The sequence below is a fragment of the Acinetobacter sp. YH12086 genome, assembly GCF_013419345.1.
Taxonomy (GTDB): Bacteria; Pseudomonadota; Gammaproteobacteria; order Pseudomonadales; family Moraxellaceae; genus Acinetobacter; species Acinetobacter amyesii.
In genome coordinates, this window is sequence record NZ_VPAF01000008.1 from 115,343 (window position 1) to 171,440 (window position 56,098).

Annotated in this window: 48 protein-coding genes and 6 tRNA genes (1 of these 54 only partly in view); 32 read left to right on the forward strand and 22 right to left on the reverse strand. The window is 40.3% G+C overall.

The genetic code is table 11. The features are described from left to right. The 3 genes from FTU29_RS10670 to FTU29_RS10680 all read left to right on the forward strand — a co-directional run. Positions 1-334, forward strand: partial view of an ABC transporter ATP-binding protein gene (locus FTU29_RS10670; RefSeq protein ID WP_180121829.1) — the 3' portion only. 1,268 nt of this gene lie to the left of the window's left edge; 334 of the gene's 1,602 nt are visible here — the last part of the coding sequence; its start codon lies off the left edge, out of view; the stop codon is at positions 332-334. 112 nt (positions 335-446) lie between these two features. Continuing rightward, positions 447-1,691 (forward strand): NADH:flavin oxidoreductase/NADH oxidase family protein, encoded by a 1,245-nt coding sequence (locus tag FTU29_RS10675; protein WP_180121776.1) that lies wholly within the window; start codon positions 447-449, stop codon positions 1,689-1,691. A gap of 88 nt (positions 1,692-1,779) precedes the next feature. Continuing rightward, positions 1,780-2,379: a YiiX family permuted papain-like enzyme gene (locus tag FTU29_RS10680; RefSeq protein ID WP_180121778.1), complete on the forward strand. Its 600-nt coding sequence runs from the start codon at positions 1,780-1,782 to the stop codon at positions 2,377-2,379. 66 nt (positions 2,380-2,445) lie between these two features. Here the strand turns inward: FTU29_RS10680 and FTU29_RS10685 are convergent. From FTU29_RS10685 to FTU29_RS10710, 6 genes are all read right to left on the reverse strand, one after another. Beyond that, a tRNA-Glu gene (locus FTU29_RS10685) sits at positions 2,446-2,521 on the reverse strand. A gap of 58 nt (positions 2,522-2,579) precedes the next feature. After that, positions 2,580-2,655 (reverse strand) — tRNA-Glu (locus tag FTU29_RS10690). A gap of 24 nt (positions 2,656-2,679) precedes the next feature. Beyond that, positions 2,680-2,755 (reverse strand) — tRNA-Glu (locus tag FTU29_RS10695). A 132-nt stretch (positions 2,756-2,887) separates the two neighbouring features. After that, entirely contained in the window at positions 2,888-3,793 is a 906-nt protein-coding gene (locus FTU29_RS10700; protein ID WP_111885776.1) for an alpha/beta fold hydrolase, read from the reverse strand. A gap of 109 nt (positions 3,794-3,902) precedes the next feature. Next, the gene (locus FTU29_RS10705) at positions 3,903-5,321 is read right to left on the reverse strand and encodes an amino acid permease (protein ID WP_180024170.1); all 1,419 of its coding nucleotides are present in this window, start codon (positions 5,319-5,321) and stop codon (positions 3,903-3,905) included. A gap of 123 nt (positions 5,322-5,444) precedes the next feature. Then, positions 5,445-5,520: transfer RNA gene (locus tag FTU29_RS10710), tRNA-Glu, on the reverse strand. A 106-nt stretch (positions 5,521-5,626) separates the two neighbouring features. On the opposite strand from FTU29_RS10710, the gene FTU29_RS10715 reads away from it, so the two are divergent. Beyond that, entirely contained in the window at positions 5,627-6,319 is a 693-nt protein-coding gene (locus FTU29_RS10715) for a hypothetical protein (protein WP_180121779.1), read from the forward strand. Between the two features lie 156 nt (positions 6,320-6,475). Here the strand turns inward: FTU29_RS10715 and FTU29_RS10720 are convergent, their stop codons facing one another. The 6 genes from FTU29_RS10720 to pyrC form a co-directional block, all read right to left on the reverse strand. Then, positions 6,476-7,903, reverse strand: a complete 1,428-nt coding sequence (locus tag FTU29_RS10720) for an amino acid permease (RefSeq protein ID WP_078192919.1) — start codon at positions 7,901-7,903, stop codon at positions 6,476-6,478. Positions 7,904-8,031: 128 nt separating this feature from the next. Continuing rightward, positions 8,032-8,184, reverse strand: coding sequence for a hypothetical protein (locus FTU29_RS10725; RefSeq protein ID WP_180085821.1), 153 nt, complete (start codon positions 8,182-8,184; stop codon positions 8,032-8,034). Positions 8,185-8,596: 412 nt separating this feature from the next. Further along, positions 8,597-11,134, reverse strand: coding sequence for a TonB-dependent receptor plug domain-containing protein (locus tag FTU29_RS10730; protein WP_180121780.1), 2,538 nt, complete (start codon positions 11,132-11,134; stop codon positions 8,597-8,599). Positions 11,135-11,335: 201 nt separating this feature from the next. Next, positions 11,336-11,411: transfer RNA gene (locus FTU29_RS10735), tRNA-Glu, on the reverse strand. Positions 11,412-11,431: 20 nt separating this feature from the next. Beyond that, positions 11,432-12,091 carry a ribonuclease T gene (rnt, locus tag FTU29_RS10740; RefSeq protein WP_078192915.1) on the reverse strand — a complete coding sequence of 220 codons (660 nt, stop codon included), beginning with the start codon at positions 12,089-12,091 and terminating at the stop codon, positions 11,432-11,434. Then, positions 12,076-13,110, reverse strand: coding sequence for a dihydroorotase (gene pyrC, locus FTU29_RS10745; RefSeq protein WP_180026810.1), 1,035 nt, complete (start codon positions 13,108-13,110; stop codon positions 12,076-12,078). The genes rnt and pyrC overlap by 16 nt, the downstream gene beginning before the upstream one ends. A 151-nt stretch (positions 13,111-13,261) precedes the next feature. On the opposite strand from pyrC, the gene FTU29_RS10750 reads away from it, so the two are divergent. Beyond that, positions 13,262-14,518 carry a diguanylate cyclase gene (locus FTU29_RS10750; RefSeq protein ID WP_180121781.1) on the forward strand — a complete coding sequence of 419 codons (1,257 nt, stop codon included), beginning with the start codon at positions 13,262-13,264 and terminating at the stop codon, positions 14,516-14,518. Positions 14,519-14,601: 83 nt separating this feature from the next. Here the strand turns inward: FTU29_RS10750 and argG are convergent, their stop codons facing one another. Beyond that, positions 14,602-15,945 (reverse strand): argininosuccinate synthase, encoded by a 1,344-nt coding sequence (gene argG, locus FTU29_RS10755; RefSeq protein ID WP_078192912.1) that lies wholly within the window; start codon positions 15,943-15,945, stop codon positions 14,602-14,604. 618 nt (positions 15,946-16,563) lie between these two features. Here argG and lldP point away from each other — a divergent pair. From lldP to FTU29_RS10830, 15 genes are all read left to right on the forward strand, one after another. Next, a complete protein-coding gene (lldP, locus tag FTU29_RS10760; RefSeq protein ID WP_180085832.1) occupies positions 16,564-18,231 on the forward strand; it encodes an L-lactate permease in 1,668 nt (555 codons plus the stop codon). A 32-nt stretch (positions 18,232-18,263) separates the two neighbouring features. Then, positions 18,264-19,007, forward strand: a complete 744-nt coding sequence (gene lldR, locus FTU29_RS10765; RefSeq protein ID WP_078189144.1) for a transcriptional regulator LldR — start codon at positions 18,264-18,266, stop codon at positions 19,005-19,007. Between the two features lie 2 nt (positions 19,008-19,009). Beyond that, the gene (lldD, locus tag FTU29_RS10770; RefSeq protein ID WP_078192909.1) at positions 19,010-20,164 is read left to right on the forward strand and encodes an FMN-dependent L-lactate dehydrogenase LldD; all 1,155 of its coding nucleotides are present in this window, start codon (positions 19,010-19,012) and stop codon (positions 20,162-20,164) included. Between the two features lie 321 nt (positions 20,165-20,485). Beyond that, positions 20,486-22,177, forward strand: a complete 1,692-nt coding sequence (dld, locus tag FTU29_RS10775; protein WP_180121831.1) for a D-lactate dehydrogenase — start codon at positions 20,486-20,488, stop codon at positions 22,175-22,177. Positions 22,178-22,359: 182 nt separating this feature from the next. After that, a complete protein-coding gene (locus tag FTU29_RS10780) occupies positions 22,360-24,396 on the forward strand; it encodes an NADPH-dependent 2,4-dienoyl-CoA reductase (protein WP_180121782.1) in 2,037 nt (678 codons plus the stop codon). An 87-nt stretch (positions 24,397-24,483) separates the two neighbouring features. Next, positions 24,484-24,573 (forward strand) — tRNA-Ser (locus FTU29_RS10785). A gap of 386 nt (positions 24,574-24,959) precedes the next feature. Continuing rightward, on the forward strand, positions 24,960-25,703 hold the full coding sequence (hutC, locus tag FTU29_RS10790) for a histidine utilization repressor (RefSeq protein ID WP_180121783.1): 744 nt from the start codon (positions 24,960-24,962) through the stop codon (positions 25,701-25,703). Beyond that, complete coding sequence (locus FTU29_RS10795) at positions 25,700-26,314, forward strand: HutD family protein (protein ID WP_180121784.1); 615 nt, start codon at positions 25,700-25,702, stop codon at positions 26,312-26,314. Before hutC ends, FTU29_RS10795 begins: the two co-directional genes overlap by 4 nt. A gap of 212 nt (positions 26,315-26,526) precedes the next feature. Continuing rightward, complete coding sequence (hutU, locus tag FTU29_RS10800; RefSeq protein WP_180024180.1) at positions 26,527-28,200, forward strand: urocanate hydratase; 1,674 nt, start codon at positions 26,527-26,529, stop codon at positions 28,198-28,200. An 86-nt stretch (positions 28,201-28,286) separates the two neighbouring features. Next, positions 28,287-29,819, forward strand: a complete 1,533-nt coding sequence (gene hutH / locus FTU29_RS10805; protein WP_180094791.1) for a histidine ammonia-lyase — start codon at positions 28,287-28,289, stop codon at positions 29,817-29,819. Between the two features lie 74 nt (positions 29,820-29,893). Continuing rightward, the gene (locus tag FTU29_RS10810) at positions 29,894-31,315 is read left to right on the forward strand and encodes an amino acid permease (RefSeq protein WP_180121785.1); all 1,422 of its coding nucleotides are present in this window, start codon (positions 29,894-29,896) and stop codon (positions 31,313-31,315) included. Positions 31,316-31,383: 68 nt separating this feature from the next. Beyond that, a complete protein-coding gene (gene hutI / locus FTU29_RS10815; protein WP_180121786.1) occupies positions 31,384-32,586 on the forward strand; it encodes an imidazolonepropionase in 1,203 nt (400 codons plus the stop codon). 313 nt (positions 32,587-32,899) lie between these two features. Beyond that, a complete protein-coding gene (gene hutG, locus FTU29_RS10820; protein ID WP_180121788.1) occupies positions 32,900-33,826 on the forward strand; it encodes a formimidoylglutamase in 927 nt (308 codons plus the stop codon). A gap of 21 nt (positions 33,827-33,847) precedes the next feature. Beyond that, the gene (locus FTU29_RS10825) at positions 33,848-35,122 is read left to right on the forward strand and encodes a Glu/Leu/Phe/Val dehydrogenase (protein ID WP_180121790.1); all 1,275 of its coding nucleotides are present in this window, start codon (positions 33,848-33,850) and stop codon (positions 35,120-35,122) included. A 540-nt stretch (positions 35,123-35,662) separates the two neighbouring features. Continuing rightward, complete coding sequence (locus tag FTU29_RS10830) at positions 35,663-35,875, forward strand: hypothetical protein (protein WP_111885766.1); 213 nt, start codon at positions 35,663-35,665, stop codon at positions 35,873-35,875. Positions 35,876-35,933: 58 nt separating this feature from the next. Here the strand turns inward: FTU29_RS10830 and FTU29_RS10835 are convergent, their stop codons facing one another. The 4 genes from FTU29_RS10835 to FTU29_RS10850 form a co-directional block, all read right to left on the reverse strand. Then, positions 35,934-36,227 (reverse strand): hypothetical protein, encoded by a 294-nt coding sequence (locus FTU29_RS10835; protein WP_180109804.1) that lies wholly within the window; start codon positions 36,225-36,227, stop codon positions 35,934-35,936. A 166-nt stretch (positions 36,228-36,393) separates the two neighbouring features. Next, positions 36,394-36,750 carry a hypothetical protein gene (locus FTU29_RS10840; RefSeq protein ID WP_180008268.1) on the reverse strand — a complete coding sequence of 119 codons (357 nt, stop codon included), beginning with the start codon at positions 36,748-36,750 and terminating at the stop codon, positions 36,394-36,396. A 217-nt stretch (positions 36,751-36,967) separates the two neighbouring features. Then, positions 36,968-37,687, reverse strand: coding sequence for a hypothetical protein (locus tag FTU29_RS10845; RefSeq protein WP_180121792.1), 720 nt, complete (start codon positions 37,685-37,687; stop codon positions 36,968-36,970). A gap of 88 nt (positions 37,688-37,775) precedes the next feature. Continuing rightward, entirely contained in the window at positions 37,776-38,474 is a 699-nt protein-coding gene (locus FTU29_RS10850) for a 3'-5' exonuclease (protein WP_180004204.1), read from the reverse strand. A gap of 625 nt (positions 38,475-39,099) precedes the next feature. Between FTU29_RS10850 and FTU29_RS10855 the strand changes: the two genes are divergently transcribed. From FTU29_RS10855 to FTU29_RS10875, 5 genes are all read left to right on the forward strand, one after another. After that, positions 39,100-40,323: an alpha/beta fold hydrolase gene (locus FTU29_RS10855; protein WP_180121794.1), complete on the forward strand. Its 1,224-nt coding sequence runs from the start codon at positions 39,100-39,102 to the stop codon at positions 40,321-40,323. A 156-nt stretch (positions 40,324-40,479) separates the two neighbouring features. After that, complete coding sequence (glyA, locus tag FTU29_RS10860) at positions 40,480-41,733, forward strand: serine hydroxymethyltransferase (protein WP_111885761.1); 1,254 nt, start codon at positions 40,480-40,482, stop codon at positions 41,731-41,733. 160 nt (positions 41,734-41,893) lie between these two features. Further along, positions 41,894-42,298, forward strand: coding sequence for a nucleoside diphosphate kinase regulator (rnk, locus tag FTU29_RS10865; RefSeq protein ID WP_078192900.1), 405 nt, complete (start codon positions 41,894-41,896; stop codon positions 42,296-42,298). A 247-nt stretch (positions 42,299-42,545) separates the two neighbouring features. Further along, the gene (locus FTU29_RS10870; protein WP_180121796.1) at positions 42,546-43,508 is read left to right on the forward strand and encodes a TauD/TfdA family dioxygenase; all 963 of its coding nucleotides are present in this window, start codon (positions 42,546-42,548) and stop codon (positions 43,506-43,508) included. Between the two features lie 117 nt (positions 43,509-43,625). Next, a complete protein-coding gene (locus FTU29_RS10875; RefSeq protein ID WP_180121798.1) occupies positions 43,626-44,330 on the forward strand; it encodes a Crp/Fnr family transcriptional regulator in 705 nt (234 codons plus the stop codon). Between the two features lie 60 nt (positions 44,331-44,390). Here the strand turns inward: FTU29_RS10875 and FTU29_RS10880 are convergent, their stop codons facing one another. Then, the gene (locus FTU29_RS10880; RefSeq protein ID WP_078189122.1) at positions 44,391-44,879 is read right to left on the reverse strand and encodes a TIGR00645 family protein; all 489 of its coding nucleotides are present in this window, start codon (positions 44,877-44,879) and stop codon (positions 44,391-44,393) included. Positions 44,880-45,206: 327 nt separating this feature from the next. Here FTU29_RS10880 and FTU29_RS10885 point away from each other — a divergent pair, with 327 nt between their 5' ends. The 3 genes from FTU29_RS10885 to FTU29_RS10895 are packed head-to-tail and all read left to right on the forward strand — an operon-like array spanning position 45,207 to position 48,107. Continuing rightward, positions 45,207-45,998 (forward strand): tellurium resistance protein, encoded by a 792-nt coding sequence (locus tag FTU29_RS10885; protein ID WP_078192897.1) that lies wholly within the window; start codon positions 45,207-45,209, stop codon positions 45,996-45,998. Between the two features lie 16 nt (positions 45,999-46,014). Continuing rightward, the gene (locus tag FTU29_RS10890) at positions 46,015-47,145 is read left to right on the forward strand and encodes a toxic anion resistance protein (RefSeq protein ID WP_180121800.1); all 1,131 of its coding nucleotides are present in this window, start codon (positions 46,015-46,017) and stop codon (positions 47,143-47,145) included. 41 nt (positions 47,146-47,186) lie between these two features. Further along, positions 47,187-48,107 (forward strand): hypothetical protein, encoded by a 921-nt coding sequence (locus FTU29_RS10895; protein ID WP_180121832.1) that lies wholly within the window; start codon positions 47,187-47,189, stop codon positions 48,105-48,107. Positions 48,108-48,192: 85 nt separating this feature from the next. Here the strand turns inward: FTU29_RS10895 and FTU29_RS10900 are convergent, their stop codons facing one another. After that, positions 48,193-48,801 carry a DsbA family protein gene (locus tag FTU29_RS10900; RefSeq protein WP_078192895.1) on the reverse strand — a complete coding sequence of 203 codons (609 nt, stop codon included), beginning with the start codon at positions 48,799-48,801 and terminating at the stop codon, positions 48,193-48,195. 435 nt (positions 48,802-49,236) lie between these two features. Here FTU29_RS10900 and ahpF point away from each other — a divergent pair, with 435 nt between their 5' ends. Continuing rightward, entirely contained in the window at positions 49,237-50,802 is a 1,566-nt protein-coding gene (ahpF, locus tag FTU29_RS10905; protein WP_180121802.1) for an alkyl hydroperoxide reductase subunit F, read from the forward strand. A gap of 284 nt (positions 50,803-51,086) precedes the next feature. Here ahpF and FTU29_RS10910 read toward each other — a convergent pair whose 3' ends face one another. From FTU29_RS10910 to FTU29_RS10920, 3 genes are all read right to left on the reverse strand, one after another. Continuing rightward, a complete protein-coding gene (locus FTU29_RS10910) occupies positions 51,087-51,341 on the reverse strand; it encodes a YfhL family 4Fe-4S dicluster ferredoxin (protein WP_078194533.1) in 255 nt (84 codons plus the stop codon). A 9-nt stretch (positions 51,342-51,350) separates the two neighbouring features. Next, a complete protein-coding gene (gene yegQ / locus FTU29_RS10915) occupies positions 51,351-52,745 on the reverse strand; it encodes a tRNA 5-hydroxyuridine modification protein YegQ (protein WP_180121804.1) in 1,395 nt (464 codons plus the stop codon). Positions 52,746-52,825: 80 nt separating this feature from the next. Further along, entirely contained in the window at positions 52,826-53,242 is a 417-nt protein-coding gene (locus FTU29_RS10920; protein ID WP_180089094.1) for a Cd(II)/Pb(II)-responsive transcriptional regulator, read from the reverse strand. Positions 53,243-53,318: 76 nt separating this feature from the next. Between FTU29_RS10920 and FTU29_RS10925 the strand changes: the two genes are divergently transcribed. From FTU29_RS10925 to FTU29_RS10935, 3 genes are all read left to right on the forward strand, one after another. Further along, the gene (locus tag FTU29_RS10925; protein ID WP_180121805.1) at positions 53,319-53,954 is read left to right on the forward strand and encodes a cation transporter; all 636 of its coding nucleotides are present in this window, start codon (positions 53,319-53,321) and stop codon (positions 53,952-53,954) included. A gap of 301 nt (positions 53,955-54,255) precedes the next feature. Beyond that, positions 54,256-54,819 (forward strand): TetR/AcrR family transcriptional regulator, encoded by a 564-nt coding sequence (locus FTU29_RS10930; RefSeq protein ID WP_180042285.1) that lies wholly within the window; start codon positions 54,256-54,258, stop codon positions 54,817-54,819. Positions 54,820-55,505: 686 nt separating this feature from the next. Beyond that, a partial coding sequence (locus FTU29_RS10935) for a phage late control D family protein (protein ID WP_180121833.1) occupies positions 55,506-56,098 on the forward strand: 593 nt, incomplete at its 3' end.

Below are 56,098 nucleotides of genomic sequence, written 5' to 3' on the forward strand. Positions count from 1 at the left end.
TTATCCACATGAGTTATCCGGTGGGCAACGGCAGAGAGTCGCCTTAGCACGTGCGTTGGTATTACGTCCTAAACTGCTGATTCTCGATGAACCCACATCGGCACTAGATCGGACGACACAAAAAGCCATCGTGAAGCTGCTACGGCGTTTGCAGCAAGAATTTAATATGAGTTATTTATTTATCAGTCATGATTTACACGTGGTCAAAGCCTTGTGCCAAAAAGTGTTGGTACTGCGACATGCCAAAGTCATGGAGTTTCAAGACACCGCAGATCTATTTGCGCGACCACAAACGGACTATACCCGTAAATTAATTGAAGCCAGCCAATACTAAAATCAAACTTATGGATATTTTGACAAGTGTCATTGTCAAAATATCCTTGACCTTTAGAAAATAATAATTAGAGTAAATACTCAGGACTTATTATTTCATTTTGGACATTGCCATGAGCCATTTAGCTGAAAGCTTTAAAATTCGTAATACCACATTTAAAAATCGCATCATTAAAGGTGCAATGAGTGAAGCATTGGCCAATACTGCAGGCCAACCCAATCACTTACATTTTGGATTATATGAAGCTTGGGCGAAGGGTGGTTTAGGCTGTGCCATAACCGGTAATGTCATGGTGGATTTTCGTGCTAAAAATGAGCCAGGGGTTGTTGTCGCTGAAACAGAGCGAGATTTGGCGCAGTTAACACAGTGGGCTGAGTTAGGTAAGAAGCACGGCATGGTGCAATTGGTTCAACTTTCACATCCGGGTCGTCAATGTCCTAAAGGTTTAAATAAGGAAACGGTTGCGCCGTCCGCTGTACCATTTAGTCCGATGTTAGCTACAACTTTTGGAACACCGCGCGAACTTCGTGAAGATGAAATTTTAGATATCATTCAGCGTTTTGCACGTGCTGCACACATTTGTGAAAAGGCAGGCTTCGAAGGCGTGCAATTGCATGGTGCGCATGGTTATTTAATTAGTCAGTTTTTGTCGCCATTGACCAATAAACGTCAAGATCAGTGGGGCGGCTCAAATGAAAACCGCATGCGTTTTTTGCTTGAAATCTATAAGGCAGTTCGTGCAGCGACGACAGATAATTTTATTATTTCGGTTAAACTGAATTCTGCTGATTTCCAACGCGGCGGAATTAGCGAAGCAGATGTGATTGAGGTCTTTAAGGCAATCGATGCCGCAGGGATTGATATGATTGAAATCTCGGGCGGTTCCTATGAAGCGCCAGCGATGGCGGGTGTTAAAGAAGAAAAACGTAAAGCCAGTACCATTGCTCGTGAAGCTTATTTCCTCGATTTTGCGGACAATATCCGTAAAGAAGTGAAATGCGCATTAATGGTTACCGGCGGGTTTAGAACCGTGCAAGGCATGAATGCTGCACTAGACAGTGGAGCTTGTGATTTTATTGGTATTGCACGTCCTTTCGCTGTAGAAGTCGATTTGGCTGATCGTTTATTGGCGGGGCAGGATGTTCGTTACGGTGTGGACAAAATTAAAACTGGCATACCGATGATTGATAAAATGGCGATTATGGAAATTATTTGGTATGCCGCTCAGTTTAAATCGATTGGTGAAGGCAAACAGCCAAATCCTAAACTTTCACCCTTAAAAGTGTTTTTTAAATATCTTAAAGGAAATTTAACAGCGGTCATTAAAGGGCAAGTCAATTCACGTAAGTCGGCTTAATTAATCATTGAATTATTAGAATCAGGGCAATCGGCATACATCCATGTTATGGTTGCCTTCATTCATATCAATATTGCTTACAATAAAAATGTCTAAAATTTTAATATTAATAGTCATTCTTTCGGGGCTCAGTTCTGCCCTCTATGCCCAGTCCGTATTTCAGACGGGAGATATTATTTTTCATATCTCAAAGTCACAACAAAGTTTAAGCATTCAAAAGGCCACACATTCGCCCTATAGTCACATGGGCATGATCGTAAATAAAAATAACCAAACCTGGGTGCTTGAAGCTATTCAACCTGTGCAATATACCGCTTTAAATCAATGGATCGCACGTGGGGAGAATGCTCACTATGTGGTGAAAAGGCTCAAACAACCCTTAAATGTGCAGCAGAAAACGAAGCTGGTGCAACATGCGGAAAAGTACTTGGGCAAACCCTATGATATTTATTTTGAATGGGATGATCGTGCAATTTACTGTTCTGAAATTGTTTGGAAAGCTTATCAGCATGCTTTAGGAATCGAACTTTCTCCATTACAACAACTGAAACAATTTGATTTAAAACAATATGAAGTGCAGCGCCTAATGCGGCAGCGCTATGGTCAAAATATTCCGCTAAATGAGCAGGTGATTGCCCCTAAGGCCATTTATGATTCAAAACTTTTAAAAGAAATATTTAGAAATTAAGGCAATAAAAAAGCCCAAGTCGCAATGCTTGAGCTTTTTAATGAGTGGTTAAAACCAACTCGAATATGGCGTCCCTACGGGGATTCGAACCCCGGTTACCGCCGTGAAAGGGCGATGTCCTAGGCCTCTAGACGATAGGGACAGTACAGAAAGCAAATTTTAAAACTGTTTATTTCAGTCTAAGTTTTTAGACTAAATAATGGCGTCCCTACGGGGATTCGAACCCCGGTTACCGCCGTGAAAGGGCGATGTCCTAGGCCTCTAGACGATAGGGACTTAATAAAATGTACTTCTGAAAATTGGCGTCCCTACGGGGATTCGAACCCCGGTTACCGCCGTGAAAGGGCGATGTCCTAGGCCTCTAGACGATAGGGACGTTTCAGAGGTGGGCGTATATTAGGGTGAAAATCGGGGGGTGTCAAACGCTTTTCTATAAATAAATTCAGTTTTTGTTGTTGAGTGCATAAAATTAAAACAATTTGCTAAAAATGTTTGAAAAATACATTATTTATGTCGGTTTTTTCAACACTTGTAAGATTGTAGCAATAACTTCTGGATGCGTTAAATATCCAGCAATATCGTGTGGGTGTTCAATCGATGTCTGAATTTGCTGGTTGATAATGGCGGGTTGAAAATCAAATGGTGCCTGACTCAGTGGAAAAGCGCTGAGAAAATCATCATGTGAATAAAAGTTTAACCAATCGCCTGAAATTGCATCAGGCCGCTGTAAAGGCTGAGGTAAGTGGGCTTGGATGACACGAAAAGCCAAAGGTGAGCCCAAGGTGATAAAGCGCTGTATATTGAGTTCAGGATGTAACAGTAAAAAATGATACGCAATCACGCTACCTAATGAATGTGCAATCAAAAGGGTGGGTTTCGTTTGATGTAATTGCTCATGCAGACGAGTGTGAACTGCCTGAATAAAGTGTGGATTGGATAAATAGAGATAAGTTTCGACCAAAAATTTATGCAAAAGTGTGGCATGTAATTTTGGGAAATAATTCATTAAAACTGCAAAATCGCGTAGGGCAAGATCTTTGCCGAGTGCGGTGATCGATTTGAATGACTGGCTCAATCCAATAGCATCATTGAGGGTGATGTCAGGTAGATTATTTTGTACAGCATGATGCTCAAGTACTTTTGGTGATTTTTCTGGGAGTTCAGTGCGATGGATAAACGGAAAATGTGGCCACGTTTGAGGTGTCAAGGTGCTGGCTTGAAGCATATTCTGCAAATGATAACGCGTGAGTAAGTCTCCATAAAAAGGCATGCGCATATGGTGCTGTATATACGATAAAAAAGTCTCTTGATGGCTTTGCTTTAAGCCTTGAGACAACAGTGCAAGCCAATGCTGTTCAAGCGAACGTGCAGTTTGTTGCTGTTGATTCATGCCATGGATAAAGATGATCTGCATATTGCACATCATCGACGGACCAGTTTTTATTCTACTTTTATTAAAATATAGCCATAAAAAAAGAGCAACCGAAGTTACTCTTTTATCGTGTTTTGTATGACAACGCAGATCAATCTTTGTTGTGATACAAGGTGTAGTAGCTGATATAACACGCCACAATGAAGATCATACAGCAGATAAAGCCAGTCAACATTTCTGGGTCAAATACCATACTAATACAGGTAATCAGACAGAATACAAAACCGAGTATCGGCACGATTGGGAAGAGTGGTGCAGCAAAAGCTAAATCTTTTGCAGTTTTGCCTTCTTTATACCACTGACGACGGAAGTTAAATTGGCTTAAACAAATACTCATCCACACCACCACCATGGTAAATGCCGCAACACCTAACAAGTTTTTGAAGATGGTTTCTGGTGCAAATTGCTCAGAAAGTAAGCCCGGCATACCACCGATCATGGTCACAATTACTGCAACATAAGGAGTACCACGTGAGTTCACTTTAGAGAACACTGCAGGTAATTGCTTACTATAGGACAATGACCACATCATTCGAGATGCAGCAAATAAACCAGAGTTTGCAGCAGAAAGTAGCGCTGTGATAATCACAAAGCGGATGATGTCTTCTGCATAAGGAATACCAATGTGCTGGAATACCGTTACGAAAGGTGAACTACTTACACCTTCGGCAGATAAGCCGGCCTCTTGGTGTGGTAATAGTGCAGTAATAACAACAATGGTACCCACAAAGAAAATCAATAAGCGGAAAATCGCCGTGTTAATGGCTTTAGGCACATTTTTCGCTGGATCTTTGGTTTCACCCGCAGCAACACCAATCAGTTCAGTACCTGAGAATGCAAAGTTAACAATCAACATTGTAGCGAAGATTGGGAACAAACCTTCAGGGAACCAGCCTTGTGCAGTGAGGTTGCTAAACAGCGGTGCAGCTTCATAGCCTTGATAGCCTAAAACACCAAAAATGGCCAATAGACCTAAAATAATAAAGGCTACAACGGTAATCACTTTGACTAAGGCTAGCCAAAATTCAGATTCAGCAAACCATTTAGTTGAAATCATATTCAAGCAGAATACAAAAGCACCAAAGATTAAGGTCCACATCCACATAGAGCTGTCTGGGAACCATTCCTGCATTAAAAGTGCAGCAGCAGTAAATTCAGTTCCTAGCGTTACTGACCATGTCAGCCAATACAGCCAAGTGATGGTATAACCCGTACCCGGTCCGATATAGCGTTTAGCATAAGCGCCAAATGAACCAGATTCTGGCATATGTACCGCGAGCTCGCCTAAGCAAAGCATCACCATATAGGCGATAATACCGCCTAAAAAATACGAAATAATGGCACCTACAGGCCCCGTTTGTGCAATGACTTCACCCGAACCAAGAAATAAACCAGTACCGATTGCGCCGCCAAGCGAAATCATCACCAGATGTCGAGTACTCATAGCGCGTTTTAACGGCGCAGAATTGCCCTGATGCGAAGCATCATTCGGAGAATGTGATGACTGCATAGAGAAAAAGGAGAATCAAATAATGAAGCGAGTAATTGTAGAGAAGAATGCAATGATGATGCAATCAATTAATATAAATTATAGATAAATAAACTTTAAGTTTGTCAGAGCTGACAGAAGAATTGGCGTCCCTACGGGGATTCGAACCCCGGTTACCGCCGTGAAAGGGCGATGTCCTAGGCCTCTAGACGATAGGGACGTTTTGAGGTGGGTGTATAGTACATAGCCCATCTATATTTGTCAAAATAGAGTTTCATTGTTATATTCTAAATGTATATAAATGAAACAAAAACAGAATTTTTTTAATGAAAAATAATTTTAATGAGTTTATTTCTGGAATTTTATTTGAAATCAATCAATTTAATGTGGGCAAAGTCCATGAAAGATTCTATATAGTTTTATTGAATTATTTGCATTGGTTTGAAATTTATACAAATAATTTTTCTTCGTATATTAGTAAATCAGAGTTTGAAAGAATTATTGATGAACTTTTATTTAGGGATTTAGATGGGGAAAGTAGAATTACGTATAATCACCTTAAATCTTTAGATAATTCTCATTATTTTTTAGATATCCAGAGCTTTTTTAAATTATATTTAATCTTAAAGGTTCGAAGATATCAGTTGTCTAGTGATGATGTAGAACTTGAAAAATTAGAAAAAAAATTGGATGTATGTTTTGAGCCAATGTTGTGGAGTAAAGACAAACAAGATTTATTGGTTATTAATCGTGATTTTCCTGAATTTAAAAAACAGATGAATTCAAGTCGGGTGCTTTTGCCACTTTCATTAATAGTTTTTAACTTTACTTTTGTTGAATTAATATCTAATACAAGTTTGAGAGTATCTATCCAAATATTTCTAGCAATAGTAGCTGCGTGTCTTTTAGCTAATGTTTCTAAGGGGGCAAAATCCGAAAAGGACTCATTAGAGTTGAAAGTATGGGATTATATCTTGGTGTTGAGCGAGGATAAAAACTCATTGACGAAAAGCAGTTGAACTATTTCCTTAAATTATAATTTGTACAGTGGTTTTTGTGGATTAAACTGCTCCCACAAATCATTTTTGAATTTATATGGAAACCCTAATTTTTCTCTCATAGGGAAGAGAAATAGTTTTATAAAAAAAGGTGGCTAATGAGCCACCTTAACTATTTTATTTATCGTGATATAACCAATAATAACCTGCATAACATGCTGCCATAAAGATCAGACAGCCAATAAAGCCTGAAAGCATTTCAGGATCTGCAGCCATACTTAAGCCTGTTGCGGTACAGCAGACAAAGCCAAGAATTGGAACCAGCGGGAACCATGGTGTACGGAATTTAAGTTCTGACACGCTATGACCTTGTTTCAGCCATTGGCGACGGAAGTTAAATTGACTCCAACAAATACTCATCCAGACGATCACCATGGTGAAAGCGGCAACCCCCATCAAGTTCTTGAAAATGACATCTGCGCCAAATTGTTCTGACAATAGACCCGGTAAACCACCGATCATAGTGACCAATACAGCAATATAAGGCACACCTGTTTTGCTTAATTTGCCGAAAGCACGTGGTAATTGTTTTTGTGCGGACAGCGCCCACATCATACGTGATGCAGCATATAAACCAGAGTTAGCTGTAGACAGTAAAGCCGTAATAATGACGAAACGAATTAAGTCTTCTGCATAGGGAATGCCCATCAGGTTAAATACGGAAACGAATGGGCTACTACTTAAGCCGCCATGTCCGCCGACATTTAAACCTGCATCGGTATAGGTCAACAGTGAACTGATAACGATAATAGTGCCGACAAAGAAAATGATTAAGCGCCATACCGCAGCATGAATGGCTTTAGGCACATTCTTTTCAGGGTTTTCAGTTTCACCTGCAGCGATACCTATCATCTCCGTACCATTAAAGGCAAAGTTGACGATCAATAGCGTGGCAAACAGTGGGAACAAACCATTTGGCAGCCAACCATGTTCAGTCAGATTGTGGAACATTGGAGCTGATTCATAGCCTTGGAAAGGCACGAAACCAAAGATGCAGGCAAAACCAAGGATGATGAAAATCAACACTGTTGCAACTTTCACCATGGATAACCAAAATTCTGACTCTGCAAACGCACGTGTAGAACTTAAATTAGAGATCAGTACGCCAGCTGCAAAGATCAGTGTCCATAACCAAATAGAGGTTTGTGGAAACCATTCCTGCATCAAAATAGCCGCCGCAGTAAATTCTGTACCTAAGGTGGCAGACCAGCCCAACCAGTACATCCAAGACACCATATAGCCGGTACCCGGGCCAATATAATTTGTCGCAAAAGCACCAAAAGAGCCAGAAACAGGTAAATGTACGGCAAGTTCACCCAAACAGAGCATAACCATGTAGGCGATTAGACCGCCAATAATGTAGGCAAGTACAGCGCCCAAAGGCCCAGCTTGTGAAATAACTTCACCTGAACCCATAAACAAACCAGTACCAATTGCACCACCAAGTGAGAGCATCACAAGGTGTCGAGTCGTCATCGCACGTTTAAGCGATGGACTTTTACCTTCAGCAGACGAGTGTTGCGAAGGTTCAGAGGGAGATTGCATAGTGAAAAGAAAATTGAACGAAAGGTATATTTTATGATTGAATGCAGTGAAATGATTAATAAATCGAATTTTTCTTATAATGTAATAATACTGATCTAAAATTTAAATCTTTAGCACTGACCATTGGATTAATGGTCAGGAGTTTGATACTCAGCTTCAGAAGTTGCAGGTACTTGAATTTGTTCAGCTACAGGGGCTTTGTTGTCATCGCGGCTCACAATATACAGATAGAGTGCAGATGGAAATAAGATGGCTAAAACCAAGAGCAACTTTTTAAACATAGGGTATTCTTACATCAAAATAGATCAAGCTGAAGTATAAACAAAACCAGTCAGGCTGTAATTAATTAAAGTTTACGGTTTTTCTGTTCTAGATTGGACAGGATGACTTGGTAGATGTCAGGGTAGTGTTGTTTAAAGTTCCGTTGTTGCATGATCGTAATGGTTGAGGCATTTGGCTCGACACCCAGTTTTAAAATTTTTTGGGTTAAAGCGATGTTGTTTGATTTGTATGATTGATCCTACTCAACAGTATTTGAATGATTTATCGGTAGGCTGGCTTCGGGTCTAAAAATGTAGATGAAGATACCGAGACATACTATGCACAGGCCAAAGAGTAAGATTATTTTTTTCATGTTTTATTCTATTTGAAAATGAATCAAGAGCATTTTTAGGCGCTCTTGATAGGGGAAGTTTAAAATTTAAATGTGACATCAGCAATGAACTGTCGCCCAATTTCAGATCTAAGTCTGTTGGTCGACTCACTAATACCTGGGGTGGTATAGATATTATGTCGATTGGTAATATTGTTAATGGTTAAACCGAATATTGCTTTGTAATCTTTAGCGAAATTGAAATCATAAGTGGTACGCATATCCCAACTAAATCGAGGTCTAATCGTATCTGTAGCATAGGCTTCCAACAGGACACCATCATGTTCAACTTTGTTTTTTAGTTTATACGTATCTTTATATTCAGATTTGTAGCTTAAGAAGTTATTAATCTTTAATGGTAAATTTGAAAACTCAATGTCCCAACCAAAACGAGCAGTCCAAGGCTGATTGAAATTTTCAACAGGACGTTCATTAAATTGGATGAGGCTGCCGTTAAAAATAATATCGCGATCTTCAGCAGCCGTATTACTGTTAACGTTATATGACTCAGAATAGTCTAAATAATTTTTTTCTGATTCAGTGTAATCAAAGCCAAAGTTAAACCCGTGCAGAGAGTTTTTATATACGACTGGCAGCGTATTTCTGAGTGTGAGTGTGTAAATGTCAGCTTTTGCTTTACCACTATTACTATATTCAAAATGATCGATGGTATTGCTGGTTGTTGGATCAATAAAACGATTTTTTGTGATTTCATCTTTGCTATCGCGATTCACCCATTTCAGACCAAGGTTCCAGTTTTTAACTTGGCTATTAATGGCAAACACAATTTCGTCAGCATAAGGGGTCTTTAAATTGGCACGTTGAATATTGGAATTAGCTAATATTAAATCTGATAACCCAGTTTGAGTCCAATAGTCTTCAGTTTGATTTTTTGTGCGTTTTAAGTTGTATTCCAAAAATGCAAGTTGATCTTGCAGTTCAGTGGCTAAGGTATAGTTTGCATAATATCGATTCCATCCCGTAGTAAAGGACAAAAGATCATTTTTTAGCGGTTTATAGTTAAAGGCAGTACGAGGTGCAATATTTAAATTTTTCGACAAGCTATCATAATCTGCACGTAAACCTAAACGCGCTGAAAAATTATCCCAAGTCGATGTGTTTTCAATGAAGGTATGCACACGTTGTTGGTCAATATTAACTTTACCTTTTTGATAATGCTTGCCATTTGTTTGATATTGGCCTTGATAGTTATTTTCATCCGTTGCTTCATCACAAAGAATATCACCTGCCGTACAGCTAATGCCTGAACTAGATGTAAAAGTCTTAGGCTGATTATACATATAGGCATCGTTAGGTCGTTCCCATGCAACTTTAGAATAGTCATAGCCCATACCAAAGCTTAATTGTTGCATGCTGTTGCCAATCTGAACGGTATCAAACGCATTTTTTAGACTATACGAAAATGTATCTTGGTGTAATTCAATATCACTACTTGTGGCACCTTCACCAGGATTGGAACTCCAGTTTTTAGTTGGTGTTTGCTTCCAAAGAATGCCGGTAGTTGAATCATTTTCACGTGCTTGGCTTAGCGTTTGATAGCTAATATTTTGTTTTAATGTTGAATTATTGAGTTTACTTTCTAATTCACCAAAAAATGTCAGCGTTTCTGTACTGCTAATACTTTTTGAATTTATTCGCTTATCAACGAAATTTAGACTGTCCAAATCCCCTAAATCAAAGCCAAACTTCGCTTTGGTTGTATCCAAAGGTGTGTAAAAAAGGGTAGTCCCTAAGTTGATATTATTACGCTCGCTTTTGACTTTACTGCGATCTTCTAAACCACTCATTACTGGAACGATGGATTCACGTTTAGAGGCATAACTATTGATGCCCCATTGTTCAGAGAGTTTGCTGTATAGATTCAGGCTTAGGCCGTGTTTTTTATATTCTTTATTATTTGATGATGTTGGATCTTCAAACTCTGCAGCTTCTTCTTCATCGGTAAAATGATAACGTGACCAATCACTTTCCGTGTAGTCGTAAGTAACGGAGCCGTGGATTTTGCCAATTTCAGTATTTGGGGCACAAGTTTCAGCATTAACTACACCACCTGTAAATTCGCCGTATGCTGCAGAAACATTACTATCGATCAATTCTAATTTACAAATTAAATCGGTATTTAGGGCCATCCCTTGTGAGCCACCATCAAGCTTGCCTGAATAGGAGTTGCCGCTTGCCAGAGGGTCAAGGTTATTGGTGGTATTGACGCCGTTAATTACAAATTTATTTCGGTAAGTTTGCGCGCCATTAATAGATATCTCGGATGGTCGTAGCTCAGCCTGTGAATCTGCAGAACGTTGTTCACGGCTAAACTGCACATTTGGATTAACTTTTAAAAAGTCAGTGATGTTTTTAGAGCTATTCGGCGTTTTTTCTAAATCTTCTTTGGTGTAGATGGTTTTACCTACTTCTGGCTTGGCTTTGACTTCAACTTCAATAGGTGTCATCGACACCGTATTGGTTTTGATTTCTTCGGAGATCTGGCTTTCATTTGCATACGTTTGAGATGCTAAAGCAGTCAAAATTGCGATATTAAGGGGAGAATAGGCAAAGCGCATGGCTGTCAACAATTATGCAGATAAAAACGATAGCGATTATCATTAACTTTACAGGAATAATCAATAGAAATGAGAATTATTTGCAATAAGTGATTTTTTAATACACAGCGAATTCAATGAAAATTTTGAATAATCAGAAGAGATGGTGATGTGTATTCAATAGACTTGAATATTCAGCTTGGAGAAAGTCTGAATAAGAATTGGCGTCCCTACGGGGATTCGAACCCCGGTTACCGCCGTGAAAGGGCGATGTCCTAGGCCTCTAGACGATAGGGACGTTTAGAAGATGGCGGTATCTTATTGATCCGCCATCATAGTGTCAAGTAGGTGAGGGCCGAGTTTGTTCAAAATATAACAGAACAGTTCAGCGGTCTTCTGAGTATCGTAAAGTGCAGAGTGTGCTTCTTTACCATCAAACTCAATACCAGCTTGAATACATGATTTTGCCAGCACAGTTTGTCCAAACATTACAGCGCTCAATGTCACTGTATCGAATACGGAAAAACTATGGAAAGGATTTTGATTTTTTGTTCCTGTACGTGCAATAGCTGCCTGTACAAACCCTAAATCAAAATGTGCATTGTGACCAACTAAAACAGCATGAGTGCAGTTTTGTTGACGACGTACTTCATTCACTGACTTAAAAATACGTTTTAATGCTGATTTCTCATCTTCAGCCATGGCCATACGCATCGGATTAAATGGATCTACACCAATAAAATCCAGTGAGCGACGGTCAAGGTTGGCACCTTCAAACGGATTGATATGTGCATGGTGGGCTTCACCCGGTACAAAATTACCTTCTGCATCATACACAATAGGAATAGCTGCAATTTCCAGTAAGGCATCGGTCTGTGAATTAAAACCTGCTGTTTCGACATCGACAACAACAGGTAGGAATCCACGGAAACGTTGACCAATGACTGGTCGAGTTTCATCTGTCACACTTTTCTCCATTGGATGGTCTTACCCGCATACAACGGAATAATTTTTTCGCCATCCAAATAGTCTAAACTTTCAGGGATCATTTGATCTTCTTTTACCAAGGTAATGGTATTGGTATTTCGAGGGAGTCCGTAGAAGTCTGCACCAAAGTGGCTTGCAAAACCTTCTAAACGGTCGATTTTACCGACTTGATCAAATGCTTGAGCGTATAGCTCAATTGCTGTTGGTGCACTATAACATCCTGCACAGCCACATGCATTTTCTTTAGCATTTTTTGAGTGCGGCGCACTGTCTGTACCTAAGAAAAATTTAGGGTTCGCACTGGTCGCGACTTCGAGCAAAGTTTGCTGATGGGTTTGACGTTTTAAAATCGGTAAGCAATAGAAATGCGGTTTAATACCACCCACCAACATATCATTACGGTTAAACAATAAATGTTGCGGTGTGATTGTCGCAGCGACATTACGGTCTTGTTCTAATACAAAATGCGCAGCTTCACTTGTGGTGATGTGTTCTAGCACCAATTTTAATTTAGGGAACTGTTTTAACAGTGGAGATAGCACTTCATCTAGGAAACGTTTTTCACGGTCAAAAATATCGACATGGTTATGCGTCACTTCACCATGTAAGAGTAATGGCACTTGGTGCTCTTCGAGTTGCTCAATCACACCATAGACTTTACTAATGTCGCTGACACCACTGTCTGAGTTCGTGGTTGCACCTGCTGGATAGAGCTTAATGGCATTAACATGCTCAGATTCTTTAATTTTTTTAACTTCACTCGCTGGGGTGTTGTCTGTGAAATAGAGCACCATGCGCGGGTCAAAATGAACGCCTTCAGGAACATGTGCCATGATACGTTCACGGTATGCATTTGCTTCTTCAACGGTTTTTACCGGTGGTACGGTGTTTGGCATACAAATCGCGCGAGAGAATTGTTGTGCTAAATCAGGAACTGTACGCTTTAGGGCTAGACCGTCACGTAAATGTGCATGCCAATCATCTGGCTGAAGAAGAGTAATCGTATTCACAGCGATTCCAAGCTTGGAAATAAAACAAATGATAATGCAAATAATGTGAAAATGGTAACGAGATTTCTGTACAAATGACTGAACAGATATAAATAAAGAATAAAACTGTGGTATTTTTAAATGACTAAAAGAATTAGATAAATGCTTGGAAATGGAATACAAGTATAACCTTGCAAAGTTGCAATACGATAAAGAAAAAATAGAGGAACTGATTACACGGCAAACTCGTCGTGTAGGGGAAATGTTTCCTAAAAAACTGGAAACTCAATTTTGGACTTTAAGCCTCGATCGTGCGCAAACCAACATACGTCATTTTTTTTGGATGGGAGTGTTGATCTACTTTGTGCTCACGATGCTGATCATTCCCGGAGATTACTGGATTATTGATCAACAGCATTTTGTGCATGATTTTATTCGTTGTTTGGTCGGTCAGCTCAATGGTGCGCTGTGTCTTTTGGCTTTATATACCTTTGCCCGTTATGACCGTCTGAAGCCTTATTTTTCACATGCCAGTATGTTTGTAGTGTTTTGGGCTGTTATTTCAATGTCTTGGCTCACCATGACCGTGTATACCGAAGCACTTAAACATCAGGCCATGATGATCCTTTGTATGATTTACATCTTGAGCTATATTTTGACGGGGGTTAAACCAGTCCAAATGTTGATGTCTGGATTGTTGGCTGCTGTGGTCACCATGTTGATGCTTTTTTCATTAGAAGTGAAATTTGATGTGATGGTGTTGGGGCGTGTACTGATTGGAAGCTGTGTATTGGGTTTTGCAATCAGTAAGATGCTCTGTGCGCGTGAACGGATGATATTTTTGAATATGCTGCGCGCGGATATTAGTGAAAAAATCCATCGTATTCATACCACAGAGCTTTTACATTTAAGTCAGCATGATGAATTAACCAAGATTTCAAACCGACGTACTTTTGATGAAATGCTCGATACCTTTTATGAGCAATCTCGACGTAATAACACCTCGCTTGCTGTGCTGTTTATCGATGTTGATCATTTTAAAAACTATAACGATTTCTACGGTCATCAAAAAGGCGATGATGTAATTTCAACCATTGCCAAAACCATTAAAAATGCCATTCGACATATGGATTTTGTAGCGCGATATGGTGGTGAAGAATTTGTGGTTTTATTGCCTGAAACCGATGCGCATGGTGCTTATGCGGTAGCGTCAAATATTTATAAAGCAATCGATCGTTTAGAGATTCCACACGCAAAATCTTTGGTATCCAACCATGTCACCATCAGTTTGGGAATAACCGTATATCGTGCGGAGATGTTGACCAAGGAAGAGTTATTGACGATCGCTGATCAGGCTTTATATCGTGCAAAACAACTCGGACGGAATCAAATTTACTATCAATCGATTCGTTCAGCGCATGTGGCTTAATGTTTAATTTGTCAGTGTAATTTTCTGAAATCGGCAATAAAAAAACCGCGCAAGCTGCGCGGTTTTTTATGACTTAACAAATCTTATTTGTTTTTGTCTTTTAATTGAGGCACTGCAGAACCTGTACCTACTGCAAGTAAGCCAGAGTTTGTGTAGATACCTAATTTAGCGCGAGTATCTGTGATATCCAGGTTACGCATAGTCAATTGACCGATACGGTCAGCAGGACTAAACATAGAGTCACCTTTCTCCATAGTTAAACGCTCAGCTTCATAAGTGAGGTTAGGAGATTCAGTGTTTAGAATAGTGTAGTCATTACCACGACGAAGTTCTAAAGTCACAGTACCAGTGATTGCTTTAGCAACCCAACGCTGCGCAGTTTCACGAAGCATTAATGATTGAGAATCGAACCAACGACCTTGGTAAAGAAGACGACCTAAACGCAGACCGTTAATACGGTATTGTTCGATGGTGTCTTCGTTATGAATACCAGTCACTAAACGTTCATAAGCAATATGAAGAAGTGCCATACCCGGAGCTTCGTAGATACCACGAGATTTTGCTTCAATGATACGGTTTTCGATTTGGTCAGACATACCTAGACCATGACGACCACCGATACGGTTAGCTTCAAGAATGAACTCAACTGGGTTTTCGATGCGTTTGCCATTTAATGCAACAGGGAAGCCTTCTTCGAAAGTTACAGAAACTTCCTCAGCTTTTACTTCTACGTCATCTTTCCAGAACGCAACGCCCATGATTGGGTCTACGATTTTGATACCCGCATTAAGGTATTCAAGATCTTTTGCTTCGTGAGTCGCACCTAACATGTTTGAGTCAGTTGAGTACGCTTTCTCTTTTGACATTTTGTAGTCAAAACCATTGTCGATCAGGAACTGTGACATTTCTGCACGGCCACCTAATTCGTCAATAAAGGTTTGGTCTAACCACGGTTTGTAAATTTTAAGTGCTGGGTTAGTCAATAGACCATAACGGTAGAAACGTTCAATGTCGTTACCTTTATAAGTCGAACCGTCACCCCAGATGTTTACGTCATCTTCTTTCATTGCGGTTACAAGCATCGTACCTGTAACTGCACGACCAAGAGGAGTCGTGTTGAAATAAGGCATACCACCAGTTGAAATGTGGAAAGCGCCACATTGAATAGCCGCAATACCTTCTAAAGCAAGTTGTAAACGACAATCAACTAAGCGAGCTTTAACTGCGCCATACGCTTCCGCTTTTTTTGGAATCGCATCGTAGTCGTCTTCATCAGGTTGACCTAAGTTTGCTGTGTAAGCATAAGGTTCCGCACCTTTTTGTTTCATCCACAAAAGCGCAGCTGAAGTATCTAGACCACCAGAGAAGGCAATACCAACTTTTTTGCCAACTGGGACATTCTGCAAGATAGTTGCATTATCAGTCATTGTTAATCCTAACGATATAAATATAGGCACCGAGAATGGGTGGCCTGAAAGAATACATATATGTGCGCGATTGTAGCACTTTTCTGCACGGTTTTTCTAAAAAATCATGAGATACAAGCGATGAGGTAGAAAAAAATGATCGTTGAAATCTATTGATGAATACTTCATCCAGTTTTTGCGGGCGGAAAAGGCATTTTCTGAAAGAAATAGGTTGCAAATATAAAGAAATCTATTTGATTTTAATAAATGGTCATACCAATATGGTGTTGATTTGGTTTTTATACTTCCAATTGAAATGAGACTGAGGTCAAACAAAGCTTGGTTATTAGACTAAAGTATATTTTATAAAATCTATTCATAAATAATAACTACAAAACAATTATTTAAAAGTTGATATGGATGTTTTTAAACGGACAAATAATGTTTTTGTATTTTATATTGGTCATACCAAAAACAAGAAAAGCTTGAATAATTGAGTTGAAATAATTAAAAATTGCGGAGTATTTCAGCAATTGTATGAGTTTTTATGTCTTTGATTCTTGTGTTGGTCATACCAATGAGAAAAGACCACATGCTGATATTGCTCAATAATTAAATCTTAGTAAGCATTTCAAGGAGATGACAATGCTTCAATGGCAGCAAATATATGACCCAATGGGGAATATATGGATATCAAGTTTAATTGCGCTCATTCCGATTATCTTTTTTTTCTTGGCGCTTGCTGTATTTCGTTTAAAAGGCAGTGTGGCAGGTACGATCACCGTTGTACTGGCACTTTTGGTGTCTTTATTTGCCTATGACATGCCTGCGCTTATGGCATTGGCTTCGATGGTCTACGGTTTCTTCTATGGTTTATGGCCGATTGCATGGATCATTATTGGTGCAGTGTTCCTGTATAAAATTTCAGTCAAAACAGGGCAGTTTGACATCATCCGTTCTTCGATTCTTTCCATTACTGAAGATCAACGATTACAGATGCTGTTAGTTGGCTTTGCTTTCGGTACTTTCCTCGAAGGTGCGGCGGGCTTTGGTGCCCCTGTGGCGATTACTGCAGCACTATTGGTAGGTTTAGGCTTTAAGCCTTTATATGCGGCAGGTCTTTGTCTGATCGTCAATACTGCGCCAGTGGCTTTTGGTGCGATGGGTATTCCAATTATCGTTGCTGGGCAAGTGTCTGGTGTTGATACGATGGAAATCAGTCAGATGGTTGGTCGACAGCTGCCATTTATGGTACCGATTGTACTGTTTTGGATTATGGCGATTATGGATGGCTGGCGCGGTGTGAAGGAAACTTGGCCTGCAGTTGTGGTTGGCGCGAGTAGCTTTGCGATTGCACAGTACCTAACCTCGAACTTTGTCGGTCCTGAATTACCAGATATTACCGCGGCGATTGCCTCTTTAGTGTCATTAACGATTTTATTTAAATATTGGCAGCCTAAACATATTTTCCGCTTTGCAGATCAAGATGCGACGATGAGTGAAGATGTTGCTGCACAAAAACAGCAAAAATATAGCTTAGGTCAAATTGCAAAAGCGTGGTCGCCATTTGCGATCTTAACGGTGATGGTTACGATCTGGAGTATTAAACCGTTTAAGGATTTATTTACCAAAGATGGCGCGCTGCATGACATGGTTATTTCGATCAAAGTGCCATTTTTACATCAATTGGTTCAAAAGATGCCACCTGTCGTACCTGAAATGAAGGACTACGATGCCATCTATAAATTTGATTGGTTTTCGGCAACAGGTACGGCAATTGTCATTGCTGCGATCATTACCATTATTTTCTTAAAAATGAAGCCGAAAGACGCGATAGTGACCTTTGGTGAAACCATTAATGAATTAAAAATTCCAATTTATTCGATTGGGATGGTCTTGGCTTTTGCATTTATCGCCAACTATTCAGGGATGTCAGCAACATTGGCATTAGCACTTGCGCATACAGGTCAAGCCTTTACTTTTTTCTCGCCATTTTTAGGATGGCTTGGTGTATTTCTAACGGGTTCAGATACGTCAGCCAATGCACTATTTGCTGCATTACAGGCAACCACTGCACAGCAAATTGGTGTGCCAGAAGTATTACTCGTTGCTGCCAATACCAGTGGTGGTGTGACTGGAAAAATGATTTCTCCGCAGTCAATTGCAATTGCATGTGCGGCAGTTGGCTTGGTAGGTAAAGAGTCTGATTTATTCCGTTTTACCGTAAAACACAGTATAACGTTCACAATCATGATGGGGATTTTAATCACCCTACAAGCTTATGTGTTCCCTTGGATGATTCCATAACACGCATTGTGTAACAACGTTAAGGAAAGCAGATGAAAGTCTCTGATAAAACTGTTCAAAGTCTTCGTGTATTGATTGAAGAAAGCAATATGCAAGTTGGAGATCGTCTGCCTGCTGAACGGAAACTGTGTGAACAACTTGGCGTCTCACGCACCTCTTTACGCGAAGCGATTTCTCAATTGACCAGCATGGGCGTGTTGGTCAGTAAAGTCGGTGCGGGGACTTTTTTAAAGCAATTACCTGCGACTTGGTCGAGTTATCAAATTGTGCAGCCCATCAGCAGTTTGATTAGTGAAGACCCTGCCTACCGTTTTGATGTGCAAGAGGCGCGCATTATTTTAGAAGGTGGTACCGCATGGTATGCGGCACAACGTGCTACAGCAGAGGACTTGGCACATATCCGACATTATTATGATCAGATCAATCATTTTCAGGCTTTAGGCAATGACGATGAAGCAGCGCGTGCAGATGCCAAATTTCATTTAGCAATTGCTGAAGCATCACATAATTTAGTGTTGATTCAGATGATGCGTGGTCTATTTGATCTGTTGCAATTTAATGTCGTTTTAGGTCGTCGCAAAGTTTATAGCGAAGCACACCGATTTGATCAATTGCATGATCAGCACTTTCAAGTCATGAATGCAATTGAACGTCGTGATCCTGAAGCTGCACGTAAAGCAGTCTGTGGACACATTGAGTTTGTAGTACAACAGGTGCGTATGATTGATGAAGAAGAAGCTCGACGTCAGCGTGCCAGTCGATTAAACAGGATATAAGCATGATTATTTCTTCTGCCAATGACTACCGTGAAGCGGCACGTCGTCGTTTACCGCCATTTTTATTTCATTACATCGATGGCGGGGCGTATGCCGAATATACCTTAAAGCGTAATGTAGAAGATTTATCAAAAATAGCGTTGCGTCAACGTGTGCTGAATGACATGTCACAGCTGAGTCTAGAAACCCAACTGTTTAATGAAACCTTATCGATGCCTGTGGCTTTATCACCTGTGGGTTTAACAGGGATGTATGCACGCCGCGGCGAAGTTCAAGCAGCCGTTGCCGCAGATAAAAAGGGCATTCCATTTACGCTGTCTACCGTTTCAGTTTGTCCAATTGAAGAAGTGGCGCCAGCGATTCAGCGTCCCATGTGGTTTCAGTTGTATGTGCTACGTGACCGTGGCTTTATGAAAAATGCTTTAGAACGTGCCAAAGCAGCTGGCTGTTCAACTTTGGTGTTTACCGTGGATATGCCTGTTCCGGGCGCGCGTTACCGTGATGCGCACTCAGGGATGAGTGGCCCAAATGCAGCCATGCGTCGTTATATGCAGTCGTGTTTCCACCCACATTGGGCGTGGAATGTGGGTTTATTAGGTCGTCCGCATGACTTAGGGAATATTTCTAAATACTTGGGCAAACCAACAGGTCTAGAAGATTATATCGGCTGGTTGGGCAATAACTTTGACCCATCAATTTCATGGAAAGACCTTGAGTGGATTCGTGAATTTTGGGATGGCCCGATGGTCATTAAAGGCATACTTGACCCTGAAGATGCCAAAGATGCAGTGCGTTTTGGTGCAGATGGCATTGTGGTGTCAAACCATGGTGGCCGTCAGCTCGATGGGGTTTTATCATCAGCGCGTGCATTACCGCCAATTGCAGATGCAGTAAAAGGCGATATTAAAATTCTTGCTGACTCAGGTATTCGAAATGGTTTAGATGTGGTGCGTATGCTGGCTTTGGGTGCAGATACCTGTATGCTCGGTCGCGCATTTGTTTATGCACTCGGTGCAGCAGGTGGTGAGGGTGTTTCAAATCTTCTAGAACTGATTGATAAAGAAATGCGTGTTGCGATGACCTTAACAGGTGCAAAAACCATTGCGGATATTACATCTGATTGTTTGGTGAAGTTAGAGAAAGAGTTGGCTGGGTGATTTTTTGAATAGATCTCTTGGGAAAGTTATTCGTCATCAAAAAAAATTAAAAAATGAAAGTTCCCTCTCCTTGTAGGAGAGGGTTAGGGAGAGGTATTTATTGAATAATTCTTCTAACCCTCTTGCGTAGCATTGCTATTCATCCCTAAGGGAGAAGGGATATTCATTATAGATTTTAATAACAATGACTAAAAACTTTTGATATGTGCAAATAAACCTACGTTGTTTAAAATTATTTAAATCAATATTTTTTCATTGCACAACAATGCAATTCCTCTTTAGCGAGGAGAGAAAAAATTGAAAATGGAAAATTCTACGAGCATGCAAACTCAATCATCACAAACCATTCAAAACCTTATCAACATCGTCGGTAAGCAACATGTTCTAACTGAAGATAAAGACACACGTTTATACCGCCAAGGTCGCCGTTACGGTGCAGGAAAAGTATTGGCTGTGGTTACACCGGGCTCATTACTTGAGCAATGGCATGTGTTGCAAGCGGCTGTGGATGCAAATTGTATTGTGATTATGCAAGCCGCCAATACCGGTTTGACAGGTGGTTCAACGCCTTTTGGTGATGACTATGACCGTCCTGTGGTGCTGATAAGTACTCGTCGTTTGGTTGGCATCCAAGTGATTAATGAAGGCAAGCAAGTGATTTGTCTACCGGGTGCGACATTAGACAAACTTGAAAAAGATTTGCTGCCATATAATCGTGAACCTCATTCGGTGATTGGTTCTTCGTGTATTGGGGCATCGGTTTTGGGCGGCGTATGCAATAACTCAGGGGGTGCTTTGGTACGCCGCGGTCCTGCCTATACAGAGCTTGCACTGTATGCAAAAGTGAATGAGTCAGGTGAGTTAGAGTTGGTCAATCATCTAGGTGTCAATCTTGGCAATACGCCTGAAGAAATCCTCACAGCGCTGGAAAATAAAAATTATCAAATCAATGATATTGTGAATAATTCAAGTTGCTGTGCATCAGATAAACGCTACTCACATGATGTTAAACAAGTCGATGAAAATACACCTGCACGTTTTAATGCAGATCCGAGTCGACTATTTGAAGCATCAGGTTCAGCGGGTAAGGTCTGCGTCTTTGCAGTACGTTTAGATACCTTTGAAAAAATTCCTAGTCAGGTGTTTTATGTGGGAACCAATTCGCAAGATGATTTAACAGAAATTCGTCGTTTTCTATTAAAAGATCTTGCACGCCTCCCGATTGCGGGTGAGTACATTCATCGCAAGGCATACGATATTGGGGCTGAATATGGCAAAGATTCTTTTGTATTTATTGAAAAATTCGGCACCGCAAAAGTTCCTGCTGCTTTTGCCATGAAAGATAAAGTCGATGGCTATTTAGAAAAACTGGGCTTGCGAGGTTTGTCAGATAAAATTTTACAACTCGTTACTAAATTTATGCCGAATCATCTGCCAAAACGGATGAATGAATTCCGTGATTTATATGAACATCATTTGATGATTCGTATTGAAAATCAGGATGTTGATCAAGTTGATGCGTATTTGAAAACGTATTTTTTAGACAAAACCTCAGGCAATTATTTTAAATGTACGGATGAAGAAGGACGTAAGGCTTTTTTACATCGCTTTGCGGTGGCAGGTGCTGCCATTCGATATCGTGACACGCATCGTTCAGAAGTGGAAGACATTGTTGCACTGGATATTGCATTACGTCGCAATGATCGAGAATGGGTGGAAACTTTACCGAAAGCCATGGATGAGCAAATTATCCATAAACTCTATTATGGTCATTTCCTCTGCCATGTGTTTCATCAAGATTATATTGTGAAAAAAGGTGTAGATCCTTTGGCAATGGAACATGCAATGTGGCATTTACTCGATGATCGTGGCGCTGAATATCCTGCGGAACACAATGTTGGGCATTTGTATGTGGCGAAGCCTGCATTAAAAAATCATTATCAAAAACTGGATCCGACTAATAGTTTTAATGTCGGAATTGGACAAACCAGCAAGCTGAAACATTGGAAATAATGCTTTTAAAAACAACATGCCGTGATGTGAAAGTACACGGCTTTTTTTATGGTTAAAGGATTAATATATCCGGAGGTATTGACCATAAAGGCGAAGAATATTTTCTAAATTGTCATCCCAAAATATAAAAAAACCGCTAAAGTGTTATGCAACAAGTTGCAAAGCCAAAATAAGGATTCAGCATGACAACGACTAGCTATGCAAATATTTTAAAGCCTTTACATTTGGGTTTTACCACGATTAAAAACCGTGTCGTGATGGGGTCCATGCATAGTGGGCTGGAAGATCGTTTTTATAATTATCCTAAGCTTGCGGCTTATTTTGGTGAGCGTGCGAAAGGTGGTGTCGGCCTGATTATTACAGGCGGTATTTCGCCAAACCGTCAAGGTTGGCTGTTACCTGCTGGCGGTACCATGAATACTTTAGGTGATATTGCTCCACATCGCTTGGTGACCCATGCAGTACATAAACATGGTGCCAAAATTTTAATGCAAATCTTGCATGCTGGGCGTTATGGCTATCAGCCTTTTGCAGTGTCAGCAAGTCCGATTAAATCTCCGATTTCACCTTTTAAACCACGTCAATTAACGGACAAACAAATTCTTTCAACCATTGATGATTATGTCAAAACGGCAAGCCTTGCACATAAGGCTGGCTATGATGGTGTTGAAATCATGGGTTCAGAAGGCTACTTGCTGAATCAGTTTTTAAGCCGTCATGTCAACCAACGGACAGACCGTTGGGGCGGTGAAATTGAAAATCGTATGCGCCTTGCAGTTGATATTGTGAAATCGATACGTGCTGAAGTGGGTGAGAAATTTATTATCTGCTTCCGTTTGTCATTGCTCGATTTGGTTCATGATGGGAACACCATGGCAGAAGTCATTACTGTTGCTAAAGCATTGGAAGCTGCAGGTGTGACGTTATTGAACACGGGGATTGGTTGGCATGAAGCACGTATTCCGACAATTGTAACCTCAGTGCCTCGCGCAGCGTTTGTGGACTATACCGCTGAAGTCAAAAAACATGTTGCGATCCCTGTTATTGCGTCCAACCGTATCAATATGCCAGATACAGCTGAAGAAATTTTAGCTTCAGGCAAGGCAGATATGGTGCAAATGGCACGTCCATTCTTGGCAGATCCGTTTTGGGTAAATAAAACGGCGACCAACCGTGTCGATGAAATTAATACCTGTATTGCCTGTAACCAAGCCTGTTTAGATCATACTTTTAAAAATCAGCGTGCGACGTGTTTGGTCAACCCACGAGCGGCATATGAAACTGAATTGGTTTATTTAAAGACCAAAAAACCGAAGCGCATTGCAGTCGTCGGTGGTGGTGTGGCAGGCATGTCTGCTGCAACGGTTGCAGCAAGCCGAGGCCATGCGGTGACATTATTTGAAGCTGGTGCAGAGGTGGGTGGTCAATTTAATTTGGCAAAAGTCATTCCCGGCAAAGAAGAATTTCATGAAACGATTCGCTACTTTAAAGTTCAAATCGAAAAAACGGGTGTGGATTTGCGTTTAAATACGCGTGTAAACCGTGAACAGCTTGAACGTGAAGGGTTTGAGGAAGTTGTTATTGCAACAGGTGTGGTTCCTCGCAGCTTAAAAATTGAAGGTAGTGATGCACCGAATGTCTTGTCTTATGCAGAAGTGCTGAAAGGCGCAGCTGTGGGCAATAAAGTTGCTGTGATTGGTGCAGGCGGCATTGGCTTTGATGTATCTGAATTTTTACTCAAACCACCACATCAGCCACAACCAATGCCTTTAGCGGATTGGCAGCGGGAGTGGGGTGTTGATCCAAATCCAAACTACATAACAGAAGGTGGTATGCAGGCTGCTGAGCTCGAACCTCCTGTTCGTGAAATCTACTTATTACAACGTAAAACAACTGCAATTGGTGCTGGGTTAGGTAAAACATCAGGCTGGGTACATCGTGCACAATTAAAGAAAAATGCGGTTCGTATGCTGCGTGGTGTTCAATACAAAGCCATTACTGATGAAGGTCTTTGGGTTGAATATGAAGGGCATGATCAATTATTACGTGTAGATACGATTGTCGTTTGTGCAGGTCAGGAATCGGTAAAGCATTTGATGCCAGAACAGGGTGAGAAAACCCTTGCCAATTACCATATTATTGGTGGTGCAAAACTAGCAGCAGAGTTAGATGCGAAACGCGCAATACGTGAAGGTGCGGAGCTTGCGGCTAAACTTTAAGGATTTGGCGAAACAATATTCATTTGAATGGTTTAGTTGTAATTTTTACTTGTCAGATGAATAAAACCTCCGTATTATGGCGCACATGGAAGCGTGGCAGAGCGGTTTAATGCACCGGTCTTGAAAACCGACGAGGGCGCGAGTCCTCCGTGAGTTCGAATCTCACCGCTTCCGCCAAATTCAAAAAAGCCCCTGTAGTGATACAGGGGCTTTTTTTTGTGAAAATTTTTTGAATAAAAGCAATTTATATACAAAAGTTGTCAAAGAATATAAAGGGAGCTGTAAAAACTCGATATTGGAATATTTGGGGTAAAACTGGGCAGGCGATAAGAAATAATTAAGATGAAATGACTTTAGTTAAGTTTATAAAAGATGAGTTAGATTCAAGGTCAATTTCTTTATTTTAAAGATGAATTAAAATACTTGTATATACAAGTTGATTTTGGCTTATACTGCTCTTTATTCTAATGTTTTAATGTAGTTATCTTAGAAATCATATTAGATCTACTTTTGCAAGATTGTTGATCTAAAGATAAATAAAGATTGTGATTGAAGAGAAGCAGATGTTATCAAATTCAGTTTTAGAAGCAACAAAAGGGATAGAAGCGCCATCACCGCTTTATGCTCAGGTGAAGCAGTACATTCAAAGCAAAATTTATAGCGGTGAATGGAAAGTAAATGACAAAATTCCCTCTGAAAGCGAATTGGTCAAATTACTCAATTGTAGCCGTATGACGGTCAATCGTGCCTTACGTGAGTTGACTACTGATAAAGTTTTGGTACGCGTACAAGGTGTGGGTTCATTTGTCGCAGAAGGCCAAGGTCATTCGGCCTTATTTCAAATTCATAATATTGCAGATGAAATTGTGGCACGGAACCATATTCATCGTGCTGAAGTTCTAAAACTAGAAAAAGTACAGGCGGATGTGCAGCAAGCCTTGTTTATGCAAACCAAAGAAGGCGAGACACTTTTTCATTCCATCATTATTCATTATGAAAATGAAGTACCTGTACAAATTGAAGACCGTTTGGTGAATGCAGCATTAATCCCTGACTATTTACAGCAGGACTTTAGCAAGCTTACCCCCAATGCCTATTTAATGGCGCAGGCACCGGTCAATGAAGGTGAACACATAGTAGAAGCCGTTTTAGCCAATGCGCAGGAATGCAAATGGCTGAAAATTACCAAACAAGAGCCGTGTCTGCTTATACGTCGCCGTACGTGGTCAAATAAACAATTAATTTCTAGTGCGCGCTTAACGTATCCGGGCAGCCGTTATTATTTGGAAGGAAAATTCGTGCAATGATTCAAGTATTGAAGCTGCATGATTATCAAAAAATGCCATGGAAGAATGGCTTAGGTTTTACCTTTGAAATTGCACGTCAATCTAGCTTAGCTAAAGATGATTTTGATTGGCGTGTGTCTATGGCGGATGTGGAAAATGATGGTGATTTTTCTTATTTTGAAGGGAAAAAGCGCATTATTTCTACGCTATCTGGTGCTGGAATGCGGCTGCAAATTGCCAAGCAATCACATGTCGAAGTTTGCACACGTGACTTATTTGCCTTTGATGGCGAGTTAGCAGTATTTTGCCAATTAATCGATGGGCCCATTCGTGACTTGAACCTGATTTACAATGCACAAAAAGTAAGGCCACGTATGCAGAGGATGGCAGGGTGTGAAAAACAGACGGTTTTATCTGCAGCACAAGACATCCTGATCTTTAATATGGCAGATCAGTTACAGATTTCCATTCATGAAAAAATGTATCATTTGGCAGCATTTGAATGTCTAAAAATTGCCAATCAAGATGAAACATTAAAGATCGAATTACCACAAGATACAGCGAAGGATTGCTGTTTCATTGAGCTATTTTATTCAGTTGACGTCTTTAAAAATGCCAAATATATCGCATAAATTTTCATACTACAACTAAAGTCATCAAACTTTAAAATCAATTAAAACATTCGTTTATATATTAATTTCACTTTTTTCAATAGTGAGGTCTTTTCAAAGATCGGTAGACATGCATATTATATGTACATGTATATACAAGTAAGCACATGTTTGTATTAGTGCTGAAGGAATGTCATTAGAAAAACAGATTGTTGAATGGAAGGAGTCCAACGGTGACAACAACTACAAAATTTCGTGATGTAGAAATTCGCGCCCCTCGCGGTACAACGTTAAATGCAAAAAGCTGGTTAACAGAAGCGCCGCTACGCATGTTGATGAATAATTTGGATCCAGATGTCGCAGAGAACCCAAAAGAATTGGTGGTGTATGGCGGGATTGGTCGTGCAGCGCGTAACTGGGAATGCTATGACAAAATTGTTGAAACTTTAAAAGATTTAGAAGACCACGAAACTTTGCTAGTTCAGTCTGGCAAGCCAGTAGGGGTGTTCAAAACCCATAAAAATGCACCGCGTGTATTAATTGCAAACTCAAACCTAGTACCACATTGGGCAAACTGGAAGCATTTTAATGAAATGGATGCCAAAGGTTTGGCGATGTACGGTCAAATGACAGCAGGCTCATGGATTTATATTGGCAGCCAAGGCATTGTGCAAGGTACTTATGAAACTTTTGTAGAAGCAGGCCGTCAGCATTACAACGGTGACTTAACAGGACGTTGGGTATTAACAGCAGGTTTAGGCGGTATGGGCGGTGCACAGCCATTGGCTGCAACTTTGGCAGGCGCGTGTTCTTTGAACATTGAATGCCAGCAAGCCAGCATCGATTTCCGTTTACGTACCCGTTATGTAGATGAGCAAGCAACCGATTTAGACGACGCTTTAGCACGTATTGAGCGCTATACCAAAGAAGGGAAAGCCATTTCAATTGCGTTGCATGGCAATGCTGCAGAAATTTTACCTGAGCTGGTACGCCGCGGTGTACATCCAGACATGGTGACGGATCAAACCAGTGCGCATGACCCATTAAATGGTTACCTGCCAATTGGCTGGACATGGGAAGAATACCGTGAACGCGCGCAAACTGAACCAGATGCAGTGGTAAAAGCCGCGAAGCAATCTATGGCTGTTCATGTTCAAGCGATGCTGGACTTCCAAAAAATGGGCGTTCCAACCTTTGACTATGGCAACAATATCCGTCAAATGGCGCAAGAAGAAGGCGTAGAAAACGCATTCGATTTCCCTGGTTTTGTACCTGCTTATATTCGTCCATTATTCTGCCGCGGTATTGGTCCTTTCCGTTGGGCTGCGCTTTCTGGTGACCCAGAAGACATCTACAAAACTGATGCAAAAGTGAAAGAGCTGATTCCAGATGATGAGCATTTGCATCATTGGTTAGATATGGCGCGTGAACGAATCGCATTCCAAGGTTTGCCAGCGCGTATTTGCTGGGTAGGTCTAGGCCTGCGTGCAAAACTTGGCTTGGCATTTAATGAAATGGTACGTACAGGCGAACTATCTGCACCCGTGGTGATTGGCCGTGACCACTTAGACTCGGGGTCTGTGTCTAGTCCAAACCGTGAAACTGAATCGATGCAAGATGGATCAGATGCAGTATCAGATTGGCCATTACTGAATGCTTTGCTCAATACAGCCGGCGGTGCAACTTGGGTATCATTGCATCATGGCGGTGGTGTAGGGATGGGCTTCTCACAGCATTCAGGTGTGGTGATTGTCTGTGACGGTACCGATGAAGCAGCTGAACGTATTGCACGTGTATTAACCAATGACCCTGCGACAGGTGTAATGCGCCATGCAGATGCTGGATATGATATAGCAATTGACTGTGCAAAAGAACAGGGCTTAAATCTGCCGATGATTACTGGCTAAGCCGTAAAAAGGACAACTGCTGATTCATCTCAACTCTCTCCTGATGAGTCAGCAGCGCATAAAAAATAGGAAACAGGGCTGTAAACATGGAACTTTTAATTCAACCAGGCAAACTTAATTTAGCAGAATTACGTGAAGCATTTTTAAAGCCGATCAAAGTTAAGCTAGATCAGCAGGCCATTCCAGCCATTCAAGCCAGTGTCGATTGTGTTGAGCAAATTATTCGTGAAGGCCGCACGGCTTACGGCATTAATACAGGTTTTGGTTTATTGGCCTCAACTAAAATTGCGCAAGAAGATTTAGAGCAATTACAGCGTTCATTGGTTTTATCGCATGCCGCAGGTGTAGGCGAAGCGCTCGATGATTCAATGGTGCGTTTGATTATGCTGCTCAAAGCCAACAGTTTGGCGCGCGGTTTTTCAGGTATTCGTTTAAAAGTCATTGAAGCGCTTTTGGCACTTATTAATGCTGAAGTTTATCCGCATATTCCTTTAAAAGGTTCTGTAGGAGCTTCAGGTGATTTAGCACCGCTTGCACATATGTCATTGGTTTTACTAGGTGAAAGCAAAGCGCGTTATAAAGGCGAGTGGATTTCAGCTGTTGAAGCTTTGAAAATCGCAGGTCTAGAGCCGATTGCATTGGCAGCAAAAGAGGGCTTGGCACTGCTCAATGGTACACAAGTGTCTACAGCCTATGCGCTGCGCGGTTTATTTGAAGCAGAAGATTTATTTGCAGCTGCAACTGTATGCGGCGGTTTAAGTGTAGAAGCAATGCTTGGTTCACGTTCACCATTTGATGCACGTGTACATGAAGTACGAGGGCAGCGCGGTCAAATTGATGTAGCTGCTGCATATCGTGATCTATTGACTGACGAAAGTGAAATTGGTCATTCGCATGAAGATTGTGAAAAGGTACAAGATCCGTATTCGCTGCGCTGTCAGCCACAGGTGATGGGTGCATGCTTAACTCAAATCCGCCAAGCGGCAGAGGTGCTTGAAATAGAAGCCAATGCGGTATCTGACAATCCACTCGTTTTTGCCAAAGAAGGCGATGTGATTTCTGGCGGTAACTTCCATGCTGAACCTGTAGCAATGGCAGCAGACAATTTAGCCTTGGCTATTGCAGAAGTAGGTTCACTGTCTGAGCGCCGTATTTCGATGATGATGGACCGGCACATGTCACAGCTTCCACCGTTTTTGGTTGAAAATGGCGGCGTGAACTCAGGCTTTATGATCGCGCAAGTGACTGCAGCTGCCTTAGCAAGTGACAACAAAGCATTGGCACATCCTGCGAGTGTGGACAGTCTGCCAACTTCTGCCAATCAGGAAGATCATGTATCGATGGCGCCGAATGCGGGCAAACGTTTATGGTCTATGGCAGATAATGTACGCGGTATTTTAGCTATTGAATGGTTAGGTGCATGTCAAGGTCTTGATTTCCGTAAAGGCTTAAAAAGTTCTGTAAAATTAGAACAAGCGCGCAAAGTGCTGCGTGATCAAGTGCCTTACTACAGCGAAGACCGCTTCTTTGCGCCAGATATTGAACAAGCGAGTGAATTGCTTGCAAGTGGATGCTTAAACGCATTGATTCTAGAAGGTTTATTACCAAGTCTAAAATAAGTTTGTGATTGATAAATAGGGTCACATGAAGTGGCCCGATCAAATAAAAATTTCCTCATGGATTGGAGATCAAAATGTCACAAGAAGCATCACAGGGTTCTACCTTACAGCGGGGACTCAATACCCGCCATATCCGATTTTTAGCTTTAGGTTCCGCGATTGGCACAGGACTATTTTACGGTTCGGCAAGTGCCATACAAATGGCAGGGCCATCAGTACTGATTGCTTATATTGTTGCGGGTATCGCAATTTATATCGTGATGCGCGCTTTAGGTGAAATGTCTGTACACAATCCTGTTTCAGGATCATTTAGCCATTATGCAAGTAAATACATCAGTCCGTTTGCAGGTTTTACCACGGGTTGGACCTACGTTTTTGAAATGATTATCGTGGCCTTGGCTGATGTCACGGCGTTCGGTATCTACATGGGCTTTTGGTATCCCGATGTACCGAGATGGATCTGGATTCTCTCGCTGATTATGTTCTTAGGTGCAATTAACTTAATTCATGTCAAAGTCTTTGGTGAGTTAGAGTTTTGGTTATCGATTATCAAGGTCACCGCCATTATAGCCATGATTATTGGAGGTTTCGGTCTGATGCTTTATGGCTTCCATTCAGATCATGGTGCAGCAGTTTCGGGCTTACAAAACCTATGGATTCATGACGGATTTATGCCAAATGGCATTGGCGGCTTGATTGCCTGCTTATCTGTAGTGGTGTTTGCATTTGGCGGTATTGAAATTATTGGTATTACTGCAGGCGAAACAGCAGAACCGAAAAAATCTATTCCAAAAGCGATTAATGCTGTTCCTGTTCGAATTCTATTATTCTATGTACTGACTATTTTTGTGCTCATGGCGATTTTCCCTTGGAACCAAATTGGTACGCAGGGCAGCCCATTTGTACAAATCTTTGAAAATCTAGGGATTGGGTCTGCTGCTACGATTTTAAATATCGTGGTGATTTCAGCAGCAGTGTCGGCCATTAACAGTGATGTATTTGGTGCGGGACGTATGCTGTACGGCATGGCGCAAGACGGACAAGCACCGAAAGTATTTACCAAGCTGTCTAAAAATGGTGTGCCGTGGATGACAGTTGTGGTGATGGCCGGCGTACTTCTGGTCGGTGTCGTATTGAACTACCTGATTCCTAAAAATGTATTCATGATTATTGCTTCAATTGCGACTTTTGCGACGGTATGGGTGTGGCTAATGATTCTGTTGTCACAAATGGGTATGCGCCGCAAATTATCTACAGCAGAAATTAAAGCTTTAGATTTCCCTATTGTGGGCTGGCCATATGCGCCTGCATTTGCAGTGGTCTTCATGTTGTTTGTATTAGGCATCATTGCGTATTTCCCAGACTCTCGACCTGCAATCTATGTAGGTGCAGCTTGGCTAGTGATTCTATGGATTGCCTACATTGTCAAAGTACGTCCAAAAATGAACTTGAATCAGGCGAATTCTACTGCACAGCAATTTGAATCCAACTCTTAATATAACACTTCTTAATTTATACATGTTTCCGTCAAGGCAAATGCTGCGGCGGAACAGGAAATACAACAATGAAGCTTTGGTTGAATTGTCATATTGCGACAATGCAGAATGGTCAATACAGCAGTATTGAAAATGCAGCAATCGTTACAGAAGGTGAACTGATCCACTGGATTGGCAAGCACAGTGAAATTCCAAATGAAGAATTTGTAGAACGCATTGATCTGAAAGGTGCTTGGGTGACTCCCGGACTCATCGATTGTCATACCCATAGCGTATTTGGTGGCAACCGCAGTGTTGAATTTGAGCAGCGTTTGCAAGGTATGAGCTATGCTGAAATTGCGAAAAATGGCGGCGGCATTGCCAGTACGGTGTGCGCAACACGCGAGGCGACAGAAGCTGAACTGTTTCGATCTGCTTATAAGCGGATTCAATACTTGCAGCGTGAAGGCGTCACCGCGATTGAAATTAAATCGGGCTATGGGCTGGATTTAGCCAATGAGCGCAAAATGCTGAAAGTGATTCGTCAGTTAGGTGAAGCTTTACCAATGACGGTACGAAGCACCTGTTTGGCTGCACATGCTTTACCGCCAGAATTTAAAAATGCCAGCGATGAATATATTGATTACATCTGCAGTGAAATGTTGCCGCAGCTGCATGCTGAAAACTTAGTTGATGCGGTGGATGCTTTTTGTGAACATTTGGCTTTTAGCCCCCAACAAGTCGAACGTGTTTTTCAAACCGCACAAGCATTGAATCTCCCCGTTAAATTGCATGCTGAACAGTTGTCTGCCTTAGGCGGCTCGAGTTTAGCGGCTACGTATCATGCGTTATCTGCAGATCATTTGGAATATATGACTGAAGATGATGTGAAAGCTATGGCGGCCTCAGACACTGTTGCCGTGCTGTTACCGGGCGCATTTTATTTGCTTAGAGAAACACAATTTCCGCCCATAGAAAGCTTAATCGCACATGGGGTGAAAATTGCGATTTCGACAGATCTGAATCCAGGAACTTCTCCTGTTTTGTCACTACGTTTAATGATGAATATGGGCAGTACCTTGTTCCGTTTGACGCCAGAACAAACTTTGGCGGCAGTCACGATTCATGCTGCGCAAGCGCTTGGTTTACACAAGATGCATGGCAGTTTAGAGGCTGGAAAATTCGCCAATTTTGTAGCGTGGGATATTCAGCATCCTTCAGAAATCACCTATTGGCTAGGCGGAGATCTTAATCAAAAAATGATCTATAAAGGCCAGCAGGTACAGATCTAGGTTTGAATGGAATAGGAGACTTCTTTCATAAATGATTTTTAGAACTTTTAAAAATAATGATGTTAGTTCCTTCACCTTTCAGGAGAGGGTTAGGGAGAGGTTGTTTTATGCTTAAAGTTCCTCATCCTCTTGCGGAGCATACTCCTCATCCCAAAGGGAGAAGGGATTTTCATTGATAATTTAAATACTGATTAATGATCATTTTTTTCAAAGAACTCTAGTGTCATTCAATTTTTAAACCCAAGGCTTGAGCTTCGCTTTAATCCTGAGTTTTTTATTTTAAAGTGTTGAAGATTTAAAGACGGTATTCATTATGGATCATTCTTTTCAATGGCAAGGGCGGCAGGATGGAGAAGGCGCAGAACATCGGCGTATTTTCCACACCGTTAATCAATCCGATTCAGCCGAATTTGCGATTTTAGGCTTCAGTTCAGATGAAGGCGTGCGCCGCAATCGTGGACGTATCGGCGCAGCAGAAGCACCAGATTTAATCCGTAAACAATTGGCAAATTTGCCTGTGCACTCACAAGTTTCAATTTGTGACTTGGGTACAGTGGTGTGTGCTAATGGTGACTTGGAAAATGCCCAAGCTGCTTTGGCCGAACAAGTCGAAATGTCTTTACAGCAAGGCTTAAAACCAATCGTGTTTGGCGGTGGACATGAGATCGCATTTGGCAGTTTTAGCGGCATTTTCCAATATGCACAAAATACGCATCCAGAAAAAAACATCGGCATTATCAATTTTGATGCGCATCTAGATTTACGTGAAGACGTGCATGCAACTTCTGGCACACCGTTTTTACAATCGGCTCAGCTCAGCGAACAGCACGCTAAATCTTTTCACTATCTTTGTATTGGCGCAGCACAGCATTCCAATACCAAAAAGTTGTTTGATACAGCGGCGCGTTTAGGCAGTCAGTGTATTTTTGATCATGAGCTTGAAGCAGCTCAGCTGGGACATGTTTTATCTAAAATTGATCAATTTATACAAGAGGTCGATTGGCTATATGTCACGGTCGATCTCGATGTTTTTGCCGCATCGATTGCGCCGGGTGTCAGTGCGCCGGCGGTCAGAGGCATAGATTTAAAAATGTTTGAACAGCTGATGTGGCATATTCAGGGCAGTGGAAAAATCAAGTTGTTGGACATTGCAGAATGCAATCCAAAATACGATCAGGATGCAATGACAGCAAGGCTTGCAGCGTTCATTGCTTACAGTTATATATTTAACCAACAATAATTTAAAAATACAGGAACAATAATGTCTAATCTCTCTTACGCTAATGGCGGCAACGGTGCATGGCAAACTTTTTTGGCGCAGGTAGACCGCGTGGCGCCTTATTTAAGTGAAGATCTGGCCGATTATGTTGATACGTTAAAACGCCCCAAACGTGCCTTAATTGTCGATGTGCCGATTATTATGGATGATGGATCTATTCAGCACTTTGAAGGCTATCGTGTACAGCATAACCTTTCACGTGGACCGGGCAAGGGCGGTATCCGTTTTCATCCAGAAGTTGAATTAAACGAAGTGATGGCGCTCTCAGCGTGGATGACCATTAAAACCGCGGTGTTAAATTTACCTTTTGGTGGTGCAAAGGGGGGGGTGCGCGTCGATCCGCGTAAACTTTCAGCACGTGAGCTAGAGCGTTTAACTCGTCGTTATACCAGTGAAATTGCACATATTATTGGGCCGCAAAAGGATATTCCTGCACCAGATGTAGGTACAAATCCAAATGTTATGGGCTGGATGATGGATACCTATTCATCGGGTCAAGGTTATACAGTTACTGGCGTGGTTACAGGTAAGCCTGTACATTTAGGTGGATCTTTAGGCCGTGTAAAGGCTACAGGTCGCGGTGTGTATATTACAGGCTGTCAGGCAGCAGAAAAAATCGGTTTGAATATCGAAAATGCCAAAGTGAGCATTCAAGGTTTTGGTAATGTCGGTAGTGAAGCAGCCAATTTATTTTATTTATCGAATGCGAAAATTGTTTGTATTCAAGATCATACCGGAACGATTTATAACGCAAGTGGACTAGATTTAAATGCTCTACACACTTATGTGCAGGAAACCCTAGGTGTTGCAGGCTTTAGCGGTGCAGACAAAATTGACAATGAAGCATTTTGGGATATTGAGACGGACATTATCATTCCTGCAGCTTTAGAAGGTCAGATTACAGTAGAACGCGCACAGCGTTTAAAAGCCAAAATGATTTTGGAAGGAGCAAACGGACCGACCTATCCTGAAGCGGATGATATCTTAACTGAACGTCAAATTACGATTGTGCCAGATGTAATTTGTAATGCAGGCGGTGTGACAGTCAGTTACTTCGAATGGGTACAAGATATGGCGAGCTATTTCTGGAGTGAAGCCGAAATTAATGACCGTTTAGATAAATTGATGATTCAAGCGGTGGAAGATGTATGGTCATGTGCTATAGAGAATAGCTGTACCTTACGTACAGCAGCTTATATTTTGGCATGTGAACGTATCTTGAAAGCGCGTAAAGAGCGAGGAATATTCCCAGGCTAAACATTTAGCATTTTTTAAAATGATTGATATTTTAAAAAACAATTTAAAAAACAAATGGTTGCATAAGTGTTAGTTAAGACGTCCAATTGAGAACATATTATTTTCTTATAAGATGAGATATTCAATTGTATTTTATTTGATCAATTGTTTTGAAGTGTTAGCAAGGCTTGGCAAGAGAATTGAAAGTGCTATATTTAAATCACGGTAGGTCATAAAACGACGCTACCAATAAGTTGGACGGATCAATGACAGCTCGTTGAGTTTCGTAATATTTTAGTCTTAAGATATTGCAGACAATAAATCAGCACTAGCCTTCCAACATAGAGCCCGCAGCGATGCGGGCTTTTTAATGCCATTTTAGATTTGAAAATATAGTGCTTTTGTCAAACAATAATTAAATAGTCAACCTATGTTATTGATATATAGTTACTAAAGTAAAATAAGTTTACATTGCCATGAAATCTAACATTTACAAAGCAAGTTAATGTGTAAAGGTGTGATATAAAAAATGCAATTATTAAAACAAGTAGAGACGTTACCATGACACAGATGATTGACATAAAGGTAAAGGACCAATTTAGTCAGGTTTATGAAGCACAAGCTTTGGTGCGTAATCCTTCAGAAGAAGATTCAAGAGGGCTGTTTCATCGCATTGAACATATCATTATTGCAGGTGAAATCATCCTACCCAGTATCGAACTACTTTTTGAAAGTCAAAAATCGGACAGTATTTACAAGCTTTTAGAAGCTTAAATTGAATGAATAAAAAACTCACCTTAATGGTGAGTTTTTTATTTTTAGAGATAGAACTTTAAGCTGTTTTATCTGCTTTAAATTGATTCAAAATATAAGAGAGTAACTGATAGCGCGTCATCGGATTGCTAGAAGACAGTTCAACGTCTTGTTTACGCACTTGAATTTCTTGAGTTAAAACTCCAGCTTGAAAACGTTGCACGATCATATGATCTTTTGATACATCATGGTCGGTCAGCACTAGTTTTGGTCCAAGGTGCAGATGCCCAATCGCATCTAGACATTGTTCAAGGCTGCTATATAGGTTGAAAAGGATGAGTGCCTGATCATTAGAATAATTGGCTAAATTCATTTTTATTATCCATGGTCAAAAATTATTGAGCAGGAATAGTGTATACGAATTGAGCAACAATAATCTGTATGGATTATTTTTCATTTAATGTCTATCTAGGTGACTTTGGTTAATTCATTGAGACAGCTTAAATCTTTATGAAAAATAAGTTGGAATTCGCTTTAAATTAAAGCGGCTTGAATACAAGCGGGACATCATAACGGGCAAATTCTTCAATGATACTGTTTAAAACCAATTGAGCTTGAGGTTCCGCTGCTGTAAAGGTGAGTTCTTGGTTCGTTTGGCTGTTGAAGCATTCAACTTGTTCTATACGCCAAATTGTTTCAATGGCTGTATTTTGAATGACCACACGTCTAGGCTGTAATTCATCACTAATTTTTCGTGGCATGACATAGGTAATGGCCAATTGAACATTAGGCAATTCGTCTTGTGAGGTTAAGAAGGTAAATACCCAATTGCCAATTTTGCTGAGTTGCATAGGATTATCGAAAGAATCAAATTCTAAACAAAACTGTTGTGACATTGACATGCTCAAACGCTAGGAGGTCGGTTTTATTCTTGCGATTTTTTACTGTTAATTGACATTAGGGGAAGGTCGTATAAAACAGCAGTTAAAACCATAAAAGAAATAAGTGAATCGATAAAGTTAATAAAATTCAATTCTTTATATTGATTTGTGTGAAGAATAACTCACCTCATTAAGTTGTTTTTTGAATGAGAAGTGAGGAAAAGTCTCTAAGTCAAACCAGTTGTTGCAGATTTTTTATACTGTAATTAATTTGCTGTAATGCATGTTGTAAGAGTTTAGGTTGAATATTGGATTCATTTAGACAGGTTATCCATTGCATCTGACAGGCTTTTAATTCTGCAATGTCCGTGGCCTGTTGAATATTAAGCATTAATTTTTTTGCCATCAGCCCACAATAACGCTGTAAGTAACTGCACATAAAATTCTGTAACTCATCAAAATCGTGCTCGATGAAATCAATGATTTGTTCTGCTAATACAGGGTTGTTTGATGTTATGTTTTCAGGTATGGCTTGATTAAATTGATGGGGTATAAAGCCAATTGCATCCATTGGCAGGGGGTCAGTTATTTCGTGCTGTGAATGAGTATGAGGAACTTCCATCGTTGGCATTGAAATTTTATCAAGTGTGACATTTTCTTGCGCTATGCGATCGGATGTCTTTGTTGACGCTATTTTAGGTGTATTAAAAGCAGAAAAATCGGAGTTTTGAAGGCGTAGATGATCATGTGCTGTAATTGGCTGAATCAGCCCAAGTTCCATTAGTTGCTCGAGCAATGTCTCTTCAGCAATCCGCTGCTGATAATGCACTGGCATTTGGTTAAAGTCATCACTACCAATTAAGAGTAGCAGACGACGTTGTCTTGCATTTAATGCGAGTTGTCGGTCTTTTAAAGTTTGAAAACCCAGCTCAGTTTTTTGATAGTTGAACATGCCTTAATTCCATAGCTCAAAAGAATTAAGGCAATCCTATGCAGTGATAATGACAGTAATATTAAGAAAATATTAAACAATCAATGATTTATAGAGTAATGACAGCAGAGTTTTCTAAAGCTTTGCGTAAATATGGGTCTAAGTCATCTTGACGTAATAGCCATTGCACATAGTCCGCAGGTAATTCTGCAATTGCGGTACCACGGTGTTTACCAAAATTAATACTGCGTGGAATGCGAGCATCTTCCGAAGCTTCGTATAATTCTTCGATGCTGTTGATTTTTAAGTGATGCACAATATGCATCAAAATATTGGCAGTTAAAATAATATCCATATCTGCGCGGTGAGCTTTACGGATCATTTCACGGGCTTTTTCACTGCCTTTGGTGATCATATATATCAAGGCAGAAATATTATGCGCTTCTGCATCAGGCCATACTCGACGAGCTAGCGCAAGGGTACAAATGGCTTTGATTTTTGAACTATCTACACCGCATTTTTCGAGCGCTCGAATATCGTAGTCGATATTATGCCCAATGATATATGTCGTCTCTGATGGGAGTTCAAAACTGCTGTAGTGGGGCTGACCTTCAAGATCTGATTCTAAAATATGATGAACAGCCATCGCTGCAAAAGAAATAGCTTCATCACAACGATATAGTTGATCAAAAATTTTAGATTTATCTAAGGTGATTTTGGCATCTGCCACCTGAATTGGAGCATAGGCAATCTCGATGGGTTGTCCATTTAGTGTATGGGTTTCTGTGTCGAGAATGATGGCTTGCATGTCCAGTTCCAGCATGTTGAATAATGTTTATGAATGTACATGATCACATCCACACTGACAAACCCATGCTGTGATTATTTGTAGGAATATTATGAAGATGGCTGCGCAGTGTTTAAATAATCTGCTTTTATCGCATCTGCCGAAATAAAACCTTTACAGCGGGATAAAGCTAAACCATCTTCTAAATCGACTTATTTTAAAGGCTTTTGTCCATCGTGATATCCAAAAATGTCGCTAAGTGGATTAAGCACTAGAGTATGTTCACGATCAATGGCATGGTGGTTTTTCGGCTTTACTTTTGTGCATATGTTTGTGTAGTTGGCAGGGGGTACAGCATTTTTGTTGATTTTACATTTTGCTTTAACCTCCGAAAAATAGCCCAATCTGTATCCAATGATCAGAAATATAAGTTCAGCCATTTTTCTGAGATCGGGGTGGCTAATTTATTTGAATGCTGTTAATCCATATCGAGCTAAAACAAAGTTTTAGTTCTATATTAATGTGATAAATTAAAATAAGAGTAGTTGCTTAAAAATTAGGCTTGAACAAAAGTTTGTTCCATGTATTTAATGATTCATATTCAATGAAAAATTGACTTAAAAACAACAAACAAAAGGATCATGGAATGAAAATGCTGCGTTTAACGGTTTTAGTCAGCAGTGCGCTATTTTTAGCAGCCTGCGGTAATGATAGTAATGACCAACAATTTAGTAATCCTGAAACAAACGCTGATCTCAATCAGATCAAAAATCCGGTGGTAACTACAACAGCCTATAGTCAAGACAATATGCCTGCTGTGAGTGCAGACAGCCGATTGATGACCTATAAAATGCTAGGAGTAGATGGCAAAGTTGTTCAAGCCACAGCCTTAGTCTTTACCCCAAAAACAGTTGCTCCGGCAGGTGGTTGGAAAATTGTGGCTTGGGCACATGGAACGACCGGTGTGGCTGATAAATGCGCTCCGAGCCGACAAGGTTTGCAAGGCACTGAATATTTATTGCAAATGTTATTGGCAAAGGGTTATGTCGTTGTGGCACCCGATTATGAAGGATTAGGGGAACCTAGTGGACGTGAAAACCATCCTTATCTGAATCTAAAAAGTGAAGCCTTTTCGATTACCGATGCCGTTGTCGCTGCTCGAAGTTACTTAACCAGTCAAGGTAAAGCGGTGTCGAAGGATTGGCTTTCGATCGGACATTCTCAAGGTGGTCAAGCCGTATTAGGTGCAGCTGAATTCGCATCGCGTGCTGACTTAAATTATAAGGGAACGATTGCCATAGCACCTGCAAATAATCTTGCGCTCATTCTTGACGCAGGCGAGAAGTTAGCTGTAGGTAAACCTGCAACCGTGCAAAGTATGATTTATGCACCTTTAGACAGTTTTACTGCGCAGATCATTGCGGGTATGCAAGGGCATAAAAACAGTGTGGATTATTCAAAAGTATTTAGTGGACATCTGGCTGCGATTGCACCTCAGGCTGAAACAGTGTGTTCAGGCGAGTTAACCAAGTTAATTCAAGATGACATGCTCAGTTATGCGAGTCAGAACACGACTTTGGATAACTATGGTCGAACTCAGCCTGATTTCTTAACTTTAAAGCCAATCCAAAACTTTATGAGTGAAGGTTCACAGCCTTTAACGACAGCGGTGAAAACGCCGATCATCATTTATCAAGGTAAAGCCGATCAGATCATTCCAGCAGATGCGACTAAATTTATGATTAGCCTTGCTAAGCCGGGAACATCGATTGACTATCGCGAGCAAGCGACAGCAGATCATATTAGTATTTATACCGATAATCTGGCAAATTTTGTGCAAGATGTAGAGACTCTCATGCCAAATCAATAAGTTGATTTGACTTAAATAGTGCTCGTGCAGATTCAACACGGGCATTATTTATTTAAAAACAGCACAAACTTCCCTCTCTCATTTCTAAAACTTCATGCTACAATACGCGCCAATCTTAGCACGGCTTAAAAGCCCTAATTTAATAGGACCTCGCTAATGTTTGCCAATACCTCTATTGCTCAATTTGACCCTGAATTAGCTCAAGCGATCTCGAATGAAGATGCTCGCCAAGAAGCGCACATTGAGTTAATCGCTTCAGAAAACTACTGTTCACCTGCAGTAATGGAAGCTCAAGGTTCAAAACTTACTAACAAATATGCAGAAGGCTACCCTGGTAAACGCTACTACGGCGGTTGCGAGTATGTAGACGTGATCGAACAATTGGCCATTGACCGTGCTAAAGAATTGTTTGGTGCTGATTATGCAAACGTTCAACCACACGCTGGTTCACAAGCAAACTCTGCAGTTTACCTTGCGCTACTTAACCCAGGCGATACAGTTTTAGGTATGAGCCTGGCTCACGGTGGTCACTTGACTCACGGTGCTAAAGTTAGTTTCTCTGGTAAAACTTACAACGCAATTCAATACGGTTTGAACCCAGAAACTGGCGAAATCGACTATGAAGAAGTTGAACGTTTAGCTGAAGAACACAAGCCAAAAATGATCGTGGCTGGTTTCTCTGCGTATAGCCAAGTTGTTGATTGGCAGCGTTTCCGTGATATCGCGGACAAAGTTGGCGCTTACTTATTCGTAGATATGGCTCACGTAGCTGGTCTTGTTGCTGCTGGTGTTTACCCAAGCCCAGTACAAATTGCTGACGTAACTACAACGACTACACATAAAACACTTCGTGGTCCACGTTCTGGTTTAATCCTTGCGAAAGCAAATGAAGAAATCGAGAAAAAATTACAATCAGCTGTATTCCCAGGTAACCAAGGTGGTCCTTTAGTTCACGCTGTAGCGGCTAAAGCGATCTGCTTCAAAGAAGCAATGGCGCCTGAATATAAAGCTTACCAACAACAAGTTGTTAAGAATGCGCAAGCAATGGCTGAAGTTCTAATCGAACGTGGTTATGATGTTGTTTCTGGCGGTACTAAGAACCATTTGTTCTTATTATCTTTAATTAAACAAGACATTACTGGTAAAGATGCCGATGCTTGGTTAGGTGCTGCTCACATTACTGTGAACAAAAACTCAGTACCAAACGACCCACGTTCTCCATTCGTGACTTCGGGTATCCGTATCGGTACTCCTGCTGTAACAACACGTGGTTTTGGCGAAGCTGAAGTACGTGACCTTGCAGGCTGGATCGCTGACGTTCTAGATAGCAAAGGTGACGAAGCTGTGATTGCTGCAGTGAAAGAAAAAGTTGCTGCTGTTTGCGCTAAATTTCCAGTTTACGCAAAATAAGTCTGACTTGAGAAAGCCCCCTCAAGGGGGCTTTTTTTATGTCATCAGAAAAATTCAAAAGTTATCTAAACATTTATATTTCTGTTATAACGGAATAAGAGATAACAAAAAATTTGCCCATCGCTATAGATCTGTTGGCAAGGTCGCAAAGGAACTTTATATGAAAAAACCCAATATTATTCTTTCAGAACAAGATTTACATCGTTTAGAAACCATGTTGGAGCATCAGTCTAAGCTGACGCCGACGATGGAGCATTTGGAAGATGAGATGGCGCGCGCTGAAGTGGTTGCTCCACAAGATGTCCCTGCCAATGTGGTGAGTATGAATGCCAAAGTTCTCATTAACATTGCACCTGCGACAGAAGCAACCGAAATTACACTGGTCTATCCACATGATTTTCGTGGCGATAAAGGTCAAGTCAATGTTTTGGCTCCAGTGGGCGCTGCCATTTTAGGTTTGGCTGAAGGGCAGGAAATAGAATGGCCGCAGCCTGATGGTCATACCATGAAAGTCAAAATCATTAAAGTGCTCTATCAACCTGAGCGTGAAGGGAATTATCTATAATTCCGCTGTGATATACAGATAAAATCCGCACACAAAGCCATCGATACCGATGGCTTTTTTATTTTTTCTTTATTGCATTTTTAGATATGAAATGTGCAAATGTTGTTAAGCAGATTTCATTACAACCATAGCAGTTTAACTTGGGAAAACTGTCAAATAATTGACAGAGTCATGGGCACGAAGTCGGCACACTTTATTTCAACAACACCATCGTTGCTTAATAATTTGAAGAATAAGGTAGAGCCCTATGACACAATTAGAATCGAATCATTACAATCCAGACTATCAATATCAGCATATTGAAGTAAAACCTGTAACCGGTCGTATTGGTGCGGAAATTTCTGGCATTCAGTTGTCTGGAAATTTAGACAAAAGCGTGGTCGATGAATTTAATCATGCACTATTAAAATATAAAGTTGTATTTGTGCGTGGACAGCAAGATCTCACAGATTTAGAACAAGAAGCCTTTGCACGACTTTTAGGTAATCCGTTGAATCACCCAAGTGTGCCACTCAAAGATGGTACAGCACATACTTTGTCAATTGACTCACGTGGTGGGCGTGCAGACTCGTGGCATACCGATATTACGTTTTTGCCCAATTATCCTAAAGCCACAATTTTAAGAAATGTAGTTGCACCTGAACATGGTGGCGATACGGTTTGGGCCAATACCGTGACCGCTTATGAAGATTTAAGTCCTGAGCTGCAAAAGTTGGCGGAACAATTACGCGCGGTGCATAGCAACAGTTATGACTATGCGGCGCCGAAAGGTCAGTACAATGAAGAAGGTCGCCATTTATTCCGTACTGCAGTAGAAGTGGAAACTGAGCATCCTTTGGTGCGTGTACATCCTGAAACAGGTGAAAAAAGTTTGGTGTTGGGTCACTTCTTTAAACGCTTCAGTGGATACAGTCCGGCACAGTCACGACGATTATTTGAACTCTTTCAAGAGCAAATCGTGCAATGGGAAAATATTGTGCGTTGGCGCTGGGCGGTTGGTGATGTTGCAATTTGGGATAATCGTGCGACGCAGCACCGTGCCATCAATGACTATGGTGATGAGCTACGTATCGCCTCACGTGTCACTATCGAGGGCGATGTGCCTGTCGATGTAAATGGTCAGCCGAGTACTGTACTGAAAAATATTCAAAACACCGACATTTCAAACTTCCGTGCTGAAGCAGGCCGTATTTATGAGAAAGCATCTTAAGTATTAGAGCGTCATTTAAAACAGCATAAAAACAGATAAATAATGCGAAAAACAATGGTTTTACATTTTTCAGCACTTGCCTAAGATCAATGAGATCTTAGGCATTTTTTTATAGACGTGAGCGATCAAAAGAACACAGCCCAACAGCATTTGTTGCAAATTTTGCGTAATGAAGACATCTTTCAGGGCTTTAGCGATCAGACTTTAGAACAGCTTGTGCAACAGGTGAAATATTCACGATTTCATTCGCAGCAGCACATCTTAAAACAACAACAAATCGTGCAAGATATTTATATTTTGCTTTCAGGTACGCTACAAATTGGTTGGTTGCAAAATAATGGTGAATTGATTGTAAATGACTATATCCGTCGCCAGTCGGTATTTAATTTTGTCGCACTCTTACAACAAAAGCCTTTGAATTATGATTATTTTGCTGCGACACACGTCGAGGTGGCAATCATTTCTGGAACAAGGTTTTTAGCAGTTTTACAGCGTGATCCGAAGGCGCTTTGGAATGTCGTGCAATCTCTCAGTCGACGCATGTATTTGATGTTTGAGCATAATCGTTATTTGCGAACGGCAACGCTAGAGCAGCGTATTGCTAGACATTTGATTCGACTCTATGAGCAATATGGATGTCGGCAGGAAATTCCCCTGAAACTCAGTCAGCAGGAATTTGCAGAGTCTTTTAATATTTCACGCCAAACCTTGAATAAACACTTACAGCAATTTGTCCAAACACAGGTGATCGCGTGGAATTATGGACAAATCGTGATCTTGGATCTTGAGCGTTTAAGGCGAATGAGTGAACTTGATGAATAACTAGATTTAAAATTTGACGAGAAGCCATTATCGCAAATGGCTTCATTAACCTTACCTAAATTAGTGCTTACTGATTTTATCCAAATATCCCATCATAAAAGCAGAAAAAACAAAGGTTAAATGCATGATGATGTACCACATGATTTTGTCATTGGGGATGTTTTTCGCATCCATAAAAATACGCAATAAATGAATCGAAGAAATTGCCACGATTGATGCTGCAACTTTGAGTTTTAATGAATTGGCATCCATGGTGCCGAGCCAGTTCAAGCGATTGGTCGATTCATTTATTTTCAGTTGGGAAACAAAGTTTTCATAGCCTGAAAACATCACCATCACAATCAGTCCGCCCACCATAGTCATATCGACCAAAGAGAGGATGACTAAAATCAGGTCAGCTTCTGAATATTCTAAAATATGCGGAAGGACATGAATGACTTCTTGGAAAAATTTAATCGCGAGCAGTAGCAGTGCAAAGGATAATCCAAAGTACACGGGAGCCAGAATCCAACGTGCTGCATACATTGTGTTATGGAAAAAACGTTCCATTTAAGCCTCTAAATTTATTGATCTAATATTTGGTTCTAAAGTATATGGATTAAATTTTACGATAATTTTGATAATAATTCATGTAGAGTCAGTTGTTTAATTTAAATCTAGATTGAATCTTTGGGTATCTTAAGCTTGAATTCATCTGTTTAGGTCATCATATCCATTCAAATGATGCTGTATGGCTGCTTTGGCGGATCTATAGGCAACGGTTGAATTTGATGGCGAAATTTGACTGATGAAATAGATGTATTTTTTGCAAAATACTACAAGACTTTTATGGCAAAACTTGTAGTATAAAAATGATTTTATTGAGTTTAATTGGCTATGTCACAAATTGATGTATTGGTGCCGTTAAAGGATATTACGGTAGATCGGGCGGAAGTGCTTTCGATTAAGCGGAATGACCTTGTGCCATTACTGACCGATCAATATCGTCTAAATCATTATGCAGATCAATTAATTCAAGCACAGTCGGTGCTGCTAGATGGTGTTGACCCTCAATTGACGAAACAACTTAGTCAAACTATTGAACAGTTGATTCAAGCTCTAGCCAATTCAAAAAAATATTTAAAAACACGCAAATTTAATGCCCTGCAAAAATGGTTAGGCATCGATTTGGAATATGGTTCAGGACAAGTTGAATATTACAAAAATCTAGATCAATTACTTGATCGGGCAAATCATCTGAGCCAAAAGTTACAGTTAGAAATTCAAAAGTCCCAAGCACGTTTTAATCAATTGCAAGGCTTACGTGAGCAAATGGCGCGCTATATCGTCGCGGCTGAAGAGTTCTTGGTGGAATACCCACAGTTTGTGAAAAATCAGCATCCGCTTGACAACTTTGCAGAACGTTTATCGAAAAAGGTGAATACGTTGCAAACCTTACAAGCCAGTAATGATATTGCAATTACGCAAATGCAGCTTTCTCAGCAGCTTTCTTTTGAATTATTAGATCGATATAAGGAAGCTCAGCAGGTGTTGATTCCAGCATGGCAATATCATGTGAAACAAAGTCGTCAAAGTAACTCGACAAGTTCATTGGAAAAGCTTGATAATAGCCGTGAAAATTTGATTAAAACTTTAAAAAAATCATTAGAGAATTCCTCTAAGTCTTAGAAATATAAGGTGAGTTATGACCGATTTAGATGCCAAAAATTTACCCGTTGAAGTAAGCAAAGAATTGACTGAAGAAAAATTTCAGCAACTCAATTTGCAGGAAATTGGCTTACAAACTTCCGATTTTCACGAAGTCGAAGCTGCACGTAAGGAATTGGCAGATTTAAGTCATAATAGTGTTGCTGAATTTGGTAAAAACATTGCCACCAAGACGTCGACCTATACCGATGAATTATTAAATTTGGTGCAAAATAAAGATCTAGATGCGACAGGTCAAAAGCTCAATCAGGTGGTCCAAGTCGCACAGCAACTAAACACCACGAGCATTTTAAATAAATCTAAAAGCTCAGGATTTTTTGGTGGTTTACTGAGTAAATTTAAAGGTGCCAAGCAAAGTTTTGATCAGCACTTTAATACCACCAAAGAGCAAATTGATGCGTTGGTCAAAGAAATTGAAACTTCGCAAAATGGCTTAAAAGCGCGTGTAAATACCTTAGATAAAATGTTTGAAGGCGTACAAGACGAATATAAACAATTAGGGGTGTATATCGCCGCAGGTAAGTTGAAAGAGCAAGAAATTCAACAGGAAATTACAAGATTAACCACTCAAGTTCAAGATCAAACCACTACGCAAAAAATCTATGACCTCAATCATTTGGCAAATAATCTTGAAAAACGTGTGAGTGATTTACAGATCTTGCAACAGTCTGCAATGCAGACCTTGCCGATGATTCGCATTATTCAATCCAACAATTTGATGTTGGTCGATAAATTTTATGCTATTAAAAATATCACCTTACCGGCTTGGAAAAACCAAATTAGCTTAGCGATTTCATTGCAAGAACAAAAGAACAGCGTGCAATTGGCAAATAGCATTGATGATGCGACCAATGACCTATTAAAACGCAATGCAGATTTGTTGCATCAAAACTCTGTCGATACAGCGAAAGCCAATCAGCGTTCAGTGATTGATATCGAAACACTTGAACATGTGCAAAATACCCTCATTAAAACCGTTAATGATGTGATTCAAATTCAGAAAGAAGGTGTGCAAAAGCGTGAAGAAGCAACGACACGTATTCGTGCCTTACAAAACAATTTGAATCATTTAGTAATTGAATCGAGTGGTTCAAACCCTTCTTCATAAGCTGTGAGGGAGGTGAAAATATAATCTGAAGGAGTATGTCTTTGCCTCCCATTGATGAATATGCGCTAAATCCGCAGCAACTGGAAACAGGGCTTCAAACCATTAAGAAGCGTCAACGCAATTTGACGTTATTGACCTTAACCAGTGTTTCTGTGCTGATCGTTTCAGTTGTGATGTTGTTTATTCAGCATGATATGGTTTATAGCTTTTTTGGCCTAAGTTCTAGCGTACAGCAACTGCATATTCCCGTTAGTGCAGGTGATTTGACATATCAACTCGGTGAGTCTTCCGACTATTTTTTAAACTTTTTATCCTTTATTGGCTGGTTATTTCTAAAACTCATCGTTTCATTTATTGGCGCATTTTTCTTGGTTGGTTTTCTAAAAAAATTTCAATTTTTTAGAATTCGATTCCAATCTTTTGTATTGAAATTTGTTGGCTGGATTTTATCGTTTATCGTGCTTTGGTCAGGCTTAACCTATGTGCAATATGACCTTAATCATGATGATCGTGCAGCAGATCAAAAATTGGTACATTATGAAAAAAATATTCAGGAAAGCCAGCTGGCTTTCGAGATGGAAGATGCACAATTGGCAAAACCTGTGCAAGACTATTTACTTGCACAAGCTGCTTTGATGCATAAGCCTGTAGATCGTGCGACAGCAATTCCTTTGGTGCAATCCTTAATCAATACCGAGCAACAAAATCCAGCAAAATTCCGTGAATACGGTTTTCAGCCTGAACAGCTCTGGGCGATGCAAAATCAGCTATTTGATAAAACCATGACACCGATGGCGCAAAGCGTGGAAAAACAAGTTCAGCAAGCCAATGTAGTAGAAGTTGTTGTACGTTGGGTGTTGATCACAGTGATGGTACTCACGCTGGTTTTGAGCTTAATTTTGTATCTGCTTTCTCAGCAGTTCAAATCACGGATTAATCGAATTGAGCAGGGACTTCATTAATAGGCCTATTTTCTTTTTACATCATTGCATTGCTCAGAATAAAAATCCCCATCACATTGTATGGGGATTTTTGATCTTGGGTAGATTAACTTGCGCGATGAAACAGTTGTCGAAGTTCCTGTGTAGAAAAAGTCTGATCATTCACTTCGCCATCCACGAGGTAAAAAGGAATGGGGTGCTGTCCCTTTGATTTTACATACTGTGTAATTTCATGCTGACGGTCTGCAATATCTTTATGTTGAATTGAGCGCAGTACTTTTGAGCCATCTAAACCAATGCCTTCAATGATGCTTTTTAAAACGTGAATATCAGCAATATTTTGACCGTGTGCAAATAATGCATGGAATAGGGCTTGAGTCAGGGCATATTGGTCCAGAATATTGTCCAAGGCCAATATAGCTTGATGTGCCAGTTGACTGTTTGGCATACGTTTCATGTGTTCAATATTGACAATCACATCTTCGCTATAAGCGGCAAACTTTGTCATTTCGAGTTTTCGATTTGCGGCACTCGCGCCATACTTATCGGTTAAATACTGCAGCACATCTAAGCCTTGTTCAGGAATTTCAGGAACACGCTGAATCGGCAATAGCTCTACACGCGTTGCGGTATGTTCATTCCAGTTTTGCTTCAACTTTTGAAACGCCACATAACTCATGGGATAAACAATATCAAAGACAAATTCAATTTTCATTATTCTGCTCACTGTTGATTTTTATACATGTAGATCGATGGCTGATTGATGCAAGGAATAGATTGCGGCTTTATTGATGGATCTCAAAAGCAGTCAAATCACCTGATATTTCATTTGATTTAATGCCGACTTGCTGAATTGAAACTTAAAGCTTTGTAAAGATTTTGTAATTGATCAGGGCGTGCGTTGGCTCTTGTATAGGGTTGGTGTAATTTCAATAAAAAAGAAAAAAATGAGGGATTTATCACGATATGTGTGTACGAAATAAATCATTTTAATGTTAATATACGTCCATATATTTATGATTTAGAAAGAAATTTAATCATTTGATTTGTAAAACCGATTAATTTTATAAAAATAAACCGTTTCACCTATTTAATGGTTTGTTCTATCATTCTCTCATCAAATAAATTTACTCCTCTGGAGACGTTAGCAATGTTAGATCAAAATACTTCTGCTCAATTAAAAACCTTACTTGAACGCCTTGAAGGCCCGATTGAAATCGTCGCTACTTTAAACGGCACGGACAAATCAGACAAAATTAAAGAATTGGTGACTGAAGTTGCCGCTTTATCTGATTTAGTGACTGCACGTTTTGACGGTAACAACAGCCGTGCGCCAAGCTTTGGTATTGCAAAAGCAGGTGAAAATCCACGTGTATTCTTCGCAGGTTTGCCGATGGGCCACGAGTTCACATCTTTGATTCTAGCTTTGCTACAAACTTCAGGTTATGCACCAAAAGTGTCTGATGAAGTTCTTACTTCTATTAAAAGCTTAAGTCTTAAAGCTGATTTTGATGTGTTTGTATCTTTAAGCTGCCATAACTGTCCTGACGTGGTTCAAGCACTTAACTTGATCGCAATTTACAACCCGGGTACAACTGCAACCATGATTGATGGTGCATTCTTCCAAGACGAAGTGGAAGAACGCAAAATCATGGCTGTACCAATGGTATTCCAAGACGGCAACCACATCGGTCAAGGTCGTATGACTTTGGAAGAAATCATTGCTAAATTAGACACCAACTCTGCTGCAAAAGATGCTGAAAAGCTAAATGCCAAAGAAGCATTTGATGTGCTTGTGATTGGTGGTGGCCCTGCAGGTAATACTTCTGCAATCTATGCAGCACGTAAAGGTATTAAAACCGGTATCGTGGCTGAACGCATGGGCGGTCAGGTCATGGATACCATGGACATCGAAAACTACACGTCGATTCAAAAGACTCAAGGTCCTAAGTTTGCTGCTGAAATGGAAGCACATGTACGTGAGTACGGTGTGGACATCATGAACTTGCAACGTGTATCTGACATCAAAGGTGCTGACCAAACAGCTAATGGCTTAGTTGAAGTGACTTTAGAGAATGGTGCAAAACTTGAATCTAAAACAGTGATTCTTTCAACAGGTGCACGCTGGAGAGAAATGAACGTTCCGGGTGAACAAGAATACCGTACTCGTGGTGTTGCATACTGTCCACACTGTGACGGTCCATTGTTTAAAGGTAAACGTGTTGCAGTGATTGGTGGTGGTAACTCAGGTGTAGAAGCGGCGATTGACCTTGCAGGTATTGTGGAACATGTAACACTTGTTGAGTTTGATACTAAACTTCGTGCTGACCAAGTGCTTCAAGACAAGTTAAACAGCTTACCGAATACCACTGTGATCATGAATGCATTGTCTACAGAAGTGGTCGGTGATGGTTCACAAGTGACTGCATTGAACTACAAAGACCGTGCAACTGATGAAATCAAAACGATTGAATTGGCTGGTATCTTTGTACAAATCGGTTTGTTACCAAACACTGATTTCTTAAAAGAAACAGCAGTTGAACTTTCAAACCGTGGTGAGATCGTAATTAACGAGCGTAACGAAACCAATGTGAAAGGTGTATTTGCTGCCGGTGACTGTACAACAGTACCGTACAAACAAATCATCATTGCAACAGGTGAAGGCGCGAAAGCATCATTGTCTGCTTTTGATTACATCATCCGTTCGGGTCAATAAAAGAAAGGCCAGTGTGTTTCGAGAAACACACTGGCCGCGCTGAATGTTGTCATTAGAATATTATTTTTCTTAATATTCTCGTTTTACAGGAACTTTGGATGCTAACACCGGAGTTCCTTTTTTTTTTGTCTGCAAAATTAGGATTCAAAAATGTCCCCACACATTTTGAACCCTATTCGTTGCCCAGCTATTTTTGTTTTACAACCTTATTTTTATACTTTCCCCAAGGTTGTTTCTCTATATAAAGTGGATTAAGCAAGTCTTACGCCAATCACACCATGCATTTAAGATTTAAATAAATTCAAACCCTTAAACTTCTCCAATAAATCAGTTTGGCTTTCGATATGCTCCGGATGCGGAATAATGCACTCAATCGGACAAACTGAAACGCAAGTTTGGTGCTCATAGAAACCGACACATTCAGTACAACGTGCGACATCAATTTCATAAATCTTTGAGCCTTCATAAATGGCATCATTGGGACATTCAGGTAGACACATGTCACAATTGATGCATTTATCTGTAATCAACAAAGCCATAAAGCGAACTCAAGCCTGATACGCTAAAGACGAAGCCGAAATATCTACGGTCGAATTGGGTAAATTACGAATCAGTAAGGCGTAGCGCATATCGACATCGGCAGGAACAGGAATATCCACGATATGACCTGAACCTTTGGCATCCTCAATCAGATTACCTTTTTTATCTTTCATTTCAGTTAAAACGAAGGTGATGTTGCCTGAAGTGGTCATCAGTTCTAAAGAATCACCCACAACAAAACGGTTTTTCACTTCGATTTTAAGAGAGTCGCCATTGCGTTCTAAGACTTCACCTACAAACTGTTGATGATCAAAACGTGAAGAGCCGGTTTCATAGTTTTGATATTCACTATGTACATGGCGGCGTAAAAAACCTTCGGTATAACCACGATTCGCAAGGCCTTCAAGCTGAGACATGAGAGCAGGGTCAAACGGTTTGCCAGCAAGGGCATCATCGATAGCTTTACGATAAATTTGAGCGGTACGCGCACAGTAAAAGTAAGACTTGGTACGGCCTTCAATTTTTAAAGAATGAATGCCCATTTTGGTTAAACGGTCAACATGCTGTACAGCACGCAAATCTTTCGAGTTCATGAAATAAGTGCCATGTTCATCTTCTTCGGCAGCAAACATGTCTTCTTCATTGCGTTGTAATAAAACCGGCTCGCCGAATTGGTGTTGTTCTATGGCGTGTTGCTCATCGGCATTTTTATTATTGCAGCATGATGATTCTTCAATTTGTGTGACTGGAATAACATCACCAGTTTCATCTTCAACTGCATCGTGAACTTTATAATCCCAACGGCATGCATTGGTACATGCACCTTGGTTTGCATCACGTTTATTCATATAGCCAGAAAGTAAGCAACGACCGGAGTAAGCCATACATAATGCACCGTGTACGAAAACTTCAATTTCCATATCAGGTACATTGTGTTTAATTTCTTCAATTTCTTCGATTGATAATTCACGTGACAAAATGACACGTGTCAGTCCCATATTTTTCCAAAATTTAACCGTTGCCCAGTTCACCGCATTGGCTTGTACAGACAAATGAATGGACACTTCTGGAAAATGTTCACGCACCATCATGATCAGACCAGGGTCAGACATGATTAGTGCATCAGGATTCATGGCAACCACAGGTTCAAGGTCACGGATGAAATTTTTCAGTTTTGAGTTATGCGGTTGGATGTTTACCACCACATAAAACTTTTTACCTAAAGCATGAGCTTCTTCAATGCCAATTTTTAAATTGTCATGGTCGAAAGCATTATTGCGCACACGTAAGCTATATCGCGGCTGACCTGCATACACGGCATCTGCGCCATAAGCAAAAGCGTAGCGCATGTTTTTCAATGAGCCAGCAGGTGAGAGGAGTTCGGTTACGTGTTGAATCGTCATGTCAATAAAGGCATAAAAAATTTATGGCTTTATTGTAGTGATCTAAAAAAAGGATTCAACCAAGTATTTTAGTTGGGTTTTCAAGATATTCCGTTTTCCAAATGTTTTAAAATTTGGCAATCATTAATTTGACTGGTTTCATTACAACTGGCACGGAGCTTACTTAACTGTATTTTAAAATTTTCTAATTCTTTAATTTTTTCAGAAACTTGACGAATGTGATTGTCAATTAATTCATTCACAGCATGACAGCTTTGCGTAGGGGATTGCTCAAGTTCAAGCAGGGTTTGAATCTCGGTGAGAGAAATATCGAGGTTTCGACAGCGCTTAATAAAAACCAAACGTTTGTACATTTCTTCATCATAATAGCGATAATTGTTGTCTGCGCGGAAGCTAGGTTTCAGCAGTTTTTTCTTTTCATAAAAGCGAATACTGTCAACGCTTACCCCAGATTTGGTGGACAATTCTTTAATCAAATAATGTTTTTGTACGTTCATGCTTGACCTTGGAGTGAGTCCATAGTTTTGAATAAGAATAATACATATCCATTGATTTTTAAATTGGAGCACATTTATGGCATGTACATGTAGTCATGAGCCAGCACCAAGCAAACCCAACAGTAAATTTCGTATCGCGCTTTGGATCGCCTTAATCATTAACGCCATGATGTTTTTGGTGGAACTGATTGGCGGGGCTTATGCACATTCTTCTGCGCTTTGGGCGGACTCGTTAGATTTCTTTGGTGATGCTGTTAATTATGGAGTTTCATTAGCCGTGCTAGGCGCCAGTTTATATTGGCGTGCAACAGTTGCCTTGGTGAAAGGTTTTGTCATGGCAGCGTTTGGGATCGTTGTGATTGCCAAAGTGCTCTATGCCTATGCCAATGGGATCGCACCTGAACCGATCACCATGGGGGGGATTGGTATTTTGGCTCTAGTCGCTAATGTCATCTGTGCATACGTCTTATATGCCTTCCGTGAAGGTGACTCCAATATGCAATCCGTTTGGCTATGTAGCCGTAATGATGCCATTGGTAATGTCGCAGTGATCTTGGCTGCAGTCGGGGTATTTGGTACAGGTAGTCTATGGCCAGATTTGATTGTGGCTGTAATCATGGCGATCTTAGGTTTAACGGGCGGTTATCAGGTGATTCGAAAAGCACTGCAAGAGCGTAAGCAAAAAAATATTCTGAGTACCCCTTGCTCTTAAATACTTACTCTTAAATCCACCGTTAATGGCATTCATTTTATCCATGTTTTTAACGCAGATGAATAGTCGTTAAATCGCTAGTTGAAATAAAATTAGCAGTCAGTTTTATACTAAAATTCCCTGACTGCTAATTTGATAAATCTTCTGAAATCAGACTGTATTTAATGGGGTGCTGAGGTTTTATCTACAGACTCCAATTAAGTTATGCTTTACAATAGCGCGCGAAAATCATGTTTAAAAATTAGGTTTTCTACCTTAAAAGCTTTATGTTTAGGCCCCATTGGTGCATCAGGTAAATTAAATGTCGAAAAAGCAAGACATCATTAACGTTGCGCTCCAACTCTTCAATTCTTATAGCTATAACTCGATTGGTATAGATCGAATTATTGGGGAATCGGGCGTTGCTAAAATGACGTTTTATAAATATTTCCCCTCTAAAGCCAAATTAATTGAAGAATGTCTCGTGATTCGAAATCTTAATTTACAGGAATCACTTGAAGCTGCTATTGCAAAATGTGATCCAGAAGACCATCTTTCGCATATTAAAACCATTTTTGCTTGGTACGATGCTTGGTTTCATACTGCAGATTTTAATGGTTGTATGTTTCAAAAAGCAGTAGAAGAAATATCTAAAGTTTATCCTTCGTCATTGCAACCTGCGATCGACTATAAAGAGTGGCTTAAATCAAAACTAAGTACTGCCTTGCAAAATCTGGGCATTCAGCAAACTGAACAACTCGCTGCATTTCTGAGTAGTATTTTGGATGGCATGACCATTCAAGCTCAAATTGATCCCAACCAAGTGCATTTAGCAGATTATTGGAAGCGAGTTGAAACCTTAATTCGTTTGGAGTTGACCGCTTAAATTTGTTTGTAGGCATCTAGGTTTTAAATCTAGAGACGACATATTTGTATTGATTAACCATCAATTTTTTTCACATGACGTAAGATTCTAAGAAAATAAAAAGCGCAATTATTTGGGGTAATCGCGCTTTGCTGACAATTGTGCGTTCAAATCATTCACTTTGTTAGCTTAAGTCAATGATTTGATTTTCGAACGTTTTATACGTTTTCTCTCATTTATATTTTTACCCTCTGAATGCTAAATTCATTCGGTTTTTGCAGCAAAATAGACAGACTTGTCTGTTTTTTTTGAATTATAGGGGATCTTAGGTGAATTACAAGAGAGGAAAGAAAGGTTTGTGTGTTTTTTAATCTAGCTTAAGTTTAAATTAATCCACTATTTTTAAAGATAATATTAAAAATTTGATCATTAAGCTCGATGTAAATTAGATGATAAAACTATTTTTACACTTGTGTGAATGACGTTGCTTGTTGGATGCAAGTGCATGGTCTAAGACCATTTTGTGAATATTTTATATGCAAGAAGTATTTAGTGAGTGGGTTCTCAGCTTTTTATTTTTAAGTGAATTTTTGAATCGTGGATTTTACATAACGAAACATCTTCTATGGTTTTAAGCATTAAGTTTATTGATGAATTTGACTAAACTAGCAGCAAAATTATTTCCATGATTACAATTTAGAATTTTTATTATGTTAGGCAAAATATTTGCTGTATTAGAACAATTGGGTCTATCCGCCCAAAAACGTGCCATTCATGTGCAATTTTCCAATCCTGCGTTGAATGAAGAGCTTTTTATTCAACGTATTGATGGGGAGCATGTCTTAAACCAAGGCCTGCAAGCGACTTTGATTTGCCTATCTACTAATGCACTTATTCCACTAAAACAATTTATTGGCGCACAAGTTGCCGTTGATCAAGTGACCGATCAGGGCGAACTCTTCCGTACCACGGGTATTATTACCGAAGCCACCCAAGGGCAGAGTGACGGTTCACTCACGCTATATAAACTCACTTTAGAAGATGCAACATCGCTGTGGCATAAGCGCCGCAATAGCCGCGTATTTATGAACAAATCGGTGCGCGATGTCAGTGAAACTCTCTTTAAAGAATGGCAAAGCAAAAGTCCGCTCTTTGCTGCCAGTCTAACGCTAAATCTAAGCGGTTTAAGCCAAAACTATGATGTACGACCTTTCATCATGCAGTCGAATGAAAGCGATTATGACTTTTTAACGCGACTTTGGCGCAGTGAAGGCATTAACTGGCTCATCGATGAAGCACA

Excerpts from the sequence above, each read along its gene's own strand:
- FTU29_RS10675 (WP_180121776.1), top strand. The coding sequence starts at position 447 with ATGAGCCATTTAGCTGAAAGCTTTAAAATTCGTAATACCACATTTAAA.
- FTU29_RS10680 (WP_180121778.1), top strand. The coding sequence starts at position 1,780 with ATGTCTAAAATTTTAATATTAATAGTCATTCTTTCGGGGCTCAGTTCT.
- FTU29_RS10700 (WP_111885776.1), bottom strand. The coding sequence starts at position 3,793 with ATGCAGATCATCTTTATCCATGGCATGAATCAACAGCAACAAACTGCA.
- FTU29_RS10705 (WP_180024170.1), bottom strand. The coding sequence starts at position 5,321 with ATGCAGTCATCACATTCTCCGAATGATGCTTCGCATCAGGGCAATTCT.
- FTU29_RS10715 (WP_180121779.1), top strand. The coding sequence starts at position 5,627 with ATGAAAAATAATTTTAATGAGTTTATTTCTGGAATTTTATTTGAAATC.
- FTU29_RS10720 (WP_078192919.1), bottom strand. The coding sequence starts at position 7,903 with ATGCAATCTCCCTCTGAACCTTCGCAACACTCGTCTGCTGAAGGTAAA.
- FTU29_RS10725 (WP_180085821.1), bottom strand. The coding sequence starts at position 8,184 with ATGTTTAAAAAGTTGCTCTTGGTTTTAGCCATCTTATTTCCATCTGCA.
- FTU29_RS10730 (WP_180121780.1), bottom strand. The coding sequence starts at position 11,134 with ATGCGCTTTGCCTATTCTCCCCTTAATATCGCAATTTTGACTGCTTTA.
- rnt (WP_078192915.1), bottom strand. The coding sequence starts at position 12,091 with ATGGAGAAAAGTGTGACAGATGAAACTCGACCAGTCATTGGTCAACGT.
- FTU29_RS10750 (WP_180121781.1), top strand. The coding sequence starts at position 13,262 with ATGGAATACAAGTATAACCTTGCAAAGTTGCAATACGATAAAGAAAAA.
- argG (WP_078192912.1), bottom strand. The coding sequence starts at position 15,945 with ATGACTGATAATGCAACTATCTTGCAGAATGTCCCAGTTGGCAAAAAA.
- lldP (WP_180085832.1), top strand. The coding sequence starts at position 16,564 with ATGACAATGCTTCAATGGCAGCAAATATATGACCCAATGGGGAATATA.
- lldR (WP_078189144.1), top strand. The coding sequence starts at position 18,264 with ATGAAAGTCTCTGATAAAACTGTTCAAAGTCTTCGTGTATTGATTGAA.
- lldD (WP_078192909.1), top strand. The coding sequence starts at position 19,010 with ATGATTATTTCTTCTGCCAATGACTACCGTGAAGCGGCACGTCGTCGT.
- dld (WP_180121831.1), top strand. The coding sequence starts at position 20,486 with ATGCAAACTCAATCATCACAAACCATTCAAAACCTTATCAACATCGTC.
- FTU29_RS10780 (WP_180121782.1), top strand. The coding sequence starts at position 22,360 with ATGACAACGACTAGCTATGCAAATATTTTAAAGCCTTTACATTTGGGT.
- hutC (WP_180121783.1), top strand. The coding sequence starts at position 24,960 with ATGTTATCAAATTCAGTTTTAGAAGCAACAAAAGGGATAGAAGCGCCA.
- FTU29_RS10795 (WP_180121784.1), top strand. The coding sequence starts at position 25,700 with ATGATTCAAGTATTGAAGCTGCATGATTATCAAAAAATGCCATGGAAG.
- hutH (WP_180094791.1), top strand. The coding sequence starts at position 28,287 with ATGGAACTTTTAATTCAACCAGGCAAACTTAATTTAGCAGAATTACGT.
- FTU29_RS10810 (WP_180121785.1), top strand. The coding sequence starts at position 29,894 with ATGTCACAAGAAGCATCACAGGGTTCTACCTTACAGCGGGGACTCAAT.
- hutI (WP_180121786.1), top strand. The coding sequence starts at position 31,384 with ATGAAGCTTTGGTTGAATTGTCATATTGCGACAATGCAGAATGGTCAA.
- hutG (WP_180121788.1), top strand. The coding sequence starts at position 32,900 with ATGGATCATTCTTTTCAATGGCAAGGGCGGCAGGATGGAGAAGGCGCA.
- FTU29_RS10825 (WP_180121790.1), top strand. The coding sequence starts at position 33,848 with ATGTCTAATCTCTCTTACGCTAATGGCGGCAACGGTGCATGGCAAACT.
- FTU29_RS10830 (WP_111885766.1), top strand. The coding sequence starts at position 35,663 with ATGACACAGATGATTGACATAAAGGTAAAGGACCAATTTAGTCAGGTT.
- FTU29_RS10835 (WP_180109804.1), bottom strand. The coding sequence starts at position 36,227 with ATGAATTTAGCCAATTATTCTAATGATCAGGCACTCATCCTTTTCAAC.
- FTU29_RS10840 (WP_180008268.1), bottom strand. The coding sequence starts at position 36,750 with ATGTCACAACAGTTTTGTTTAGAATTTGATTCTTTCGATAATCCTATG.
- FTU29_RS10845 (WP_180121792.1), bottom strand. The coding sequence starts at position 37,687 with ATGTTCAACTATCAAAAAACTGAGCTGGGTTTTCAAACTTTAAAAGAC.
- FTU29_RS10850 (WP_180004204.1), bottom strand. The coding sequence starts at position 38,474 with ATGCAAGCCATCATTCTCGACACAGAAACCCATACACTAAATGGACAA.
- FTU29_RS10855 (WP_180121794.1), top strand. The coding sequence starts at position 39,100 with ATGAAAATGCTGCGTTTAACGGTTTTAGTCAGCAGTGCGCTATTTTTA.
- glyA (WP_111885761.1), top strand. The coding sequence starts at position 40,480 with ATGTTTGCCAATACCTCTATTGCTCAATTTGACCCTGAATTAGCTCAA.
- rnk (WP_078192900.1), top strand. The coding sequence starts at position 41,894 with ATGAAAAAACCCAATATTATTCTTTCAGAACAAGATTTACATCGTTTA.
- FTU29_RS10870 (WP_180121796.1), top strand. The coding sequence starts at position 42,546 with ATGACACAATTAGAATCGAATCATTACAATCCAGACTATCAATATCAG.
- FTU29_RS10880 (WP_078189122.1), bottom strand. The coding sequence starts at position 44,879 with ATGGAACGTTTTTTCCATAACACAATGTATGCAGCACGTTGGATTCTG.
- FTU29_RS10885 (WP_078192897.1), top strand. The coding sequence starts at position 45,207 with ATGTCACAAATTGATGTATTGGTGCCGTTAAAGGATATTACGGTAGAT.
- FTU29_RS10890 (WP_180121800.1), top strand. The coding sequence starts at position 46,015 with ATGACCGATTTAGATGCCAAAAATTTACCCGTTGAAGTAAGCAAAGAA.
- FTU29_RS10900 (WP_078192895.1), bottom strand. The coding sequence starts at position 48,801 with ATGAAAATTGAATTTGTCTTTGATATTGTTTATCCCATGAGTTATGTG.
- ahpF (WP_180121802.1), top strand. The coding sequence starts at position 49,237 with ATGTTAGATCAAAATACTTCTGCTCAATTAAAAACCTTACTTGAACGC.
- FTU29_RS10910 (WP_078194533.1), bottom strand. The coding sequence starts at position 51,341 with ATGGCTTTGTTGATTACAGATAAATGCATCAATTGTGACATGTGTCTA.
- yegQ (WP_180121804.1), bottom strand. The coding sequence starts at position 52,745 with ATGACGATTCAACACGTAACCGAACTCCTCTCACCTGCTGGCTCATTG.
- FTU29_RS10920 (WP_180089094.1), bottom strand. The coding sequence starts at position 53,242 with ATGAACGTACAAAAACATTATTTGATTAAAGAATTGTCCACCAAATCT.
- FTU29_RS10925 (WP_180121805.1), top strand. The coding sequence starts at position 53,319 with ATGGCATGTACATGTAGTCATGAGCCAGCACCAAGCAAACCCAACAGT.
- FTU29_RS10930 (WP_180042285.1), top strand. The coding sequence starts at position 54,256 with ATGTCGAAAAAGCAAGACATCATTAACGTTGCGCTCCAACTCTTCAAT.